Source organism: Haloarcula rubripromontorii, assembly GCF_001280425.1.
GTDB classification, from domain to species: Archaea; Halobacteriota; Halobacteria; order Halobacteriales; family Haloarculaceae; genus Haloarcula; species Haloarcula rubripromontorii.
Window position 1 is genome coordinate 170,081 of the sequence record NZ_LIUF01000003.1, and the last position, 54,524, is coordinate 224,604.

General features: G+C 63.4%; 61 protein-coding genes (2 of these 61 running past the window's edge). 29 read left to right on the forward strand and 32 right to left on the reverse strand.

Annotation, left to right across the window (positions count from 1 at the left end):
* Positions 1-230, reverse strand: the beginning of a protein-coding gene (polX, locus tag AMS69_RS10450) for a DNA polymerase/3'-5' exonuclease PolX (protein WP_053968027.1). 1,507 nt of this gene lie to the left of the window's left edge; 230 of the gene's 1,737 nt are visible here — the first part of the coding sequence; it begins with the start codon at positions 228-230; its stop codon lies off the left edge, out of view.
* A 1-nt stretch (position 231) separates the two neighbouring features.
* A complete protein-coding gene (locus AMS69_RS10455; RefSeq protein ID WP_053968028.1) occupies positions 232-684 on the reverse strand; it encodes a DUF5788 family protein in 453 nt (150 codons plus the stop codon).
* A 224-nt stretch (positions 685-908) separates the two neighbouring features.
* Between AMS69_RS10455 and AMS69_RS10460 the strand changes: the two genes are divergently transcribed.
* Positions 909-2,993 carry a caspase family protein gene (locus AMS69_RS10460; protein WP_053968029.1) on the forward strand — a complete coding sequence of 695 codons (2,085 nt, stop codon included), beginning with the start codon at positions 909-911 and terminating at the stop codon, positions 2,991-2,993.
* A 68-nt stretch (positions 2,994-3,061) separates the two neighbouring features.
* Here the strand turns inward: AMS69_RS10460 and AMS69_RS21280 are convergent, their stop codons facing one another.
* The gene (locus AMS69_RS21280; RefSeq protein ID WP_255410229.1) at positions 3,062-3,193 is read right to left on the reverse strand and encodes a DUF7503 family protein; all 132 of its coding nucleotides are present in this window, start codon (positions 3,191-3,193) and stop codon (positions 3,062-3,064) included.
* A 407-nt stretch (positions 3,194-3,600) separates the two neighbouring features.
* Here AMS69_RS21280 and AMS69_RS10465 point away from each other — a divergent pair, with 407 nt between their 5' ends.
* The 4 genes from AMS69_RS10465 (at position 3,601) to AMS69_RS10480 (ending at position 7,297) form a co-directional block, all read left to right on the forward strand.
* On the forward strand, positions 3,601-4,545 hold the full coding sequence (locus AMS69_RS10465; protein WP_053968030.1) for a response regulator: 945 nt from the start codon (positions 3,601-3,603) through the stop codon (positions 4,543-4,545).
* Positions 4,546-4,676: 131 nt separating this feature from the next.
* Positions 4,677-5,609 (forward strand): rhomboid family intramembrane serine protease, encoded by a 933-nt coding sequence (locus tag AMS69_RS10470; protein ID WP_053968031.1) that lies wholly within the window; start codon positions 4,677-4,679, stop codon positions 5,607-5,609.
* Between the two features lie 2 nt (positions 5,610-5,611).
* The gene (locus tag AMS69_RS10475; protein WP_053968032.1) at positions 5,612-6,418 is read left to right on the forward strand and encodes an endonuclease V; all 807 of its coding nucleotides are present in this window, start codon (positions 5,612-5,614) and stop codon (positions 6,416-6,418) included.
* 54 nt (positions 6,419-6,472) lie between these two features.
* Entirely contained in the window at positions 6,473-7,297 is an 825-nt protein-coding gene (locus tag AMS69_RS10480; RefSeq protein ID WP_053968033.1) for an SDR family oxidoreductase, read from the forward strand.
* Positions 7,298-7,316: 19 nt separating this feature from the next.
* On the opposite strand, the gene AMS69_RS10485 is transcribed toward AMS69_RS10480, so the two are convergent.
* The 6 genes from AMS69_RS10485 to mct form a co-directional block, all read right to left on the reverse strand.
* The gene (locus AMS69_RS10485; RefSeq protein ID WP_053968034.1) at positions 7,317-8,408 is read right to left on the reverse strand and encodes an ArsA family ATPase; all 1,092 of its coding nucleotides are present in this window, start codon (positions 8,406-8,408) and stop codon (positions 7,317-7,319) included.
* Positions 8,409-8,459: 51 nt separating this feature from the next.
* Positions 8,460-8,621, reverse strand: a complete 162-nt coding sequence (locus tag AMS69_RS20620; RefSeq protein WP_004516852.1) for a DUF7563 family protein — start codon at positions 8,619-8,621, stop codon at positions 8,460-8,462.
* A 75-nt stretch (positions 8,622-8,696) separates the two neighbouring features.
* Positions 8,697-11,144: an ATP-dependent DNA helicase gene (locus AMS69_RS10490; protein ID WP_053968035.1), complete on the reverse strand. Its 2,448-nt coding sequence runs from the start codon at positions 11,142-11,144 to the stop codon at positions 8,697-8,699.
* A 140-nt stretch (positions 11,145-11,284) separates the two neighbouring features.
* Positions 11,285-11,845 carry a TATA-box-binding protein gene (locus AMS69_RS10495; RefSeq protein ID WP_004516850.1) on the reverse strand — a complete coding sequence of 187 codons (561 nt, stop codon included), beginning with the start codon at positions 11,843-11,845 and terminating at the stop codon, positions 11,285-11,287.
* Between the two features lie 201 nt (positions 11,846-12,046).
* A complete protein-coding gene (locus tag AMS69_RS10500; RefSeq protein WP_053968036.1) occupies positions 12,047-12,487 on the reverse strand; it encodes a TRAM domain-containing protein in 441 nt (146 codons plus the stop codon).
* A 70-nt stretch (positions 12,488-12,557) separates the two neighbouring features.
* Positions 12,558-13,748: a succinyl-CoA:mesaconate CoA-transferase gene (gene mct, locus AMS69_RS10505; protein ID WP_053968037.1), complete on the reverse strand. Its 1,191-nt coding sequence runs from the start codon at positions 13,746-13,748 to the stop codon at positions 12,558-12,560.
* A gap of 121 nt (positions 13,749-13,869) precedes the next feature.
* Between mct and glmS the strand changes: the two genes are divergently transcribed.
* The 5 genes from glmS to citE are packed head-to-tail and all read left to right on the forward strand — an operon-like array spanning position 13,870 to position 19,140.
* The gene (gene glmS, locus AMS69_RS10510) at positions 13,870-14,310 is read left to right on the forward strand and encodes a methylaspartate mutase subunit S (RefSeq protein WP_004592954.1); all 441 of its coding nucleotides are present in this window, start codon (positions 13,870-13,872) and stop codon (positions 14,308-14,310) included.
* A gap of 2 nt (positions 14,311-14,312) precedes the next feature.
* Complete coding sequence (locus AMS69_RS10515) at positions 14,313-15,776, forward strand: methylaspartate mutase subunit E (protein ID WP_053968038.1); 1,464 nt, start codon at positions 14,313-14,315, stop codon at positions 15,774-15,776.
* Entirely contained in the window at positions 15,766-17,034 is a 1,269-nt protein-coding gene (locus AMS69_RS10520; RefSeq protein ID WP_053968039.1) for a methylaspartate ammonia-lyase, read from the forward strand. Before AMS69_RS10515 ends, AMS69_RS10520 begins: the two co-directional genes overlap by 11 nt.
* Positions 17,027-18,103, forward strand: a complete 1,077-nt coding sequence (gene mch, locus AMS69_RS10525) for a 2-methylfumaryl-CoA hydratase (RefSeq protein WP_053968040.1) — start codon at positions 17,027-17,029, stop codon at positions 18,101-18,103. The genes AMS69_RS10520 and mch overlap by 8 nt, the downstream gene beginning before the upstream one ends.
* A complete protein-coding gene (citE, locus tag AMS69_RS10530) occupies positions 18,100-19,140 on the forward strand; it encodes an L-malyl-CoA/beta-methylmalyl-CoA lyase (RefSeq protein ID WP_053968041.1) in 1,041 nt (346 codons plus the stop codon). Before mch ends, citE begins: the two co-directional genes overlap by 4 nt.
* Before the next feature lie 20 nt (positions 19,141-19,160).
* Here citE and AMS69_RS10535 read toward each other — a convergent pair whose 3' ends face one another.
* Together AMS69_RS10535 and AMS69_RS20625 are read right to left on the reverse strand one after the other, a co-directional pair.
* On the reverse strand, positions 19,161-20,279 hold the full coding sequence (locus AMS69_RS10535) for a pyridoxal phosphate-dependent aminotransferase (protein ID WP_053968042.1): 1,119 nt from the start codon (positions 20,277-20,279) through the stop codon (positions 19,161-19,163).
* Positions 20,280-20,317: 38 nt separating this feature from the next.
* Positions 20,318-20,461: a hypothetical protein gene (locus AMS69_RS20625; RefSeq protein ID WP_170083565.1), complete on the reverse strand. Its 144-nt coding sequence runs from the start codon at positions 20,459-20,461 to the stop codon at positions 20,318-20,320.
* A 78-nt stretch (positions 20,462-20,539) separates the two neighbouring features.
* On the opposite strand from AMS69_RS20625, the gene AMS69_RS10540 reads away from it, so the two are divergent.
* Complete coding sequence (locus tag AMS69_RS10540; protein WP_053968043.1) at positions 20,540-21,049, forward strand: CinA family protein; 510 nt, start codon at positions 20,540-20,542, stop codon at positions 21,047-21,049.
* A 36-nt stretch (positions 21,050-21,085) separates the two neighbouring features.
* On the forward strand, positions 21,086-21,592 hold the full coding sequence (locus AMS69_RS10545; protein WP_053968044.1) for a metal-dependent hydrolase: 507 nt from the start codon (positions 21,086-21,088) through the stop codon (positions 21,590-21,592).
* On the opposite strand, the gene AMS69_RS10550 is transcribed toward AMS69_RS10545, so the two are convergent.
* Positions 21,589-22,350 (reverse strand): PHP-associated domain-containing protein, encoded by a 762-nt coding sequence (locus tag AMS69_RS10550; RefSeq protein WP_053968045.1) that lies wholly within the window; start codon positions 22,348-22,350, stop codon positions 21,589-21,591. The genes AMS69_RS10545 and AMS69_RS10550 overlap by 4 nt on opposite strands.
* Before the next feature lie 115 nt (positions 22,351-22,465).
* Here AMS69_RS10550 and AMS69_RS10555 point away from each other — a divergent pair, with 115 nt between their 5' ends.
* The gene (locus tag AMS69_RS10555; RefSeq protein ID WP_004516837.1) at positions 22,466-22,765 is read left to right on the forward strand and encodes a DUF7565 family protein; all 300 of its coding nucleotides are present in this window, start codon (positions 22,466-22,468) and stop codon (positions 22,763-22,765) included.
* A gap of 121 nt (positions 22,766-22,886) precedes the next feature.
* Here AMS69_RS10555 and AMS69_RS10560 read toward each other — a convergent pair whose 3' ends face one another.
* The 7 genes from AMS69_RS10560 to AMS69_RS10590 form a co-directional block, all read right to left on the reverse strand.
* Entirely contained in the window at positions 22,887-23,324 is a 438-nt protein-coding gene (locus AMS69_RS10560; protein ID WP_053968046.1) for a transcription elongation factor Spt5, read from the reverse strand.
* 4 nt (positions 23,325-23,328) lie between these two features.
* The gene (locus AMS69_RS10565) at positions 23,329-23,508 is read right to left on the reverse strand and encodes a protein translocase SEC61 complex subunit gamma (RefSeq protein ID WP_004516835.1); all 180 of its coding nucleotides are present in this window, start codon (positions 23,506-23,508) and stop codon (positions 23,329-23,331) included.
* Between the two features lie 139 nt (positions 23,509-23,647).
* Positions 23,648-26,101, reverse strand: a complete 2,454-nt coding sequence (locus tag AMS69_RS10570) for a methyl-accepting chemotaxis protein (RefSeq protein WP_053968047.1) — start codon at positions 26,099-26,101, stop codon at positions 23,648-23,650.
* The gene (locus AMS69_RS10575) at positions 26,098-27,336 is read right to left on the reverse strand and encodes an ABC transporter substrate-binding protein (RefSeq protein ID WP_238378380.1); all 1,239 of its coding nucleotides are present in this window, start codon (positions 27,334-27,336) and stop codon (positions 26,098-26,100) included. The genes AMS69_RS10570 and AMS69_RS10575 overlap by 4 nt, the downstream gene beginning before the upstream one ends.
* Before the next feature lie 126 nt (positions 27,337-27,462).
* Positions 27,463-28,623: a cell division protein FtsZ gene (gene ftsZ, locus AMS69_RS10580; RefSeq protein WP_053968048.1), complete on the reverse strand. Its 1,161-nt coding sequence runs from the start codon at positions 28,621-28,623 to the stop codon at positions 27,463-27,465.
* A gap of 103 nt (positions 28,624-28,726) precedes the next feature.
* The gene (locus AMS69_RS10585) at positions 28,727-30,082 is read right to left on the reverse strand and encodes a D-aminoacyl-tRNA deacylase (RefSeq protein WP_053968049.1); all 1,356 of its coding nucleotides are present in this window, start codon (positions 30,080-30,082) and stop codon (positions 28,727-28,729) included.
* A complete protein-coding gene (locus AMS69_RS10590; RefSeq protein ID WP_053968355.1) occupies positions 30,082-31,443 on the reverse strand; it encodes a sodium:calcium antiporter in 1,362 nt (453 codons plus the stop codon). Before AMS69_RS10590 ends, AMS69_RS10585 begins: the two co-directional genes overlap by 1 nt.
* Positions 31,444-31,573: 130 nt before the next feature.
* On the opposite strand from AMS69_RS10590, the gene AMS69_RS10595 reads away from it, so the two are divergent.
* From AMS69_RS10595 to AMS69_RS10620, 6 genes are all read left to right on the forward strand, one after another.
* Positions 31,574-32,371, forward strand: coding sequence for a shikimate dehydrogenase (locus tag AMS69_RS10595; protein WP_053968050.1), 798 nt, complete (start codon positions 31,574-31,576; stop codon positions 32,369-32,371).
* Between the two features lie 50 nt (positions 32,372-32,421).
* On the forward strand, positions 32,422-33,021 hold the full coding sequence (locus AMS69_RS10600) for a helix-hairpin-helix domain-containing protein (protein WP_053968051.1): 600 nt from the start codon (positions 32,422-32,424) through the stop codon (positions 33,019-33,021).
* Between the two features lie 69 nt (positions 33,022-33,090).
* A complete protein-coding gene (gene pabB / locus AMS69_RS10605) occupies positions 33,091-34,560 on the forward strand; it encodes an aminodeoxychorismate synthase, component I (protein ID WP_053968052.1) in 1,470 nt (489 codons plus the stop codon).
* On the forward strand, positions 34,557-35,267 hold the full coding sequence (locus AMS69_RS10610) for an anthranilate synthase component II (protein WP_053968053.1): 711 nt from the start codon (positions 34,557-34,559) through the stop codon (positions 35,265-35,267). The genes pabB and AMS69_RS10610 overlap by 4 nt, the downstream gene beginning before the upstream one ends.
* A complete protein-coding gene (locus AMS69_RS10615; RefSeq protein ID WP_053968054.1) occupies positions 35,252-36,124 on the forward strand; it encodes an aminotransferase class IV in 873 nt (290 codons plus the stop codon). Before AMS69_RS10610 ends, AMS69_RS10615 begins: the two co-directional genes overlap by 16 nt.
* A gap of 92 nt (positions 36,125-36,216) precedes the next feature.
* Positions 36,217-36,633, forward strand: coding sequence for a Rieske (2Fe-2S) protein (locus tag AMS69_RS10620; protein WP_053968055.1), 417 nt, complete (start codon positions 36,217-36,219; stop codon positions 36,631-36,633).
* 37 nt (positions 36,634-36,670) lie between these two features.
* Here AMS69_RS10620 and AMS69_RS10625 read toward each other — a convergent pair whose 3' ends face one another.
* A complete protein-coding gene (locus tag AMS69_RS10625; protein WP_053968056.1) occupies positions 36,671-36,961 on the reverse strand; it encodes a transcriptional regulator in 291 nt (96 codons plus the stop codon).
* Between the two features lie 126 nt (positions 36,962-37,087).
* Here AMS69_RS10625 and AMS69_RS10630 point away from each other — a divergent pair, with 126 nt between their 5' ends.
* Entirely contained in the window at positions 37,088-37,957 is an 870-nt protein-coding gene (locus AMS69_RS10630; RefSeq protein WP_053968057.1) for a universal stress protein, read from the forward strand.
* A 66-nt stretch (positions 37,958-38,023) separates the two neighbouring features.
* Here the strand turns inward: AMS69_RS10630 and AMS69_RS10635 are convergent, their stop codons facing one another.
* Positions 38,024-38,659 (reverse strand): FAD-dependent oxidoreductase, encoded by a 636-nt coding sequence (locus AMS69_RS10635; RefSeq protein ID WP_053968058.1) that lies wholly within the window; start codon positions 38,657-38,659, stop codon positions 38,024-38,026.
* Between the two features lie 205 nt (positions 38,660-38,864).
* On the opposite strand from AMS69_RS10635, the gene AMS69_RS10640 reads away from it, so the two are divergent.
* The 3 genes from AMS69_RS10640 to AMS69_RS10650 all read left to right on the forward strand — a co-directional run bounded on the left by AMS69_RS10640 (position 38,865) and on the right by AMS69_RS10650 (position 43,095).
* Positions 38,865-40,625 carry a 2-oxoacid:acceptor oxidoreductase subunit alpha gene (locus AMS69_RS10640; protein ID WP_053968059.1) on the forward strand — a complete coding sequence of 587 codons (1,761 nt, stop codon included), beginning with the start codon at positions 38,865-38,867 and terminating at the stop codon, positions 40,623-40,625.
* Positions 40,622-41,485, forward strand: coding sequence for a 2-oxoacid:ferredoxin oxidoreductase subunit beta (locus AMS69_RS10645; protein ID WP_053968060.1), 864 nt, complete (start codon positions 40,622-40,624; stop codon positions 41,483-41,485). The genes AMS69_RS10640 and AMS69_RS10645 overlap by 4 nt, the downstream gene beginning before the upstream one ends.
* A 239-nt stretch (positions 41,486-41,724) precedes the next feature.
* The gene (locus tag AMS69_RS10650; RefSeq protein ID WP_053968061.1) at positions 41,725-43,095 is read left to right on the forward strand and encodes a cryptochrome/photolyase family protein; all 1,371 of its coding nucleotides are present in this window, start codon (positions 41,725-41,727) and stop codon (positions 43,093-43,095) included.
* A 21-nt stretch (positions 43,096-43,116) separates the two neighbouring features.
* On the opposite strand, the gene AMS69_RS10655 is transcribed toward AMS69_RS10650, so the two are convergent.
* From AMS69_RS10655 to AMS69_RS10665, 3 genes are all read right to left on the reverse strand, one after another.
* Positions 43,117-43,602, reverse strand: a complete 486-nt coding sequence (locus AMS69_RS10655) for a metal-dependent hydrolase (protein ID WP_053968062.1) — start codon at positions 43,600-43,602, stop codon at positions 43,117-43,119.
* The gene (locus AMS69_RS10660; RefSeq protein ID WP_053968063.1) at positions 43,602-44,150 is read right to left on the reverse strand and encodes a hypothetical protein; all 549 of its coding nucleotides are present in this window, start codon (positions 44,148-44,150) and stop codon (positions 43,602-43,604) included. The genes AMS69_RS10655 and AMS69_RS10660 overlap by 1 nt, the downstream gene beginning before the upstream one ends.
* A 64-nt stretch (positions 44,151-44,214) precedes the next feature.
* On the reverse strand, positions 44,215-45,402 hold the full coding sequence (locus AMS69_RS10665; protein ID WP_053968064.1) for a hypothetical protein: 1,188 nt from the start codon (positions 45,400-45,402) through the stop codon (positions 44,215-44,217).
* Positions 45,403-45,513: 111 nt separating this feature from the next.
* Here AMS69_RS10665 and AMS69_RS10670 point away from each other — a divergent pair, with 111 nt between their 5' ends.
* The 4 genes from AMS69_RS10670 (at position 45,514) to AMS69_RS20180 (ending at position 48,432) form a co-directional block, all read left to right on the forward strand.
* A complete protein-coding gene (locus AMS69_RS10670; protein WP_053968065.1) occupies positions 45,514-46,749 on the forward strand; it encodes a digeranylgeranylglycerophospholipid reductase in 1,236 nt (411 codons plus the stop codon).
* A gap of 58 nt (positions 46,750-46,807) precedes the next feature.
* Positions 46,808-47,521, forward strand: a complete 714-nt coding sequence (locus tag AMS69_RS10675; protein ID WP_053968066.1) for an NAD(+)/NADH kinase — start codon at positions 46,808-46,810, stop codon at positions 47,519-47,521.
* A 41-nt stretch (positions 47,522-47,562) separates the two neighbouring features.
* The gene (locus AMS69_RS10680) at positions 47,563-48,024 is read left to right on the forward strand and encodes a DUF7313 family protein (protein WP_053968067.1); all 462 of its coding nucleotides are present in this window, start codon (positions 47,563-47,565) and stop codon (positions 48,022-48,024) included.
* A gap of 231 nt (positions 48,025-48,255) precedes the next feature.
* Positions 48,256-48,432: a DUF7317 family protein gene (locus tag AMS69_RS20180; protein ID WP_077067787.1), complete on the forward strand. Its 177-nt coding sequence runs from the start codon at positions 48,256-48,258 to the stop codon at positions 48,430-48,432.
* A 45-nt stretch (positions 48,433-48,477) separates the two neighbouring features.
* Here the strand turns inward: AMS69_RS20180 and AMS69_RS10685 are convergent, their stop codons facing one another.
* The 8 genes from AMS69_RS10685 to AMS69_RS10720 all read right to left on the reverse strand — a co-directional run bounded on the left by AMS69_RS10685 (position 48,478) and on the right by AMS69_RS10720 (position 53,650).
* Positions 48,478-48,747: a DUF7314 family protein gene (locus AMS69_RS10685; RefSeq protein ID WP_053968068.1), complete on the reverse strand. Its 270-nt coding sequence runs from the start codon at positions 48,745-48,747 to the stop codon at positions 48,478-48,480.
* A 10-nt stretch (positions 48,748-48,757) separates the two neighbouring features.
* Positions 48,758-49,057, reverse strand: coding sequence for a DUF7315 family membrane protein (locus AMS69_RS10690; RefSeq protein WP_053968069.1), 300 nt, complete (start codon positions 49,055-49,057; stop codon positions 48,758-48,760).
* 103 nt (positions 49,058-49,160) lie between these two features.
* On the reverse strand, positions 49,161-49,925 hold the full coding sequence (locus AMS69_RS10695) for a cytochrome bc complex cytochrome b subunit (RefSeq protein ID WP_053968070.1): 765 nt from the start codon (positions 49,923-49,925) through the stop codon (positions 49,161-49,163).
* Between the two features lie 4 nt (positions 49,926-49,929).
* Positions 49,930-50,733 (reverse strand): cytochrome b, encoded by an 804-nt coding sequence (locus AMS69_RS10700; RefSeq protein ID WP_005534629.1) that lies wholly within the window; start codon positions 50,731-50,733, stop codon positions 49,930-49,932.
* Positions 50,734-50,736: 3 nt separating this feature from the next.
* Positions 50,737-51,603, reverse strand: coding sequence for a Rieske 2Fe-2S domain-containing protein (locus AMS69_RS10705; RefSeq protein WP_053968071.1), 867 nt, complete (start codon positions 51,601-51,603; stop codon positions 50,737-50,739).
* Between the two features lies 1 nt (position 51,604).
* Positions 51,605-52,024 carry a DUF7318 family protein gene (locus tag AMS69_RS10710; protein WP_053968072.1) on the reverse strand — a complete coding sequence of 140 codons (420 nt, stop codon included), beginning with the start codon at positions 52,022-52,024 and terminating at the stop codon, positions 51,605-51,607.
* Positions 52,024-52,680, reverse strand: a complete 657-nt coding sequence (locus AMS69_RS10715; RefSeq protein WP_053968073.1) for a halocyanin domain-containing protein — start codon at positions 52,678-52,680, stop codon at positions 52,024-52,026. Before AMS69_RS10715 ends, AMS69_RS10710 begins: the two co-directional genes overlap by 1 nt.
* Positions 52,681-52,741: 61 nt before the next feature.
* Entirely contained in the window at positions 52,742-53,650 is a 909-nt protein-coding gene (locus AMS69_RS10720; RefSeq protein ID WP_053968074.1) for a DUF7319 domain-containing protein, read from the reverse strand.
* Between the two features lie 87 nt (positions 53,651-53,737).
* Here AMS69_RS10720 and AMS69_RS10725 point away from each other — a divergent pair, with 87 nt between their 5' ends.
* Both AMS69_RS10725 and AMS69_RS10730 read left to right on the forward strand, forming a co-directional pair.
* Positions 53,738-54,220, forward strand: a complete 483-nt coding sequence (locus AMS69_RS10725) for a DUF7321 family protein (RefSeq protein WP_008309382.1) — start codon at positions 53,738-53,740, stop codon at positions 54,218-54,220.
* 90 nt (positions 54,221-54,310) lie between these two features.
* Positions 54,311-54,524, forward strand: partial view of a universal stress protein gene (locus tag AMS69_RS10730; protein ID WP_053968075.1) — the start only. The gene runs 293 nt beyond the window's last position; the window shows 214 of its 507 coding nt (coding positions 1-214); its start codon is at positions 54,311-54,313; its stop codon lies beyond the right edge, outside the window.

A 54,524-nucleotide genomic window follows, 5' to 3' on the forward strand; every position in this document is an offset into this window, starting at 1 on the left:
TCGCCGGTCTCGAAATACTCGACGACCTTCGCGGAGATGGCGTCGCCCACGCCGTCGATTTCGCCGACGCTGTCCTCGCCCTCCGCAGCCAGCCCCTCGATGGCTCCGGGGTAGTCCCTGATGTTCTCGGCCGCCCGCCGGTAGGCCCGGGGCTTGTACTCCACGCCTTTCGCGTCCAGCAGGTCGGCGAACTCTTCGAGCAGCGTCGCGATTTCGTCGTTCCGGCTCATGTTAGTAGCTCCGCCCGGCACGACCCGTGCCGGAGTCCGCGTCCTCGTGTCCCAGCGCTTTCTGGAGGAACTTCATCCAGCGCTTTCTGTCGGCGGCCTCCTGTGCCCGTGCCTCCTGCTCGATGTCGGCCGCGCCGAGCTGTTCGAGCGCGTTGAGCGCCCGGTCGATGCCGATGATAGCCGTGGCGAGTTCCTCCCCGCGCTCGTAGCTCACTTCGTTGTCCTCGATGCGTTGCTTTCGCTGGAGGCGCTCGCGGCGCAGGTTCTTCTTTGCCTGCTCGACGCGCTCACGCTCGCCCCGCGGCACCGTCTCCCGCCGCTTGATTTCGAAGACGAACGACTGGAGTTCTATCTCCTCGCCCTGGACGGTTATCCGGTCGGGGATGTCCGCACCGACGGTCGCGCTGTCGCGTTCGATGCGCTCCAGCAACTGTTTGCGCTCGAACTCTTTCACTACCGGTTGTTAGACCGGGGTGCCCTTACCCGCTTCGCCCATTTCCTATCGAGGGTAGCACGGCGTTGTCTATTTGCTACATCCGCGTGTGCCCGGTTAGTAGCCTGTGCCACGCGAACGCTGTGAGCGGTCCCGACTGGGGGCAGACGAGGTCGGCGATATCTTTTTCATCGTCTCTATCGTTCGTATGATACGAGAATAACACCGTCCCTCTCGGTTATTATATGACTCTAACCTTCGAACCGCTTGACGACCGTCCTGGGCTCGCGGTCATTGATCAGATCGAACGTCAGCGCTACCGGATACATACGCCGGCACCCATCGCGCTCAGAGAGGCAGCGACCGACGTATTTCAGTATCCCGTCGGGGACGCTGTCCAGATACGGACTCAGGCCATCGAACTGCCAACAGTAGTTATGGTGTACGTCCGTGACGACGACGGGGCGATAGCCGCTGAGGTCGCGCAGTTCGAGTCGGAGACGCTTCCGGCCGACGACTACGTGCTGGACCCGCTGACGCAGATAAAGACATATATGCGGGTCGAAGACACCGCGGTTGAGGTCACCGTCGACTCGGACCGGACCCGGATCGAGTTCGATTCCCCGACGAACGTACTCATCGGCGCTCGCTCCCAGCACGACCGGCCCGCGGCCACGGTCACGACGACCGGGGACCCGACCGACGTGATGGCCGCCGTCGAGACCTTCGGGTCGGCGCTCAAGGCCTACGACCCTGAACGCTCCTATCCAACGCTTCGCGGCCACCCCCCAGCGCTTGAGATCGGTGAGACGCTGGACATCCCGGCGGATATCGACAGTCCGGACACCGGTGTCACGCTCGAACTCCCGCCCGACCTCGCGTCGATCTTCGTCGCCGCGCCGCTTTCGTACTACCTCGGGGCCTCGCTCGTCCCCGCATCCGAACCGCGGCTCACGACCGACACCGGATTCACGTACTCGCTCGACACCGCCCGGGGCTTCGAATCCGAGGTTGGACGCACGCTCAAACGTCTCTTCTTCCTCGATTGTGTCACACGCACAGAAGGATTCCACCAGATCGACTTACACGAGCGAGCAGCCATCGAGCCGTACGTCGACCTCGACTTCGAGTCGCTGTATCAGCAGCCGCTCGCGGAGCAAGTCGCCGCCTACCTGCAGGTCCCGTACGACGTTATCGAGGACCACATTCCGAAGTGGCGGCTGACGACGCATATCGACCCGGTGCCGGCGAACGCAGAACAGCTCCCGTACGTTGTCGACGACCTCGCTATCGTCCGGACACACCAGCAGCAAGGACTGGATCAGGCGAGCGTTCCGGCCGAGGTTGAGGCGGAATTTACTCGGGACGATGTTATCACCCGTGCTGCGAGTTCCGACACCGCCACCAACCCAGCCGGGACGGACTACGTCGAACCGCAGGCTGAGGATTCACTGGAACAGGCCTGGATAGGCGACAGCATCCCCATCGGCGCGAGCAAGCTGACCAAAGCAGCGTTCGAACATCGACTCGACCGCGACACGAACGCCGAGGATATCACGATTCGCGTCGTCCAGAACGACGACCGGATGGACGAGGAACGACAGCTCGTCGACGACGTGTACGGGACCCGCGACGACCTGCCGTTCGATGTCACGGTCCACGACGACCTGACGACGGCGGAACTCAGGACCGTGCTCACGACAGACGCGGAGTTCTTCCACTATATCGGCCACACCGAACACGACGGCTTCGTCTGTAGCGATGGCAAACTGGACGTGACGACGGTCGACTCGGTCGGCATCGACACGTTCCTGCTGAACGCCTGCAACTCCTACAATCAGGGATTAGCACTCGTCGAAAAGGGTGCAATCGCTGGCATCGTCACACTCAACGAAGTACTGAACGACGGCGCGGTTCGTATCGGCGAGACGGTCGCACGGTTGTTGAACTGCGGCTTCCCCCTTCGCGCGGCACTTACCATTGCACGCGGTGAGAGTGTTCTCGGTGGGCAGTATATCGTGGTTGGTGATGGTGGTGTTACTGTGACGCAGACAAATGGGGGAATGCCAAACCTGCTTGCGATACAAGCAACTGAAACTGGCTATAACATAGAAATGAACGTATACTCTACGGATGACAAAGCGTTAGGAGCTATTATATTTCCGCACATTACTCGCTCTGAGGATCATTACTTAGTACCGGGTGAAATTGACACATTCAATGTTTCTAGGCGAGAATTGGAAGACTTTCTACAAATGCAGCAGATACCAGTTAGGAACGAAGGGGACCTCTATTGGAGCAGGTCAATAGATTTGGATTCTATAGATTAAGTGCGCTAATCGGCCAGTACTCCATCCTAAGTAAAGGAATAGTTCAACCTACTCAATATTTTTACCGTCTATGGCCCAGGGTACGCGCTATTATTAGCTGCTGCGGTCCCTGCCTGCGACAGTAGCAACAGGAGAGTGAACAGTGCGCCGGTCATTTTTGGGTGCTCTGCGAGGTATTCGCGCATGGTGGTATCTGACATGATACAACTTCGATGACGGCGGGTAGATAATTAAATTTATTTGAAAAGTACCTACATATTATATATTGTATTAAGTATAGAATTAAAAGTTAAATCCAGAAAATAACATGCACAAGGCTAGAAGCGCGTGTTTAGTGGGCAGAGGCACACGCACAGGTCGTGCGTACACGTAAGAGATAACCAGCGACACCCCCATCAGTAGCGTTTAGTAGACAGGTATGTAATTGATAATCAGGGTCTAGTATTGATGTATGAATGGAAAACAGCTGATGATTATCTGAGATGTATATCTCCTGCTAGTTCGCTCCGGGGGTCGGACGCAGGGTGGTCGATGTGTACGGCAATCGCTATCAGTTTGATAGAATGGCTGCTTGCTGGCGGCTTTGTCGCCACCACCGGGAGGACGGATGACTTCTGAGGAGCAGTGGCGGCTCGGAGATAAGACGGTAGAGCTGTCCAGTGCGGCCATCAGCGGCAGCCGGCGCGCGGCAACGCGACATGCACCACTTCTCCGGACCGAATCAGTGGACCGGCGTGACGAGACGCGGGCAGAGGTACCGGTTCCACTGGCGAAAGTCGAGCAGTCGCAGGAGTGTACGGTGCTGCACGTCGATGATGACCCGCAGGTCGGTGACCTGGTCGAGATGTATCTCGAACGCATCAACGACGACTTCAACGTCGTGACCAAGACCAGCGCCGTCGCCGCGCTTGAGGTCCTCCGGAGCGAGCAGGTCGACTGTATCGTCAGCGATTACGATATGCCAAACACCGATGGGCTGGAGTTTCTGGAACTCGTCCGCGAGCAGTATCAGGACATCCCGTTTATTCTGTTTACTGGCAAGGGCAGTGAAGAGATCGCCAGCGAGGCAATTGCATCGGGTGTCACGGACTATATGCAGAAGGGAGGGAGATCAGACACGTACGATGTCCTGGCCAACCGAATCGAGAATGCCGTTGAACAACACCGCACAGAACAGCGGTTCTGGAACGCCCTCTCGTGGTATCAACGGCTCGTTGAACAGGAGCTTGCGGGCGTCTGTATCATTCAGGACGGGACGTTTGTCTACGTGAACCAAAAGCTGGCTGACATTTTTGGCTATGACCAGAGTGAACTTATCGACGAGTCTCCGGCCCTCCTCACGGCGGAAGGCGACGGCGACAGACTTCCTGAGTCACTCCGAGCGGCAGAGTCAGACGAACTCGATACGTTCCACTCGGAGTTCGAAGGGCGACAGGCCGACGGTGAAACGCGCCCCATCGAAGTATCCGGCGGGTCGATTGAGTACGACGGCAATCCGGCGTGGATAGGCGTGCTGCGAGACGCAAAAAGTAATCCCGACACTGACGGGTAAGTCGCTGCTTGGCTGTTGCGTACAGCCTTTTGCTGTTACCAATTCAGACACCGCAGTGTCATAGCAGTGTGTCGCTGGCTGGCTCAGTGTAAGCACAATCCCTTTCCACGGGCCACTCCTATCGTAGTATAATGTCGGAGTGCGATGCCTGTGGGAAGCAGGAGAACATGCCGTACCAGTGTGGGCACTGTGGTGGGACCTACTGTGCGGAACACAGACTGCCCGAGGCCCACGATTGCCCCGGACTTGACAACTGGAGCGATCCGGGCGGCGTGTTCGACAGCGGGTTCGACGAGAGTGTAAACACCGGCCAGACCTCCGGCGGTGGCGTCGCCGACCGGCTCGGTATCGACACCGGGCCCGGCGGGCCACTGGCGTACTTCCGGGGGAACGTCACATACCTGTTCCTGGCGATTATGGGGATCGTATTCATTCTCGAACACGTTGTCATTCTCTCTCTGGGCAGCGACGCCTTTCAGACGCTGTTTGTCCTCCATCCGAACAATCCCGAGTACGTCTGGACCTGGGTCACCTCAGTGTTCTCACACGCTCCCTTCGGGTTCTATCACATCCTCGGCAACGGGATTATCATCTACTTCTTCGGCCGGATCGTTGAGCAGCAGATCGGGTCGAAGAAATTCGCCATATTCTTCCTCGCCTCCGGCGTGCTGGCTGGCCTCGGACAGATCGCAATTCAGACGGTACAGGGCACTTCCGCCGGCGTCCTCGGAGCCAGCGGCGCGGCGCTGGCGATCATGGCGTTTCTGACTGTTTTGAAACCCGATCTCCGCGTGTACCTGTACTTCCTGATTCCCGTCCCGATCTGGGCTATCACCGGATTTTATTTCCTGTTGAGCATCTTCGGATCGCTCAATCCGATGGGGGCCGGCCTGCTCGGCGGTAACATCGCGCACCTCGCCCACCTCATCGGTCTCGTCATCGGGCTCTGGTACGGCCAGAAAATCAAGGGGCAGGCCCGGATCCCCGGCCAGATACAGTTCGGCGGTGGCGGCGGCCCCGGCGGGCCGGGTGGACCGGGTGGTCCCGGCCGGCGTCGTCCGTAACGATGCACCCGGTTCGCCCTGAGTTCGTCCCCGACCCGTCGCTCTCACAGGCTGCGATGGAAGCGCTACAGCGGGACATCGCCGAGGCTGCGCGGTTCGAAGATGATCTGGGATTTTCTCCCCAAGGTATCGCTCACTCAGGAGACGCTCCGGACGGCAAGCAGACGACGCTGAGGACTGGCGATGGGGCTGCGGACCCGCCGCTCGTCGCCGGCGTCGACCAGGCGTTCGTCGACGACAGGGCCGTCTCGGCTATCGTCGTGCTACAGAACGGCGAGGTCGTCGAGCGGGTCAGCGCCGTCGAACGGACCGAAATCCCGTACATCCCCGGCCTGCTGTCGTTCCGCGAGGGCGGGGCAATTCTGGCCGCGTTTGCGGAACTGGAGACCGACCCCGACGTGGTGCTGGTCGACGGCAGCGGTCGCATTCATTTCCGGGAAGCTGGGCTGGCGACACATATCGGCGTCACACTGGACGTACCAGCCGTCGGCGTCGCCAAGAATCTCCTCTGTGGCACGCCGGAGCAGTCCCTCGATGAGACGTACCCGGAAGGGACGCGGATTCCGATTACTGCCGACGACAGCGTTGAGACCTGCCCCGATGGAACGGTTATCGGTCACGCGCTCCAGACGCGTCAGTACGACTCGCCGAACCGGTACATCAACCCGCTCATCGTCAGTCCCGGCCATCGCGTCAGCGCCGGGTCCGCGGCGGCCCTCGTCGAAGCCACCGCTGACGGCTACAAGCTGCCCGAACCAACCCGGCTTGCCGACAGCTACGCCGACGAGGCGAAGGAATCTGTCGAATAAGCCGTCCGATAACCGACAGTATAACTTCCCGGGGTGTGTTTGCCCGGCCAACACATGGCGAAGACGGTGCTGATTACGGGGGCGTCCTCAGGTATCGGGCGGGCGAGTGCCGAGGCGTTCCTGGCCGACGACTGGACTGTCTGGGCGACCGCTCGTGACGAATCGGACATCGAAGACCTCGGCGACAGCGGCTGTCGAACCGCCGAACTCGACGTGACGAACCCCCGTGAATGCGAGCGGGTCGTCGAGGCGCTCGTCGATTCCGAGGGGCGACTCGACTGCCTCGTAAACAACGCCGGGTATCCGCAGTTCGGCGCAGTCGAGGACGTGTCGACGGCGGCGCTGCACGAGCAGTTCGACGTGAATCTTTACGGGCCGCACCGACTCATCCGCGAAGCGCTCCCGCACATGCGCGCTCGCGAGAACGGGACTATCGTCAACGTCTCCAGCGTCGCTGGCCGTATCGCGTTCCCGAATCAGGGCGGCTACGCAGCTTCGAAGTTCGCGCTGGAAGGACTCAGCGACGCCCTCCGGATGGAGGTCGAGGAATTCGGCATCGACGTAGTGCTGGTCGAACCTGGCCCGATCGAGACCAACTTTGACGACCGCGCTGACGAGGAACTCGACAACCTGGAAAAATCCGGCGCGTACGACTGGCTGTATCAGGCTCACGAGGATTCGAGTCTCATCGGCATTCAGGACGCGCTCTCGGTCACGCCCGGGACGGTTGCGCTGACCATCCGCGATGCCGCCAACGCCAGCGATCCCGAACCGCGGTATCCGGTCGGACAGGGCGCGCAATTGCTGCTCATGCTTGATTACCTGCCGGCTCGGTGGCGTGACGCGGCCTTCGGCGTTATCCGGAAGCTGACTAGCTAAGCCGCGACCGTCGCCTCACTCAGTCCAGACAGGCCGCGACAACCGACAGCAGCCGCTCGCCGCGCACTTCTTCGGCGAACAGCGGCACGCGGCGGACATCGTGGCCCCGGAACATGTCCTGTGACCGAGCCAGCGCGTCCTGCTGGACCTGCCAGCGCCGCGCGCAGAACTCGCAGTCGGCGTGGTTCGGACCGGCGATGTCCACGTCTTCGCCGAGCACCTCACTCGGGTCCTGCATCACTCGGTTGACGACGACGGTGCTGACCGGAATGTTAAATTCGTCGAGTTGAGCGAGCAAGCGCTCGGATTCGACGACGGACAGTTCCTCGGGAACCATCACGATGCGGAAATCCGTCTTCCGGGGATCCTGTAGAATCGACCGCAGATGCTCGATTCTGTCCGACAGTTCCCGCAGGTCCTCGATGCCGGCTTCGGCGTCGACCTCGTCGTCATCGCCGCCGAACATCCCAGTGAGGTTGTCCATCATCCCCGAAAATCGCTCGCGGAGTTGCAGAATCTTCCCGACCATCGAGTCCATCGTCTCGGGGAGTTCCAGCAGCCGGAGCGTGTGACCGGTGGGCGCGGTGTCGATGACGACGCGGTCGAAGCGGTCGTCGTCGACGTAGTCCAGCAGGAGCCGGAGCGCCGCGGCTTCGTCGGCTCCGGGCATCGAGCCGCCGAGGAGTCCGTCCTCGCCGCCGATGGGGTCCTCGGCCTGGCCCGCGCCTGCCGCACCGCCTGCACCCCCACCGAACATCCCATCGCCGCCGAGGAGTTCGCCCACACCGCCCAGTGCGTCCTCATCGACGCCCAGCGGCCCCTCGCCCACGGCGGCCTCCGGATCGATCTCTGCGGCGTACAGCGGGATATCCTCGCGGATGCGCGTCGGTGTCGCCGGGATATCCGCATCCAGCGTGTCCGAGAGGGAGTGGGCAGGGTCCGTGGAGACGACGAGTGTCGCCGTGGCATCTCGCGCGGAGGCCAGCGCCGTGGCTGCGGCACACGTCGTCTTGCCGACACCGCCTTTCCCCCCGTAGAGGACGTACTCCGCCGCGTCGATTCCCGCGGGTGCGTCGATGTCGTCGACCGCTTCGACGTCGAGTTCGCTCATGCCAGAAGCTACACTCGTCCGGACTTGAGTACTTCCCGAAAAGGAGTTGTCCTACTGTCTCGAAGACCGCGCTTCCCGGACGTCCGCGCCGTCACGGAGTTTGTCCTCACAGTTCGGACAGACCCGAGGACCGTGACCCTCGACGGCTTCTGGTGTAAAAACCCGTACGTACTGCTCGGTTACGAACTCACCGCAGTTCTGACACTCGGGCATCTATAGGTACACTCGTTCCACGATGTAAATGCCTTCCGCTGTCAACGATTTCTTCCGGTTGATCAGCAGGTGGCGTTACCGGTGGTCGGCCCAGAACGAATCCAGTTGGCTCGCGAGGAAGTCCGGCGTCATCCGAGTGAACTCCTCTCGCTCCCCCGCTGGCAGGTACGGATACACCGAATGGCGTGCGTCCGGTGTGTACCGACGGCCGACCAGCGCCCGCACCCCGACTTCGTCGACGCCGCGGATGACGCGGCCGATGGCCTGGCGCGCGCGCCGTACAGCCGGCACTGTCAGGGCGTACTCGAAGGCGTTGTCCTCTCCGAAGGCGTCGCCGTAGGCGCGCTGGACGCCCCGGACGCGGGGTGATCCGATGTTCACCAGCGGGATGCCGACGACCGCACATGTCGACAGCTTCTCGCCGTCGTAGTCGACGCCCTCGGTCAGCGTCCCGCGCGTCGACGTGACCATGACTGTTCCATCGCCGCTGAAGAACTCGCGTTTCAGCCGTTCGGTCTCCTCGTTGCTCGATGATTCGTCCACGAGGACCGGTTTTTCCACGGCGTCCTGCAGGTACGCGCCGGCCCAGCGCGCCTCTCGGTAGTTCGGCATCGCCACCATGACGTTGCCCGGCGAGCGGGCCAGCGCGCGCAGGGCCTGTGCGTACTCGTCGCGGGTGGGGTTCCAGTTCTCGCCCAGCGGCCGCATCGACTCGGGGTCGCCGCGGTTGCGCGCGGTAAACGGCGTCGCGTCGACGAGGTACGAGGCGCGGTTCTCGGGCGGGAACGGCAGGTCGTAGGTCGTCGACCGGACCGGTCGTCCGTCACCGGCCTCCTCGTCGGAGGCCGTCGAACCCGTCTCGGCCATCGAGTCCAGCCCGGACACGCGGGTGAACACGTCAAGCGGTTCCAGGGTCGCGCTCATCAGAATGCCGCCCCCGAGGTCGTCGAAGACGTTCCGCAGGGCCGTCGCTGGCATGCAGTTGTAACACAGCAGGCCTGGCGTGTAGACGGCCTGATAATCTGCGTCGAGGCTCTGTCCGTGGTTGGGCGAGTGTTCAAGTTCGATTTCCCGGAGGAAGGTGGCGTGGTCGCGCTCCCACCACTGGCCAGCCAGCACGCCGACGGCGGCACACACCGGCTGCCGGGTCAGCCCGAGCTGGTCGATGGCGTCCTCGACGGCGGCTCCGACCTTCGACAACGAACGCCAGAGCGAGCCGTCGTAGCCCTTGCGCTCGGCCCACTCCGTCAGCTCGTCCTGCTCGACCGTGTCGGGGTCCCGGAGCGGGATTTCGCGGTCGTGTTCCGGGAGGAGTGACGGGTCCGCGCGCCACCCCTCGTGTTCGGCGTCGAGGAACGCCTCGATGCGGTCGTCGAGCCATCGGACGAGGTCGTCGTAGAACTTCCTGGCCTGGTCGACCGCGTCCAGCGGGACTTCTCGGGCGGACAGTACCTCACGCACCTGCGCCTTGTGGTCCGCGCTCTGCTGGGCGCGCTGGATAAGCGTCGTACAGTCGTTTCGCGCCTGCACGATGGTCTGGCGGCCAAGGCGGTCCGACAGGAGGTCCCGGACGCGCTCTTCGAGCCGGTGGGCCTCGTCGACGATGACGAGCGTCTGGTCGTCGAGCACGTCCGAGAGCAGCGGGCGAGAGCCCGGGTCGAACAGGTGATTGTAGTTCCCGATGATAACGTCGGCCTCGTTCAGCAGCACGCTCATCACCCGGTGGGGGCAGGTCCCGCGTTCCGTCGCCGCCGGGAGATAGTCGTCCATCGTCACCACGTGCCCCTCCCCGGCTGAAAAGTCGACGGGCGAACCCTTGTTGCGGGCGTACCAGTCGGCCTCGAACGGACAGTACAGCGGTGGGTCCGACCCCTCTGCCATCGACTCCGGGGCCGTCGGCTGTGCCTGTCGATACGGCGAGGCCGCGCCCTCCGTCCGGAGCGTGTCATCACCGAGGGTTGACTGCTCGGCCGCGTCGGGGCGCGCGGCCGCGGCGAGGTCCTGGCCCTTCCGCGGGTCCCACCACTGGTCGTCGTCGGCCTCACCGGCGACTGCGGCGTCTGCGACAGCCGCGCCGTCCGAGCCGCCATCGTCCTCGACTAACCTCGCTGTCGCCTCCCTGAGGTCCTCACAGCGGTCGTGTGTGCCTACGTCGTCCGGGAACTGGCCCTCGCGACCGTACGGGCAGAGGTCGCGCTTGCCGACCAGCGAGATGCCGTCGAACGGCTCCTCGATACCGGCGTTGAGCGCTCGCAGGTCGTCGACGAACTGCTGGAGTTGCTGTTTGACCGGCGTGACGACGACCATTCGCTCGTACAGGTCCGTATCGCGAACCAGCGTCGCGCCGGCGGTGAGCGCGGCCATCGTCTTGCCGGTCCCGCATGGCCCTTCCATTGCGAGAAAGCCGCGTGCCTTGCCCGCCTCGATGGCTCGCTCGACGGCGTCGGCCTGATTCTCGTACGGCTCGTCGAAGCCAAAATACGTGCGCCAGGACTCCGTGCCCGTCGAGGCAGAGTCTGCCATTGGACCGGGGTTAGTCGCCTTCGTATTTGAACCGCAGGGTTCCTCGCTGTCGCAGTTGCTCAGTGCGAATCGCGTCAGAACCGCAGTGAACCGAAAAACGGGCTGTGACTGACCGCCGTCCAGTCACCGGCACCGAGCCGTTAGTCCAGCAGACCGAGGTCGCTGAGCCGCTCGACGATCGTGTCGACGGCTTCCTCCGCGTCCTCCTTTCGCTTCCCGCCGGTGACGACGAGCTTCCCCGAACCGAACAGCAGCGCGACCACGTCGGGCTCGTCGAGTCGGTAGACGAGGCCCGGGAACTGCTCCGGCTCGTACTCGATGTTCTCAAGTCCGAGGCCGATAGCGATAGCGTTGAGGTTGAGCGAACTTCCGAGGTCCGCGGAACTGACGATGTTCTGGACGACGATTTCCGGGTCGTCGTCGACCTGGATGTTCAGGTCGCGGAGCTTGTCGAAGACGATGCGCAGGCTCTGGTGGACATCGTCCGTGGATTTCGCACCCGTGCAGACGATCTTGCCCGACCGGAAGATGAGCGCGGCGGATTTCGGGTCCTGTGTCCGATAGACCAGCCCCGGGAACTGCTCGGGGTCGTAGTCGGCGCCTTCCAGGTCCATCGCGACGCTCTCAAGGTCGAGTTCTTGTCCGATACCGGTCGAAGCAACGACATTTTCGATGTCAATGCTCTCTTTTGGGTCGACCATATAGTGTTTTAAATACCGGATTTAAATCATATAAACGTTTGTGATGCTGTGATTACTAGTCGTTCTTCGACTTCTACCACGTCCGACAGATTCCATTCAAGTAGGGGTCTGTCGGTTGAGCGCTCCTGCGTTGGCCGTTTACTCCGGCCGTTCAGGCTGCCGCCCGGCCGTCACTGGGCCGCTCAAAACGAACTTGTAGCGCTATACGGTCCGACCGTCGTTGTCGACGACGCTCGCGAACGCGACGTTTTCCTGTACGGTCTCGATCTCGACGGTCGGTGAGTCGCCCGGTTCGCCGTCGGGGACGATGACGACGTACCCGCGTTCGACTTTTGCGATACCGTCGCCCTGGTCGCCGAGCGATTCGATGGTAACGTTTCTGATTTCGCCCTCGTCGACTGGCGGTTGGGGGACGTCAGTGTCAACTCGGCCCGGGTCGGTCTCCTGTTTGGGCGTCTGTGTCGGTGGTGTCGCCGACGAGCCGGCGTCGACCTGCGAAAGCAGGCCGACACGGTAGGTCTCGCCCGGCGAAACTGCGCCGTGGGATACTTCACTTTTCGGAATTTCGACAATATATCGGTCTCCATCAGTCTCTATCTGGGCACTGAACAATGTACTGAGCGCATCTGGAACTTCGACCATAGCCTATTCTACGGCTCATGATAGATAATGGTCCTGCCCGGATGTGGTGAAAATTGCCGGCAGTTGCCGATTAGTCGTCGCCTTCGACGCGATTGGTCTCCGTACTGACCCCAGCCTCATCGAGCAGTTCCGTTCTGTGCTCGTCTAGCAGTGGTGCGCGACCACCGGGCGAGGGCATCGTTTCGGTCATCTTTATCGGACTGCCGGCGATAGTCATCCGGTTGTCTGCGCCCGGTTGCTCCACCTCGGCGAGCATCTCCCGGTCATGGATGTGGGGGTCTTCGAAGATGTCGGCGGTGTTCTGGACTGGCGCGGCCGGCACACGTCCCTCGAGCAGGTCCAGGAGCGTTTCCGAGTCGATGGTGGCGGTCCAGTCGGCGATTTCGCTGCCAAGGGACTCTCGGTTCGCGATGCGACTGCCGGCGTCGGGGTAGTCCGCAGCGAGGTCCGGGCGCTCCATCGCCTCACACAGTGCTTCCCAGTGGCCGTCGGCGAACGCCGCGATGACGACGTGGCCATCGGCAGCCTCGAAGGAGTCGTACGGGAACAGCGTCGGGTGAGAGTTCCCCTGCCGGGTCGGTGACTCGCCGTCACAGGAGTACTGATACACCGTCCGCTCACACAGTGATACCATCGAGTCGTACATTGCTGTATCGACGTATTGCCCTTCACCAGTTCGGTCGCGGTGATGGACGGCCGCGAGGATACCGACGGCGTTCAGCACGGCGGTGAAGAGGTCGCCGACGCCGGGGCCGACCTTCGTCGGGGGGCCATCCGACTGGCCGGTGATTTCCATGACCCCGCCCAGCGCCTGTGCAATGAGGTCGAACGAGGGCTGGCCCTGCCGGTGAGTTTCGCCCGTCCGCGGGTCGCCAAAGCCCCGAATCGAGGAGTAGATGAGGTCCGGGTTGTGTTCTCGTAGCGTCTCGTAGCCGCAGTCGAACTTCTCCATCGTGCCGGCCTTGAAGTTCTCGACCACCACGTCTGCGCGCTCGACGAGGGAAAGGAACGCCTCGCGGTCTGCATCGGTCCCAAGATCGAGTTCGAGCGAGCGTTTCCCACGGTTGACGCTCTGGAAGTAACCGCCGTAAGCCTCTTTCTCGCCGTCGTTCACGAACGGTGGGTTCGACCTGATGAGGTCGCCGCCGGGGCGTTCGACCTTTACCACATCCGCGCCCATGTCCGCGAGCAACATCGTACAGTACGGTCCGGCGAGGACCTGTGTCAGGTCGAGCACACGCAAGTCGTCAAGCGCACCCATGGGAAAACCACGTCGGGGCGGCCGCATAAACCTTCTTGAACGTCCGTTATAAATTCCTTAAGGCCATATTATCATGAAAGACCATTAGGTTTATCACTACCCGACGACGACGACGTAGTACATGCCCCGGACCGTTATCCTCGGCGTGATTGGCTCCGACGCACACGTCGTCGGCATCACGATTCTAGAGCAGGCGCTCTCGGCCGCTGGCTTCGAGGTCATCAACCTCGGCGTCCAGACCGCACAGGACGAGTTCGTCTCCGCCGCGAAATCTCATGACGCCGAGGCGGTACTGGTATCCTCGCTGTACGGGCACGCCCGCCAGGACTGCGAGGGGCTGCACGACGAACTCGACGACGCCGGGCTCGACGTGCTCACCTACGTCGGCGGGAACCTCGCCGTCGGACAGTCCGACTTCGAGGAGACGCAGGCGACCTTCCGACAGATGGGTTTCGACCGCGTCTTCGACGCGGAGACTGACCCAGAGGAGGCTATCGAGATGCTCCGGGAAGACCTGCAACTGACGACAACAGAGGCGGAGCAGATCAGGGTTGACGGGTGACTATGCCAACTGACGAGCGACTCAGCGACGACCAGCTACAGCGCATCGCAAACGATCTCAGGGACAACTGGCACACAGGTCGCGAAGTCGACTTTGAGGAGGCTATCGCCTTCCACGAGTCACTGCCAGCCTCAAAACAGTTCGCCCAAGTGCTGGAATCGGCCGACCAGCCGCTCCTCCAGCCACGGGCGGGCGTTCCCTGCCTCGAAGAGCAGATCGACCTCCTGCGCTATCTGCAGGACGAGGGCGGCGCGGACCTCCTGCCGACGACCATCGACTCCTACACGCGGGACAACGAGTACGAGAAGGCCGAGGAGGGGCTGGCGGCCTCCCGCGGGAGCGAGGAGAACGAACTCAACGGCTTCCCGGCGGTCAACCACGGCGTCGAGGACTGCCGACGGCTCATCCGGGCGCTGGACGCACCGGTCGAGGTGCGCCACGGGACGCCCGACGCCAGATTGCTGGCGATGGTCACGCTTGCCGGCGGCTTCCAGAGCTTCGAGGGCGGACCGATTTCCTACAACATCCCGTACACGAAACGGCACGACCTCGCGACGACCATCGAGCACTGGCAGTTCGTCGACCGACTCTGTGGGGCCTACACCGAGCGCGGCGTGACTATCAACCGCGAGCCCTTCGGCCCGCTGACCGGGACGCTCGTCCCGCCGAGCATCGCCATCGCGGTGATGCTCGTCGAGGGCGAGCTTGCCGCCACGCAGGGCGTTCGCTCGCTCACGCTCGGTTACGGACAGGTCGGCAATCTCGTGCAGGACGTGGCGGCACTGCGCGCGTTGCGGAAGCTCGGTAACGAGTACCTCCGTGACGAGGTGACGGTCACGACCGTTTTCCACGAGTGGATGGGTGGCTTCCCGCCGGACGAAGCCCGCGCAAACGGCGTCATCAGTCTCGGCGGCGCGACGGCGGCCGTCGCACAGCCGGACAAAGTCATCACGAAATCCGCCCAGGAGTTCCAGGGCGTGCCGACGAAGGAGGCCAACGCGGCCGGACTGCGAACGACGAGACAGCTCATCGATATGATGATCGAACAGGACATCGACCTTGGAGGTATCGACGAAGAACAGGCGCTCATCGAGCGAGAGACGCGCCACCTGATGGACGCTATCTACGAGGCCGGCGACGGCGACGTGGCACAGGGGGTCATCAACGCCTTTGACAGCGGCGCGCTGGACGTGCCGTTCGCGCCGAGCGACGCCGCGAAGGGCGCAGTGCTGCCGGCCAGAGACGACGACGGCCGAGTTCGCATCTTCGAGTTCGCGGACCTCGAGCTCCCGGACGACATCAAGGAAATCCACGCCGCGCGGCTGGGCGAGCGGGCCGAGACCGAGGGCCGCGACCAGTCGTTCCGGATGGTCGCCGACGACGTGGACGCCATCAGCGACGGGAAACTCATCGGGAGACCGACCGGCGACAACGGCCCTGCGGGAGGTGCGAGCGATGCGGATTGAGGCCGTTCGAACGGTGCCCGGGCTGTCGGGCTTTTTCTTCGACGACCAGCAGGCCATCAAGGACGGGGCGACCCAGAGCGGGTTCGCCTACGACGGCCAGCCGGTCACCGAGGGGTTCGACCGGATACGGGAGGCCGGCGAGGCGCTCATCGTGGAACTTGAACTCGCCGACGGCTCCGTCGCGACCGGCGACTGCGCCGCAGTCCAGTACTCCGGGGCCGGCGGCCGCGACCCGCTGTTCCGGGCCGAGAAATACCGCCCGGTCGTCGAGGGGCCAGTCGCCGACGCCCTCCGCGGGCGGGACGCGACCGAGTTCCGGGCGAACGCGACGATGCTGGAGGAAATGAGCGCCCAGCGCTCGGGCGGCGACCAGCTCCATACTGCGGTCCGCTACGGCGTCTCGCAGGCGCTGTTGAACGCCGCCGCCCGGGCACGAGGTGTGACGCCGACGGACGTACTCGCCGACGCCTACGACACTGAGCCGGCGACCTCGCCGGTCCCCGTGTTCGGCCAGTCCGGCGACGAACGGCGCATCAACGCCGAGAAGATGCTCATCAAGGGCGTGCCGGTGTTGCCCCACGGCCTGTTCAACAGCGTCGAGAAGGTCGGGGAGAACGGCGAGGGCTTGCGGGACTACCTCGCGTGGCTCTCGGACCGGGCGACCGCGCTCGGGCCGGAGCCGTACTCGCCGCGCTTCCACGTCGACGTGTACGGCATCCTCGGGAAGGTGTTCGGCCCGCCGTACGACCGGACCGAGGTGACCGACTACTTCGAGACGCTCCGGGAGGCCGCCGCGCCGTACCCCCTTCAGGTGGAGGGACCGATGGACGCGGGCGGCCGCGCCGACCAGATCGCCGAGATGGCCGAACTCCGCGAGGGGCTGGCCGACGCCGGCGTCGAGGTCGACATCGTCGCCGACGAGTGGTGTAACACCTTCGAGGACGTGCAGGCGTTCGTCGACGCGGGCGCGGCCGACCTGGTCCAGGTGAAGACGCCTGACCTCGGCGGCGTCCAGCGCTCGGCCGAGGCGGTCCTGTACTGCGACGGCACGGACACCCGCGCCTACGTCGGCGGAACCTGCAACGAGACCGTGACTTCGGCGCGGGCCTGCGCCCACGTCGCGCTGGCGACCGACGCCGCACAAGTGCTTGCGAAACCGGGCATGGGCTTCGACGAGGGGTTCATGGTCGTCACGAACGAGATGCGGCGGGCGCTTGCACGCCGGGAGGCCACACGGGAGGTGCCGGCCGATGACTGACTGGACCGACCCCGACGCCGTAGACCTCTCGGACGGCGAGACGTTCGACGCCCTGCTCGACCGCGCCGAGACCAGGGAGAAGGGCCACTTCTTCGAGTTCTTCGCGGAGGGCGACGAACTCGTCCACGACCCCGGCCTGCGCCTCTCCCAGCACGGCAGCGAGCAGTGGATGGGCCAGACGCTCAACCACGACCCGGCGTACTGGCGGGCCGACGCGGCTCGCGAGCGCGACTACGAGGACGTGCCAGTCCACCCCGATTACCTGCTCGCCTGCGTCATGGGCATCACCGTCGAGGACCTCTCGGAGAAGGGCGGCTACTTCCTCGGGCGCGACGACGTACAGTTCCACCGCCCGGCGACCCCGGGAACGCTGCTGGCCGTCACCTCGACCGTCGTCGACACGCGGACCTCCTCGTCACGGCCGAAGTACGGCATCGTGACGTGGGAGACGGAGGGCCGCGACCGCGAGACGGGCGAGACGCTGGTGACCTACCGGCGGACGAACATGATTCCGCGCCGGGAGCCCGCGGCGACCGACGGCGGCGCGGTCGGCGAGCAGGACGCGGGCGGTCCGACGCTCCCCGACACGCTACTCTCGCCCGACGGCGAACACTTCGCGGACTTCCAGCGGGCGCTCGACACCGCTCGTGAGGAACAGGCCGCCGTCGCCTACCGCCACGAACGCGGCCGGACGATGGACGACCAGCTTGTCGCCGGCCTGCCGCTGGCGACGCTCAACACCGCGCGCCAGCACCACAACCGCGACGAGATGGCCGACTCGCCCTCGGGCGACATCGTCGCCTATGGCGATGTGACCCGCTCGATTGCGCTTGCCCACGCCCGCTCCGACGAGGCGACCTACCGGGAGCACCGGTTCGCAGACGAGCGGTTCCACGACTTCGTCACGCTGGGCGACACCGTCTACGGCTTCACCCGCGTCCTCGATTGTGACCCCGACGCCGGACCGGAGCGGGCCGGCGCGGTCACGTTTGAACACGTCGCGTTCAATCAAGAGCAGACCCCGGTCTACTCTGGCCGGCGAACCGCACTCATCCAGCGAGACACATGACACGACTCTGCCGCACCTTCCAGACCGCACCGGCCGCGATTCCGAATGACAACAGCGCGAAGTTCCTCGTCTCGGGGCTGACGAGCGAGGGGTTCCAGGCCCCGGACTGGCTCGTCCCCGACATTGAGGACGGCACCGCGCCGTCGATGAAAGACGAGGCCGTCGATAACATCATCGAGCACGTCCCGGACCACGCCGACGACTTCGCCGGGGACATCCTTCCGCGCGTGGAGTGGGCCTACGACGACGCCGACGCCCGCGAGCGCGGTATCGAGCAGGTGACCCGCCTCGCGGCTGAGGTCGGCGAGGAACTCGACGGCTTCGTCTTCCCGAAAACCGGTCGCCTCGACGACGTGCGTGACGCTGCGGGGGTCGTCGCCGACGCGGAGCGCGACGCCGGGCTTCCCGAGGGGACGCTGGAAATGGCAATCATTCTGGAGACAGCGCCGGGCCGCTCGGACCTGCGCGAGATTTGCCAGTACGCCACAGATACCCGGCTCTCCGGGCTCGTGTTCGGGCCGGTCGACTACACAGCGGAACTCGGCGGTCGCACACTCGACGGCGAGCGGCCCCGCTGGGACGGCCTGCTTGAAGCGCTGTCGAACGAGACGAGCGCGGCCGACATCGTCGCCATCGGCGGCCCCTTCGACCAGCTGTTTCACGAACGGGCCGGCGTGACCTACTACAACGCCGAGGGCTACGCCGACCAGGTCGAACACGAGGCGACCATCGGCATCGACGGGTCGTGGTCGCTACACCCCAAGCAGACCGAGCAGGCCAACCGCATCCACATGCCCACGACCGAGGAACTGGAGCGGGACCTCCACAAGATCGAGTCGTTCAACGAGGCCAAACGCGAAGGGACCGGCGCGGTCGTCGTCGACGGCCAGATGGTCGACGAGGCGACCTACAAGAACTTCGCGAACACGGTCAAGACAGTGCGCGCCATCGACGAGACCCACCCCGCCCAGACTGCGGAGTACTACGACGGCGACCTGCTGGCGCGGGCGACCGACGTGGACCTGATTTTCGGCTGAGACAGCGACCCTCTTTTCGGCTATTCGAAATACGCCGCCAGCCGCGCGGCCGCCTCGTCGACCCGGGGCGTCACGAGCGCGAACCGTATCCAGTCGCTCCGGGATTCGCCGAACGCCTCGCCGGGCATCCCGGCGACGCCGGCCTCGTCGATGAGTTCGTACACGTTCTCGAACGACCCGGGGAAGTCGGGGAACCGCGCCATCACGTAGAAGCCGCCGTCCGGGCGGTTGTACTCGGCCCCGGCCTCTGCCAGTGCGGTACAGAAGTCATCAACGCGCTCTTCGAGCCGCCGTCGGCAGGCGGCGTAGTAGTCCGGACTCGTCGTCTTCAGCGCCCGCAAAACGGCGTACTGGGCCGGTCGGCTTCCGGTGACGTTCGTGAGCATGTGCTGGGTCCGGGCGCGCTCTATGAGCGAGCCGGTGGGACCGTCCTCTGGTGGGAAGATAGCGTAGCCGACCCTGAACCCCGTTATTGCCATCGTCTTCGAAAAGGAGTTGGTGGCGACGACGTGGTCTGAGTCGGCGTGCAGCGCCGAACTGAACCGGCCCGCGTAGTCGAAGTGGTCGTACACTTCGTCACTGAGCAGTAGCGCGTCGTACTCCTCGGCGATGGCAGCGAACTCGGCCATCGCGTCGGCGTCGTACACCGCGCCGGTGGGGTTGTTCGGGGAGTTGACGACGATGACGGCCGTCTCGTCGCTCGCGGCCGCCCGGACGTCCGCGGGGTCCAGCCGATTTGCTTCGTCGACTGGAACGAATGAGATGTCTGCGCCGATGAAGTTCGCTCGGCCGGCGTAGTAGGGGTAAACGGGGTCAGTCAGGAGAATCTCGTTGCCATCGAAGTGGTGGAGCCCGCCGGTCATCGCGAGGTGGTTCGCCTCGCCAGCGCCGTTCGTGACGAGGACGCGGGTCCGGTCCACGCCGCGCCGAGCGGCGATTTCGTCGCGGAGCGGTGTCAGCCCAACGGATGGCGGATACTGGTAGTCGTCGGCCGGGGCCTCGGCGTAGTCCCTGAGCCCGTCCCGAAGCCCCTCGGGCGGGTCCCAGTCGGGATTGCCCGACACCATGTCCACCACGTCCCGGTCGGCCCGGGCCGCGTACTGCATGACCCGGAAGAACTGGGGTTCCGTGTAGTCCATACGGGCTCTGTGGCCGCCGGCTCCGTCTGCTTTTCTGTCTACTGGCGGACGTACAGCGTCAGTCCACCAAGCACCAGCAGCAGTAGCCCCCACAGGAGGTCCGACCCCGGCAAGACCCACAGGAACAGCGTCACGAGGCCCGACGTAACGAGTGACCAGCCAAGCGTCGTCTGATAGCTCATACGCCCATTTATGTCTCTAAACTGAAATACCCCGGCCTGGGATGAACGCTTATTCGCCCGTCACGACAATTACCGCTAATGACAGACGACACAGCGGACCTGGTCGAGAAGCGCGTCGGCAAGCGTCTCCGGGAAGCCGATGCCACAGTCGCTACCGCGGAGTCCTGTACCGGTGGTCTCGTCGGCTCGAAAATAACAGATATCCCCGGCTCAAGCGATTACTTCGACCGCTCGCTGGTCACCTACTCCTACGAAGCCAAGCGGGAACTGCTGGCCGTCTCGCGTGAATCGCTGGATGCCCACGGTGCAGTGTCGGAGCCGGTCGCCGCGGAGATGGCTCAGGGCGTTCGCGACACCGCCCGGACCGACTGGGGCGTCGCCACAACCGGCGTTGCTGGGCCGAGCGGCGGTTCGCCGGAGACGCCTGTCGGGACGGTGTACATCGCCGTCGCCGAGGCGGCCCCATGGGGAACCAACGAGTCCGGCGTGACGGTATCTCGCTACGAGTTTGACGGCACCCGTCGCGAAATCAAAGCGGCCATCGCGACACAGGCGCTCCGGGACCTGGAAACCGCCTTACAGGAGTAGTAAGCCATTTCAGTCGGGACACAGACGGTCAGGTAGATGAACAAACGTGGGCACGTCCTGAACGCCGTCCTCCTGAGCATCGGACTGGGGTACGTTCTCGACCCATCGGGCGACGTGACGACTTTCGCGACAATCGCGGAGGTGTTTCTCCCCGTCGTCCTGGGCGCACTGTTCCCCGATGTCGACACGGCCTTCGGCAAGCACCGCAAGACGCTGCACAACATCCCTGTCCTCATCATATTCCTGGCCCACCCACTGTATCACGGCGGTAATCTCCAGTGGGTGTGGCTCGGCGTCCTCACGCATTACGTGCTGGACTACTTCGGCTCCCGCCGGGGCATTGCCCTGTTCTACCCGTTCTCGGACACGGAGTACGGCTCGCCGACGGGCGTTACAACGTCCAGCGACCGCGCCGAAGCCGTTACCGTCGTGATTACCGCCTTCGAACTGCTCGCGGTCGCCCTGCTTGTCCACGTCCTCCCGCAGTATCTGCCGCCGGTGGTCAGAACCTTCGTCGTCGACAACAGCGCATTTCTGGTTTAGTACACCTTCACGTCGTTGAACCGACCGTCGTACGCGACGTGGTCGGGGTGCGTCGGCTCGGTCCCCTGCAGCATCAGCCGGTCGAACTTGCCCCACGTGTTTTCCAGCCCCAGATGTGCCCACTCGACCGCCCGCCGGAGGTCGTGTGAGAGCCCGTCGCGATGGAACAGCGACCGCTCCACGTCGTTTTTCAGTGCCGTACTGAGCGCCGCCACGTCGTCGAACGCCTCGGCGAAGGTCACGTACGCCTCACCGACGGTCCCACGGACGTGGGCATACGACGAGACGAACGGCTCGTGACCGGTTGCCGACGTGAACGACTGCGCGCGGTCCCGGTGGTGGGACAGCTGTTTGGGGTTGTACACTTCCAGCGCGTCGATACTGTCCTCGTACGCTTCGATGTCATCCAGTCCGAGACTGACATTGAGAAAGCCGGGATGGGGGACGAGGACGGCCGCGTCTTGGCGGTCCAGTTCTCGCATCGCGCCGTCGAAGGTAATGAAATCTGGAATCGGCGCTTCGAGACCGATGGCCAGTACGTGCCGGCGCTGTTGCCAGGTGCCAGTAAAGATCTCTCTGGCCGGGAACACAGTCAGCTCTTCGTCGGAAAACGCCTCTGCTTGCCGCCGTATCTCCGGGAGCCGCGTGAAATGCGGCGCGTACACCAGCGCGTCGAGGCCACGTGCCTTCGCGCGCTCGACGACCCCGTCGTCGAGCACTTTCACGTGGAGATCAACGGCGTACCCCTCGGGTTGCACGGTCGACGCTAACTCCGTACTGCCATTAGGGGTTTCCGTTTCGGCAGTCTGCGAGACAGACGGCTGACAGGTGGCAGCCAACGTTTTTAACCCCGCGTCGCCTGCCACTGAGCAAATGCCACGCTGGGAGTGCGACATCGAAGGGGACGACAGACAGTTCGACCGCGTCGAGGAACTCATCATCCACCAGTCGGTCGAACACGACCGCATCGAGTGCAAGGTCTGTGGTGCCGTCGTCCCCGACGGCTACTTCGCTATCAAGCACGCGTTCGACGAACACTCCCGCGCGGAGTACGTTCGCGCCTACGACGCCTCTGCCGCTGAGGTCCGCCGCCGCGAACAGATCAAGGAGTCCGTCGAGGCCGCCGCCAACATGAGCGAAGTCATCGATCGACTGGAAGGCGGCGAAGCGTAGCGACCGCCGTTTGTTTTACCGCGCCGCCTGACCAGATAGTGGTCACTGGAAACTAGTTTGAAAACGCAATGTAATCGCTTTTTGCCGGCTTACTCCGCTATGATTCGAGGTGAACGGAGAGCTATCGCTCTTCTGAGTCAAGAACCCGGATCTGGTCACCACGCACGGTCACCGGAATCGGGACCGTCGCCTCGTACAGTTCGACGGTGACCTGGTCCTTGCCCTCGTCGATGCGCTGGACCTGTGCCTTCTCGCCCTTGAACGGGCCGGCGATGAGTTCGACGATGTCGCCCTCTGCGATCCCTTCCACGTCGGGTTTCGGGGAGAGGAAGTGCTCGACTTCCGCCATCGAGGACTCCCCCTGCACGACGCCGTTGGCGTGGGGAATCTCGTCGAGGATACGGTCGAACACCGCAGCGTCGTCGGCTTCCACCATCACGTAACTCGTCAGCGAGTCCGGCGCGAGCGCGGCGTGAATCTCGTCTTCCTCGCGGGAGATGATCATGTCCGCGACGGTGCGTTCCTGGCTGGCCGTGGTTTTGACTGCGTAGATCCCCATCGGTTTACACCGGCTTGCTGCCAGGTACGAAGGTCATCACGGCGAAGATGATGAACCCGAGCAGTCCGACCAGCGCGATGCCCGCGCCGGCGATTTTCGCGATCTGGGAGAACTCCTCCCACGACGGCGTACTCGCAAGTTTGAGTACGCGGATGTAGGAGGTGAGATCGTATGGAACGTCCATAGCGGGTCGTACCCACTGGTGGCTTTTCTATATTGTGGTGCGCGGCGACGACTCGAACCGCTCACAGTGTATCGCGTCATCAAAAAACGTAGTCGACAGAGAGAGCGATACCCGGAACGGGCGTTCCGAACCCGTTCGATCAGTCGTCAGTCAGCGCAGTTCCGCCCGCTCCGTGCGTCCCCAGATCGCTACCGTCACCGGCATCGCTGGTTTCGAACTGGTCGATAAGCTCCTTGAGGTCAGTCGCCTGACTGGAGAGCGACTGTATCTTCTCGGTGACCTCTGTGATCGACGCCGTCTGTTCCTCGGCGGACGCGGCGACGTTTTCTGCCTCGGCAGATGTCTCCTCGCTGATCGAGCCGACTTCCTCGGCCATCGAGACGACCTCTTCCATCGAGGCGGCCTGTTCGTCGGTCGCGTCGCTGATAGCCTGCACGCCGTCATTGGCCTCGTTGACCTGCTGGACGATACTGGTCAGCGCGTCGGTCGCGTTTTCGACCGTCTCTTTCCCGGTGTCGACGCTCTCACCCATTTCCTGCATGTCCTCGACGGTGGTGTCCGTCCGGGACCGAATGTCGTCGATCATCGACTCGATATCAGTCGTCGCTTCCTGCGTTTCCTCGGCGAGCGTCTTGATCTCGCGGGCCACGACAGCGAACCCTTCGCCCGCCTCACCGGCCCGCGCAGCTTCGATGTTCGCGTTGAGCGCGAGCATATTCGTCTGTTCCGCGATTTCGTCGATGAGCGTCGTGACCTCGCCGATGCGCTCCATCTCCTCTGCGAGGGACTCCACCTGTTCGATAGCCTCGGTGGACTTCCGTTCGAGCGCCTCGATTTCAGCGGCGGCCTGCTCGGCGTATTCGCGGCCGGACTCGCCGTCGTTGACGGCCTGCTGGGACTTCGACGCGACTTCGTCGGTCGACGAGGTGATTTCCTCGACGGTCGCCGACAGGTCGGTCATCTCGTCGCTCACCTGCTGGATGTTCCGGTTTTGCTCGTCAGCGCCTTCGGCGATCTGTTGCACCGACTCGCTCACCGACTCGCTGGCCGACCGCACTTCCTGTGCGCTCGCGGAGATCGTCTCCGTCGAACTGTCGACAGTGCCGGCGAACCCTTCGATGCGGTTGACCGTTCGTTCGAGTTCCGCGATCATCTCGTTGAAACTCTCCGCGATGTCGACCATCGCGTCGTAGTCGCTATCGGTCGCCATCCGCTGGGTGAGGTCCCCGTCTGCCGACTTGTCCATCACTTTGCTGAACTCGGCCGCCTTGGCTTCGAGGGCAGCCGCCATCGACTCGGCGTCTTCCTTCGCCGCCTCCGCCTCGTCTCTGGCGGCCTCGACATCGGTGATCAACGTCTGGATGTCCTCGCCCATCTCCTCCAGCGCCGCACCGAATTCGCCGGGGATGCTCTCTTCGAGCGCCGGGTCGTCGAACCGCTTTGCAGCGAGTGCGTCGGCCTGGTCTGCGGCGGTCGTCAGGTACGCCTGCATCGATGCGAAGGAGTCGTACAGCTGTCCCATCTCGTCGACGCGAGTGGTCTCTGGAAGGGTGCTGTTGATCTCACCTGCGGCGATGTCCTCGGCGCTTTCAGCGACACGGGCGAGTGCGTTCGCGGTTCCGCGCCCGATTGTCACCCCGACGACAAACAGCGCCCCGACGGCAAGCGCAAGCAGGAGCGCGATGTTCTGGGAGACAGCCGACTGCAGTGCGAACGCGCGGTCCTGGGGCACGTGATACAGCAACGCCCACTCAGTGCCAGTCACTGGCGTGTACGCCATCACGTACTGCCCGTCTTCCATCCCCGTTCTGGCGGAGACAGATTTGTAGCCGGTTTCGCCGTTCAGTGCCGCTTCGACACTCGTATCGGTCGCGTCCCCGGTTGCCGCGTACTCTTCGAGAATCGAACTCTTTCGGTTGTCGAGGATGATCTGGCCGTCCGATCCGACGACTTTCACGTCGCCGGTCGCAAACGGTGACGTGAACTCGTGGGAGCGAGCCTCGAGCGACGCCGTCAGTACGACGTATTCGTCACTGCCGGAGACGGGCTGGACGAAGGCGATAACCGATTCGTTACCGCTCTGGTACGCTTCGGACGTGCCCGTCGGTCCCGACGAGACAACTGCCCCACTCGCGTCGGTCCACGGATCGTCAACGTCGCTCAGTGCGACGCCGTTCAGGTCGTCGTCGGTGCTGGCGGTGACTGTACCGTCAGCAGCGTCGACGTAATGCAGCGCACGGACGTCTCCCGGAAGCCCGATGAGCTTCTGTTCGAGCCACCGCTGGTGTTCTGTGTCCGAGGTTGACTCGGATCGGTCACCGATAGACGCCGCGAGGAACGCCGCCGTAGATTGCTTGTTCGAGACCCAGCTCGACACAGAACTCGACTGCGACTCCGCAACGCCGAGGATCTGCTCCTCAGTCTGTGACTCGACCAGCGACCCCGTGTCGAGGTGGATCGCTGCGCCGCCGAGCGCGAGGATGACGACAACACCGAGCAACAGGACGCCGAACTTCGCGGCGTATCGCCGCCGAATAACGTCAGGGAGCGCACGTTCCGTCGCCTGCACCATCCGGCTGGGGAGTGAACTCATTGATTGCCTCCTGATTTGAAGAACCGTGACTGGAGTAGCTCCAGCGACTCGACCGACCCGTCCGTGACCCGTTCGATCAGATACGAACTCAGCGGTTCGAGATTCGCTGTCAGATCAACGCTTCCGGACGCGCCCTGATAGTTCACCGCTCGACCGGCCTCAGTGAGTGACCGAACACGACCGAAGTCGCCGACTGAAACAGTGTGCCCGGACCCGCCGGAGACCGACTGAATAGTCTCGGCGATTGCCGGACCGCTGGCTTCACCGGCCTGCTCGGCGGCACACGCCATCAAAAACAGCGCGTCATAGGCATTGACCGAGTACGCTCTTGGCTGGTCGATATCCGAGAGCCGCCGAACGAGTTCGAAGTACGCCTGGGTCCGCGCAGAGGACAGCGACGCGCTGTAGAACCCGTCGTAGTACGACGGGAGGTCACCGCCGAACATCCCAGCGGACAACACCCACGGAACGTCGTACTCCGACTGGCTGTATGCATCAAGGATGCCCCGCTCCTGCCCGGAGACGCTGGTGAAGGTGACGGCATCGGGGTCGTTCTGGAACACCTCCGCAAGCGTGTCGTCGAACGATTCTGACGACGGGTCGTACCGAACATCGGCGACAACCTCGGCGTCCAGCGCCTCACGCTGTGCCGCTGCCAGTCCAGCACCGAATGAGTTGTCGATGCTCAGTAATGCGACGGAATCAGCGTCGATGTACAGCGAGTCGTCGACGACCTTCGCCATTACTACCGCTTGCGTCCCGTCGCTTGGCACCGTTCGGCCGAAGTATTTCCGCCCGTTGGCTCGACCGGCAGTCGATAGCTGCGGAGCAGTACTGGCCGGGCTGACCTCCATAATCTCGTCGCTGGCCGCCTCCGGTGCGAGAGCGAGCGACGCGTCACTGACGAGGCCACCGACGAAGCCAATGACACCACGATCGACGAGCGTCCGGTACTGCTCGACAGCGGTTTCTGCGTTCGCTTCAGTATCAAGGATAGTCACTTCGACATCGTTCCCGCGGATACCACCGGCCGCGTTGACATCGCTCGCTGCCTGCTCGACCATGCGCTTGCCGTGTTGCCCGAGTGGGGCGAGCGCACCACTGAGCGGAAGGAGCGCACCAAACTGCACAGTGCCACCGCTCCCGTTCAGGGAACCAAGGCAGCCAGATGAGATGCCCAAACCTCCGGCTGCCAGACATTTTTTGAGTACACCACGCCTCGAGTCTGAGTACATGAGCAAAGAATCTGAATTTCCGGATAAACGCTTTTCGGCGAGAGTATCATTTATGATAGCAAAATGTAGATAGAGATGTACGTAACGGTGATTAGAGGGAAGTAAAAACCGGGGCGACGAGGCAGATTAGTCGACGTAGTCGATGTCTTCGCCGAGTTGCTGGGCGGCCTTCTCCTGTTCGGCCTCACTCTGACCGTAGATCTGTGGGCTCTCGACGCCGGTGACGACAATCATCGTCTCCATCTTGCCCTCGAACTCGTTGTTGACCGACGCGCCCCAGATGATGCGAGCGTCGGGGTCGATGCGGTCGTAGATTTCCTCGACGACGCCCTCGGCTTCCTCGATGCTCATGTCTGGACCACCGACCACGTTGACGAGCGCAGAGTTCGCGCCGTCGAACTCCACGTCAAGCAGCGGCGAGCGGAGCGCCGAGCGGATAGAGTCCTGGGCCTTGTTCTCCGAGTCGGATTCGCCGAGACCAATCATCGCGACGCCGCCGTTCTCCATGATGGTCCGAACGTCGGCGAAGTCCACGTTGACGAGGCCGGGCTTGGTGATGAGTTCAGTCATGCCCTTGACCGAGCGCATGAGCACGCGGTCGCAGATTTTGAACGCGTCCTGCAGTGGCATGCTGGGTGCGTAGTCGAGCAGGCGGTCGTTCGGGACGACGATGACCGTGTCAGAGACGGAGCGGAGGCGTTCGAGGCCAGCGTCGGCGTTGGCGCGCCGTCGCTCCCCCTCCGCAGTAAAGGGAATCGTCACGATAGAGATGGTGAGCGCGCCGGCTTCCTGGGCGGCCTGTGCGACGACCGGGGCCGCGCCGGTACCGGTGCCGCCGCCGAGACCCGCGGTGACGAACACCATATCCGAGCCGTCGATAGACTGCTGGATGTCCTCGATGTCCTCCTGTGCGGCCTCCTCGCCGATCTTCGGGACCGAACCGGCCCCGCGGCCGCCGGTGCGCTTGCGGCCGATGAGAATCTTCGTGTCAGCAGCGACCTCATCGGCGAGGTGCTGTGCGTCGGTGTTTGCGGCGACGAGCTTGGCCCCGTGGATGCCTTCCTCCATCATCCGGGTGACCGTGTTCCCGCCGGCACCGCCACAGCCAACGACGGTGATCTTCGTCTCTAGGTCTTTGACGACGCTTGCCAGTTCCTCGTCGGACATCGTCCCCGACGTGGACATGTCCTGTGACGGCGAGGATGTAGTTTCGTTTACATTCCCTCCGTCCGCGTCCTCCCCGTCTTGTTCTGCCTCGTCGATAGCGTCGTCAATTATCGAATCCATAATTTAAAGCGTCCTTGCAGACGAATAGTTATTAGTTTTCCCCCTCTGTCTGACGCTCGTCTGACGTGTTGAGTCCCAGTTTCGGCGGCTAACGCGCCAGTGTTCACAGCGTATATCGACGTATACGCTCGCGCTGGAAGCGCTCCGGCTCGATCTCTTCCCCGTCGATCTCGACTGACTCGCCCGAGGCGAGCTTCCCGAATTTCGGTCCTTCAGGGATGCCAGCAGTTCGCGCGAGGTCCGGATCGAACGCTGTCTCGCGGGCAACGAGTTCGTCCGCGGCCCACTCGACGCTGTCGAAGCGTCGTTCGAGGATTGCGACGAGCGGGTCGACGACCGCTTGCAGGTCCGTCCCGGCCGGACAGACAACCGGCCCGGTGAACACCGTCCCGTTTTGCTCGGTTACGTACGCGATAGACTGACCTTCGATGGTCTCACGCAGCGCTTCGCTATCGACTCCGCGTACGTCTGCGATTAGTTCGTCGGGGAGGTCGAGCACGGTCCACTCGCCGTCGTGTCCGGATGAAAGCGCTCCGAACCTGAGACCGTCGTCTACCGGCCCGACAGCGGCTTCGAGTGCCTCGACAAGGCTCAGGTCGACACCGGTCGTCTCCTGAACGAACGTCTCGCTGACGACGCGGTAGCCAAGCGATTCGATAGCCGCCTGTAGGTCCGGACGCTCGCCCTCCATGAGGGCGTAGTCGGCCGCACTGGCCCGGAAGGCGCGTTCGAGAACTGCGTCACGCTCCTCCTCGCTGTCGGCCCACTCTGCCAGCGCGTCCAGCGACCAGTTGGCGGCAATATGGCCGACTGCCCAGTCCGTCTCGCGGACGACCCGTTCGAACCGCGGAGCGTAGTGGCCGCCACCGACACCGAGGAGGTGGCGGCGCGTCCCGTTCTCCCGCGGTTTGTCGGCCGGTTCGTCCGCAAGGTCCAGTATCGCTCTGGCGGCGGCTTCGGCGGCGTCAGGGTCCTCCCACTGTGGCTCCGCACTGCCGACCTCGACGAACATCGACGGGACGCCGACGTCTGTCGGGCCGTGGTGTGTACACTCCATGCCGACCTCGTAGTCCGGTGGGGCGTGGCGCTGGAGCGCCGAAACCACGGCCGTGTGTGCACCGGGACAGGCGCGGGCGAACTGCCCGTCCTCACCGCCGTACTCCGCGACGCCGAAGTTCCCGGTGTGGTGTGCCGTCAGGAGTTCGTCCGTCTCGCCGGCGTGTTTCGATGCGAACACCAGCAGGTCGGGGTCGTCGAACGCCGCCGCGACGTTTTCGATGTCCAGATGAAGCGGCTCGAACTCGCGGAGTTCGACGCTGTCAGTCCGGTACACCGTGCCGCCGCCCTCGGTATCGGGCCGCGTGTTGTCGACGTGAGTGTCCCAGTCTCGCAGCGAGCGCAGGTGCTCCCCAATGTGAGTCGACGCCGCGTCAGCGTGTGACACAACGATGCCGAGCATCAGTCCGCGTTCTCCAGATTGGCGGGTTCACGACCCATTGCGGTCCGGACGGCGTCTCCGGCCAGCCCGAACAGGTGTTTCAGCGCCTCGCGCCGCTGGACGAACAGTCCGGCCCCGATGACGACATACAGCCCCGTGTACGCCAGCAGGAGGTCGTGACTCGATATGGGCACAGCGACGAGGTCCCTGATGATAGCGAACTCCAGACCCACCTGCGAGATGAACAGCACGAACAGCCCGATTGCTTCGCGGATGCTGATCTCGAAGTTGACCAGAATGGCGAGCGCAAAGAAGGACTGGGCCGCCGTAATCCAGATCTCTGCGCCCTGTCTGGCGTCGAACGGCAGCACGCTGTACCCGCCGAGCGCGATGGAGTACACCACCGCGATGGTCCCGATGAGCAGTGTCCACTGATTGAGTTTCGAGGAGATGAGGGCGTTGAACCCCGCCGTCGACCGGGCCTTGTTGACCAGCACGGCGACGACGATGAGTTCGGGCGACTCGCTGGCCAGCGGGGCGACCCACTGGATCATGAAGAACTCGGGGATGCCGTTCGCGACACCGATTTCTTCCAGCCCGTGGGCGAACGGCTCGACCGCAGTGAAAATCATTGCGCCGGAATAGCCAAATAACGCCAGAACGACGAGCGGCCGCCACGGCAGCGACCACTCCTGGAAGTACTTGGGCACGCCGACGGTGTGCTCGCTGTGTTCGATGTCGGACTTGAGCACGAGACCGATGTACGCGACGTAGAGACCGACCAGAAACAGCGTATCGAGGATACCGATACCGCCGCCGAGGGGGACGAGAAACGCCCACATTGTCGCCAGAAAGAGGAAGGAAATCTCGGTCGCGATGTCGGTGTCCAGCTGGACGGCATCGGTCAGGAAGCCGTCGCGTTTCTGGACCGCCGGGTCCCGGGTTTTCGCCGCGCGCCAGACGGTAAACACGGCGATGCCCGCCCAGCCGATGCCGATGAGGATACGGTTCGCGCCGGTCATGTTCGCGATGGCGAGGTTCGCGTCGTGACAGGCGCGAGCGAGCCCCCCGCTCGCCGACTCGATTTCTGCCGCCGTGAACTGCCGACAGGCTTCTGTCGTCGCACCGCCTGCCCCGGCGTTCCATGCGTACAGCGCGTCGACGGCGTACTCGGGAGCCACGGCAAGAATAGCGAGGACGGCGATAGCAAAGGCCCTCGGCACGTCTTTTTCGGCGGTTTCAGCGCCCCAGGCCAGCAGGAACGACGCCCCGAGAACGGCGAACCCACTGACCGCGACGGTAGTCAGGTTCCCGACTTCAATGCCGGAGATAAAGAGGTAAATCCAGCCGACGGTCAGGGCCAGCGCGACGGCAACCTGCAGCAGTGGATGACGTAGACGACTCACTGTCGGAAATGTGGCTAGGTCCGGCTGAAAAGCTTGCGAAAGTGTCGGCCGGGGCTGTGTCCCACAGAGCGTGGCGTTGATACGACCGGGGCGCGCTGACGTTGGTATGGACGTTTACGGACTCATCGGAAACCCGGTCGGGCACTCGCTGTCGCCGCCGATGCACGAGGCGGGCTACGAAGCACTGGGACTGGATGCACGCTACGTCACGTTCGAACCAGCGGCCGACTCTGGTGCCGACGCCATCGAAGCGGCGAAGACGCTCGGAATCGACGGCCTGAACGTCACGATTCCGTTCAAACAGGACGTGCTAGACGCCGTCGACCCCGCGCCGCTCGCAGAGCGCATCGGCGCGGTCAACACTGTCGACTTCGACGGCGGGACGCCGACGGGCTACAACACCGACGCCGTCGGCGCGGTCCGGGCGCTGGAGCACCACGGCGTGTCGCTGTCGGGCACAGCTGTCGTCGTCGGGGCCGGTGGCGCGGGCCGAGCGGTCGCGTTCGGCCTCGCCGACGAGGGGCTGTCGGTGCGGATTGCGAACCGTACCGAATCGAAAGCCGACGCACTCGCAGACGAGGTCCCGAACGCCTCCGGCCATGGGCTCGACTCGCTTCCCGACCTGCTTGCGGACGCCGACATCCTCGTCAACTGCACCAGCGTCGGCATGGATGAAGATGCGACGCCGGTCCCCGCTGACGCGTTGCACGGCGAACTCGCGGTGCTCGATGCGGTGTACACGCCGATTGAGACCCGCCTGCTACGGGACGCGGCAGCCGTAGGTGCAACGACCGTTGACGGCGCGTGGATGCTCCTGTATCAGGGGGTCGAAGCGTTCGAACGCTGGACTGGCGAGGACGCGCCCGTGGATAGGATGAACAGCCAGTTGCGCGAACGCCTGTAGCGGACCGGTCACCAGCAAGAGATTTGTGTAGGGGATAAATAGGTTCATGTATGGGTCTGCTTCAGAAATTGAAATCCGCCCTCGGGCTTGACGGGACTGGGTCAGCCACGTCGGGAACGAACCGCGACGTGGACGTGACCGTCGAGCGAGAGCCCTCTACTGAAGACGAAGACGCTGTGAAGGGGACGAACACCGCCGCAACTACCGAGACCCACACATCCGATACTGCGGACGGGGCCGGGACCGAATCAGGGGATGGGAGTGGAACAGCCACGCAGGCAGACGAGTCGGAGACTGCAGCGTCACCGACCACCGTCGACGGCGAATCAGAATCAGTGACCGATGATTCTACCACGGAGTCCGAGCCAGAAACAGCGGTCGACGACGACGCTGGCGACTCGGCACCCACCGATGATGAGGAACCAGCCGAGGCTGCTGATGGGGACGCGGCTGAGACCGATGACGGGGAAAGTACCGCCCCGGTGACGGAGATCAAAGGTATCGGTCCCGCCTACGCTGATCGGCTCGCCGGTATCGGCATCGAGACTGTCGGCGAACTGGCCACTGCTGACGCAGCGGCAATCGCCGCGGACACCGACCTCTCAGAGAGCCGCGTTTCGGGCTGGATCGAGCGGGCCGAAGACTTCTGAGACAGTGGCGTTCCAGCTTTTTGTGCCGAACCGCAAGGGAATTAGTCGCTGCACTGTTTTCGTTCGGTAATGCCAACGGTCGAAACCGACCGGACTACGGTCACCGATCTCGCAGCCGACGCGCCCGCAGAGGCGCGCGTCCCTGTCGAGGTTCGAGTGGACGTTGCTGACCCGTTTCTCGCCTATCGCCGGGCGCGCGACGAAACTGGTGGCGTGTATCTGGCGACGACTGGGGGCCAGTCGGGATGGGGCTACTTCGGGACCGCTCCGGCGGACTTCCGCGAGGTCGACCCCAGAGCGGGTGGGGCCTTCGCTGCACTGACCGAGTTCCTCGATGGCGAGGAACTGGTCCGCGGTGACTGTGACGTGCCGTATCCCTGTGGAGCCGTTGGCTGGCTCTCCTACGATGTGGCGCGGGAACTGGAGTCACTGCCCGACAGCGCCGACGCCGACCGCGCGCTCCCGAACCTACAGGTAGCTCGCTACGACCGCTTCGCCGCCTGGGAGGAACCTCGCGGTGAGCCGGTGACGTTGCGCGTGACGGCCTGTCCGCGGGTCGGTGACTTCGAGACGCCAGCACTGGCCTACGAGTTCGGCAAACAGCACGCGCTGGACCTGGCTCGGGCGGCCGCACAGGGCGACCCTGCTGTCGGGGAGCCGCCGGTCGAGACCGACGAAGCGACCTTCGAGAGCGACTGCACGCGCGAGTCATTTGCTGACCGGGTCCGAACGGTCAAGCAGTACATCCGCGACGGCGACACGTTTCAGGCGAATGTCTCCCAGCGCCTCCGTGCCCCCGCTGCGGTCCATCCGGTCGAGGCCTTCGACGCGCTTCGGAGCGGGAACCCCGCCCCGTACTCGGCCCTGCTCGAGTTCCCCGGCGTCGACCTCGTCAGCGCCAGTCCGGAACTGCTCTTGCACCGCGATGGCGACCGAATCGAGACCGAACCGATTGCTGGCACCCGGCCACGGGGCGAGACGCGCGAGGCCGACGACCGCCTGGAGACGGACCTGCTGGACGACGAGAAGGAACGGGCCGAACACGCGATGCTCGTCGATCTGGAGCGCAACGACCTCGGAAAAGTAAGCAAATTCGGCAGCGTCGAGGTGTCGGACTACCGCCGCGTCGACCGCTACTCCGAAGTGATGCACCTCGTCTCGGTCGTCGAGGGGCGACTCCGCGACGGCGCGACTCTGCAGGACGCCATCGCGGCGGTGTTCCCCGGTGGCACTATCACCGGCGCGCCCAAGCCACGGACGATGGAGATAATCGACGAGGTCGAGGCCACGCGGCGGGGACCCTACACGGGTTCTATCGGTCTATTCGGCTTCGACGGTCGGGCGACGCTGAACATCGTCATCCGGACTTTAGTCCGCTACGCCGAGGAGTACCACCTTCGTGTCGGTGCCGGCGTGGTTCACGATTCAGACCCGGACAGCGAGTATCAGGAGACGCTGGACAAGGGCCGCGCGCTCGTCAACGCCGTCGACGAGGCGCTCGGGAAGCGCGTCGACCTAGCGATGGAGGACGAGCAATGAGCGGCCATCGTGGCGGCAGTGACTCGACGGCTGACTCGCTGGCGCCGACCGTGTTGGTCGTCGACAACTACGATTCCTTCGCGTACAACCTCGTCCAGTACGTCGGCGAAGTGGTCCTCCGCCTCGGCGGGAGTGAAGGTGACGTCATCGTCCGGCGCAACGACGCCATCGACATCGAAGACATCCGAGAGATGGACCCCGACGGTATCGTCGTCTCGCCGGGGCCGGGGACGCCCGAAGAGGCGGGCGTCTCGATGCCGATATTCGAGGAGCTGGAATACCCCACACTGGGGGTCTGTCTCGGACACCAGGCGCTGTGTGCGGCCAACGGCGCGCCCGTCGGCCACGCCGAAGCGGTCGTCCACGGCAAGTCTTCGTCGGTTACCCACGACAGCACAGGGGTGTTCGAAGACATCCCGGACCCGTTCGACGTCGGCCGGTACCACTCGCTTGCGGTCGACCGCGAGGCCCTCCCTGATGCGCTGACTGAGACAGCGTACACCGTCAGCGACGACGCTGGGACCACTGTGGCCCCCGATTCAGTCGCCACTGCTACCGTCGACGGCACGGACGAGTCGCAGGTCGTCATGGGCGTCCGCCACAGTGACCGCCCGCACATCGGCGTCCAGTTCCATCCCGAAAGCATCCTGACCGACCACGGCAAGACCATGATCGAGAACTTCTGCCTGCTATGCAATACCACGTAAACGGGGCGCTCGTCCCCGAAGACGAGGCAACGGTGTCAGTGCGCGACCGCGGGTTCATGTACGGCGACGCGGCGTTCGAAACGCTCCGGGCCTACGGCGGCGAGCCGTTCCAGTGGAACGCCCACCGCGAGCGCCTCCAGCGGACGGCTGAGACGCTGGGCTTCGCCGACGCCGTGCCTGATGACCTCCGAGAGCGTGTGGACGAGACGCTCGCGGCCAACGACCTCGACGAGGCCTACGTCCGACTGTCTGTCACGCGGGGTGTCCAGCCCGGAAAGCTTACTCCGGGACAGGATGTCGACCCCACTGTCATCGTCATCTGCAAGGGACTGCAGCGTGGCGGACTCAACGGCAAGCGCGTCTGGGACGGACCGGCGTCGGTCCAGACGGTCCGGACCCGGCGGATTCCCGGCGCGGCCGTCCCGGCGGACGCGAAGACGCATAACTACCTCAACGGGATTCTCGGCAGACTCGAACTCCGGAAAGCCGCCGCTGGCGGCGAACCCGCCGACGAGTGTCTCATCCGGGACACCGACGGCAATCTGGCCGAAGGGGCGACGAGCAACCTCTTTTTCGTCACGGACAACGGCCTCCGGACCCCGAGTACGGATCTCGACCTGTTGCCGGGGGTCACCCGCGACGTGGTGCTGGACATCGCCCGCGGCGAGGACTTCCCAGTCGAGACCGGCCACTACTCGCTCGATGCGCTGCGCGACGCCGACGAGGCGTTTCTCACGAACTCGACGTGGGAGATCCGCCCCATTGCGACCGTCGACGGCATCTCCGTTGGGAGCGGGCCGATGACGAAACTCCTTCAGCGGCTGTTCGACGAGCGAATCGAGGAGCGACATTACTGAGACCGATTCAGTTCTGGCGTTCATCCCTTCAATACGAGAATAGAGCCGGGACCGGCGGTTTGAAACGCCTTACTTCCTAACAGGCGTGTAGTATGGACGAGGACAGCCGTATCGTCGCGCTGGAGGAAGTGCCCGATGACGGAACGTTTCTGTTCACTGTTCGCGACGGGTTCGACACGAAGGAAGCGATTATCGTCGAATTGTCGGACGCGGTCGTCGCGTTCGAAAACTACTGTCCACACTGGACAGATGTCCGACTTGACAAAGGCAGCGGGGCGACGGTTCGGAATGGGCAACTCGTATGTGAGAAACACGGGGCGACGTTCGAATCCGATTCGGGGCTGTGCAACTACGGCCCCTGCGAAGGGGCTGTTCTGGAAGAGGTCTCGGTCACCACCGAGAACGGCGTCGTCTACCTGACCGACGAACGCTACGAGTTCGAAAACCAGGGGCCGTCAGGCGACCACGACCTCTCCTCGCGCGGCCGGATTGGCTTCTCAGGGAACTGAACGGACAGAATCAGTGCGGTCGGGCATCATACCTGTATCAACTGATCCGGTATGCCGGCTCCGAGACGGCCTCGCATTTACACTCCGGACACCGACTCGGTCGGTTTGTCAGGTCGTCGAAGTCCGTGAAGCCGCACTCCTCGCACTCCGGCGGCGCGACGAGGAGCTGTTCGTCGGTCGATTCCAGCGACTTTGCGATATGCTCTACGTGCGTGAGCGCGTCGCTGGTCTGTATTTCGAACTCGTTTGCGATTGTCCCTGCAGCCATCGCTTCGTCGCGTAGTTGGTCAGCGATGCGCTGGCGCGTCGTCCGACTTGCCTCGCGCATGGGAACAGTTCGCATCCGCCTGTTATAGGCTTTGTTCTGTTCTCGGAGCGCCGCAGTAGCGCTCTCTCAGTGTTCCTGTCTCGGCCACGATACTTTATCACCGACGGCGGTGAATAGCGACACCCAATGTTCGATAGAATCCTCGTTCCGACCGACGGCAGCCCCGGGTCCGAGCGCGCCTTCGAGGTCGCTGCGACGCTTGCCAGCACTCACGATGCAGCGGTCCACGTCCTCTCGGTCGTCGACGAGCACGGCCCCACAGACGACGACTGGGACTACGACGGTGGCACCCCGGCAGAGGCCTTCATCGAATCGCAGGCCGATCACGTCGACACCGAGGGCCTGTCCGTCACTCCTGCCGTCCGCGAGGGAGTCGTCCACGACGCGGTTCTCGACTACACCGACGAGAACGATATCGACCTCATCGTCATGGGAACCCACGGTCGGACCGGCGTCCGACGGTTCCTTCTGGGCAGTGTCACCGAAAAGGTCGTCCGCCTCGCCGATGTGCCGGTCCTCTCGGTCAAGGCCGACGCTGAGCCGGGGACCGTCTCGTTTGACGACATTCTTCTCCCGACCGACGGCAGTAGCGGCGCAGAGGCAGCTATTGAACCGGCTGGCGCGCTCGCAAGCGCAACCGATGCCACTGTCAATCTTGTTTCGGTCGTGGACACGCGGTCGCTCGGTATCGATGTCGGATCGACTGTCATCGTCGACGAACTAGAGTCGGTTGCGACGGATGCTGTCGGGGACGCGTCCGACCGACTCTCCGGGCTGGGAGTCGAGACTGTCGAGACAGCTATCACTCACGGCGTCCCGTATCGGGCCATCCTCGACGCTATCGAGGATACTGATGCCGACCTCGTCGTCATCGGGACTCACGGCCGCACCGGTGTCGACCGCTACCTCCTTGGTAGCGTCGCGGAAAAGCTGGTCCGAACGTCGCCGGTACCGGTGATGACTGTTCGAGCACCAGACGCCGGTGGCGAGAGCTAACACCGTTACCACCGGTCAATCGGTGAGTTAGCAGGCGGGACGACGCTCGAACGGCGCTGGGCCGAGCTATCCGAAGTTCTCGACCTTTGCGTCGTCAGTGCTGACGCCGGCGGCTTCGAGCGCTTCCGTGGCGGCATCGAGGAAGTCCGCGAAGCCGTAAATGAACACTTGCCCACCGTCCTCAACGGCGTCGGCGACCGGCTCGGTCAGGGACGCCTCGCCATCGATGACCGAGACGAGCGCCCCGGCCTCGGCGAGCGCGTCCAGTCGATCCTCGTGGACCGGCGCGTCGTCCTGATACACGACTGCGGCCTCGTTGCCGTCGTCCAATGCACGCTCGGCAATACCGACCGCTGGACCGACGCCAGGGCCGCCGGCCAGCACGACGACGCGGCTCTCACCCTCGTAGTAATCCGACCCGAACGGCCCAGCGATACGGACGCCGTCGCCCGCTTCGAGCGCGCCGAGCTGCGGTGCCAGTTCGCCGTCGGGGTCGATACCGACGGTAATCTCGAAAGCCTTGTCCACCGTCGGCGAGGAGATCGTGTAGAACCGGGAGATATCCTCTCCGTCGACGGTCAATGTCAGTTTGACGAACTGACCCGGCTGTGCGTCGAAGGCATCCGGTGTCTCAAAGTCGATCGCCACGGTGCCCGGTCCGACATCTCGGACGGCAACCACGTCGAGGACTCGTTCATCCATACCCCAGAGTTACCGTGACTGTCCAAGGGGGTTACGGTCGCGGAGTTTCAGTCTAGCCGGCTCGTATTGCCGGTTTTTTCCTACATACGGGTGATTGTGCCGGTTTTCGCTCGAAACTATGCCAAAATTCACTCAAAAGCGAGTAGTACGCGCGCGGGCGCTTACGGAAGGCTTTTCCTACCACGCTGGCTACCCGAGGGATATAATGCCAGAGGACCTGAACTGGGCCATCGGCGGCGAAGCCGGCGATGGAATCGACTCCACCGGGAAGATTTTCGCGCAGGCACTCTCCCGGGCTGGTCGACACGTCTTCACCTCAAAGGACTTCGCCTCCCGCATCCGCGGCGGGTACACTGCCTACAAGGTACGGACGTCAGTCGACCGGGTTGAGAGTGTCGTCGACCGCCTCGACATCCTGATTGCACTCACCGAGCGCACCATCCACGAAAATGAGGACGAACTCCACGAGGGTTCAGTCATCATCTACGACGGTGAGCGCTCGACGATGCAGGACGTGGAAGTCCCCGGCGACGCGACGGCACTCGAAGTACCGCTGAAACGACTCGCTGAGGACGCGGGCGGGGCTATTATGCTCAACGTCGTCGCGCTGGGCGCGGCATGTGAGGTCACTGGTTTCCCCATCGAGAACCTCGACGAAAGCCTCGAAAAGCGGTTCGGCGACAAGGGCGAGGCCATCGTCGAGAACAACAAGGAAGCCGCCCGGAAGGGACAGCACTACGTCCAGGAGGAGTACGGCGAGTTCGACTACGACATGGAGACCACCGACGAGGACTACGTCCTGCTGAACGGCGACGAAGCCATCGGCATGGGCGCTATCGCCGCCGGCTGTCGCTTCTACGCCGGCTACCCCATCACGCCAGCGACGGACGTAATGGAGTACATGACCGGCCGCGTCGACCAGTTCGGCGGGAAGGTCGTTCAGGCGGAAGACGAACTCTCCGCGATCAACATGGCGCTGGGTGCGGCCCGTGCCGGTGCCCGAGCCATGACCGCCACGTCCGGGCCGGGTATCGACCTGATGACCGAGACGTTCGGGCTGGTCGCCACCAGCGAGACCCCGCTGGTCATCTGTGACGTGATGCGCTCCGGTCCCTCGACCGGGATGCCGACCAAGCAGGAGCAGGGCGACCTCAACATGACGCTGTACGGCGGGCACGGCGAGATTCCGCGGTTCGTCGTCGCGCCGACCACGGTTTCGGAGTGCTTCTGGAAGACCGTCGAGGCGTTCAACCTCGCCGAAAAGTACCAGACGCCCGTGTTCCTCGTTTCGGACCTCGCGATGGCCGTGACCGAACAGACGTTCTCCCCCGAGACCTTCGACATGGACGAGGTCGAAATCGACCGTGGCAAGGTCGTCGACGAGAACGACATCGACGCCTGGCTCGACGAGAAGGGGCGCTTCCAGGCCCACTTCGCGGCCGCCGACGGCATCTCGCCGCGGGCCTTCCCCGGGACGACCGACGGCGCACACATGACGACCGGCCTCGAACACGATGAACTCGGTCGGCGGACCGAAGATACGGACGTGCGTATCGAGCAGGTCGACAAGCGCCAGCGGAAAGTCGAGACCGCCCGCGAACAGGAGGACTTCGACTACCGCGAGTTCGGCGACCCCGACGCGGACACGCTGGTCATCTCCTGGGGTTCCAACGAGGGTGCCCTGCGTGAGGGACTGACGCTGCTGGAGGAGGACGGCTACGACGTGCGGTTCCTCTCGGTCCCGTACATCTTCCCGCGACCGGACCTCTCCGAGGAGATCGAGGCGGCCGAGGATGTCATCGTCGTCGAGTGTAACGCCACCGGCCAGTTCGCGGATGTCATCGAACACGACGTCCTCGAACGGGTCCAGCGCATCAACAAGTACAACGGCGTTCGGTTCAAGGCAGACGAACTGGCGACAGAGATCAAGCAGACGCTTGACACACCCGCGGAGGCAACACAATGAGTTCCGACGTTCGCTTCACAGACTTCAAATCCGACAAGCAACCGACCTGGTGTCCCGGCTGCGGTGACTTCGGGACGATGAACGGCATGATGAAGGCGCTCGCGGAGACGGGCAACGATCCCGATAACACCTTCATCGTCGCTGGTATCGGCTGTTCCGGTAAAATCGGAACCTACATGCACAGCTACGCGCTCCACGGTGTCCACGGCCGCGCACTGCCCGTGGGCATCGGCGTGAAGATGGCCAACCCGGACCTCGAAGTGATGGTCTCTGGCGGCGACGGCGACGGCTACTCCATCGGTGCCGGCCACTTCATCCACGCCGTCCGCCGGAACGTCGACATGAGCTACGTCGTGATGGACAACCGCATTTACGGGCTGACGAAGGGCCAGGCCTCGCCAACCTCGCGCGAGGACTTCGAAACCTCCACCTCGCCTGACGGGCCGAACCAGCCGCCGGTCAACCCGAAAGCACTGGCGCTGGCCTCCGGCGCGACGTTCATCGCGCAGTCGTTCTCATCGAACGCACAGCGCCACGCCGAAATCGTCCAGCAGGCCGTCGAACACGACGGATTCGGCTTCGTCAACGTCTACTCGCCGTGTGTCACGTTCAACGACGTGGACACGTACGACTACTTCCGCGACGCCATCGTCGACCTCGACGAGACCGACCACGACCCGTCGGACCGCGACCAAGCCAAGGACAAGATTCTCGAAAGCGAAAAGGAGTACATGGGCGTCCTGTATCAGGACGAAGACTCCGTTCCCTTCGAGGAACGCGAGGGCGTTGAGGGCTCGATGGCCGAGATTCCCGACGGCGCGCCCGAAGGCGCGATGGACCTCGTCCGCGAGTTCTACTAGTACCTTTTTCCGCCTCGGGTGCGCTTCGCGCACCTCTCGGCGCAAAAATCTACGCTAAAAAGGCCGGAATCGAGGCTCTGCCTCGATTCCGGTGAAACGGCGGCCTGCGGCCGCCGTATGCGTACCGCGGTGGCTTCTTCACTCGCTGACCACTTGGCGACAGCACATTGGCTTTGGGACTGACGCTTACACAATAGAATCGGGTTCGGACCCATATGCCGGTATCCCTAAAGAATGATATGCACGTCTTCTGGCATCAGCGGGACCTCCGGATACCGGACAACCGGGGACTGACTGCCGCCGCCGCGGACGACGAGGTACTGCCGGTGTACGTTCTCGATACGGACCTGCTGTCGAAGGTCGGGAAGCGGCAGCGAGCGTTCCTGTTGGCCGGTGTCAGGGCGCTGAAAGCGGCGTATCGGGACCACGGCGGGGATCTGCTCGTCAGGAAGGGGACCGCCACCGATGTGCTCTCGACTGTCGTCGAGGAGTACGATGCTGACCGGGTGTACTACAACGAACACTATCGGCCCGCACGGCGGAACCGACAGCGCCGCGTGGACGAGGCGCTCCCGACGAAATCGCTGACCGACCTCGTACTCGTCGACCCGGCGGGACTCGATACTCGGTACGAGAACCACAGTCGCTTCTACGATGACTGGCAAGCCCACCACAAGCTCCCGCCGGTGGGCCGGCCGGACGGGGACTCGCTTGTCGATGTGTCGGACCCGACGACGACCCCGAGCATCGAGACGGATATCGACTTGCCCACACCCGGCTACGAGGGCGCACGGCAGCGGTACGACGACTTCCTCACCGGCGGCATCGAGACGTACAGCGACACCCGTGACGACATGCAGGCCGCTGTCGAGCGGCCGACGAGCGCCGTCTCGCGCATGTCGCCGTACCTCGCCGCGGGGATGATCGGCATCCGCGAGATGTGGCAGGATGCGTCCGACCGCCACACCGAAGCCACCGGTGACGCCCAGCGCAACGTCCAGAAGTACCGCTACGAACTCTCGTGGCGCGAACAGAGCTACCACCTGCTGTACCACACCCCCACGCTGCTGTCGGAGAACTACAAGACGTTCCCGAACCCAATCGAGTGGGAGAACGACGAGGATAACTTCGAAGCCTGGAAGCGCGGCGAGACGGGGTATCCGTTCGTCGACGCAGGTATGCGCCAGCTCGAACGGGAGGGGTACATCCACAACCGGCCACGCCAGAACGTCGCGTCCTTCCTCACGAAACACCTCCTTGTCGACTGGCGCGAAGGCGCGCGGCACTTCCGGAAGCGATTGGTCGACCACGACCCCGCTAATAACGCCGCAAGCTGGCAGTGGACGGCGTCTACTGGGACCGATTCCGTGGATGTGCGTATCTTCGACCCGGTCGCACAGATGAGCAAGTACGACAGCGGGGCGGATTACGTCACGGAGTACGTGCCGGAGCTTCGTGATGTTCCGGCGAACAAGATCGTCGACTGGCCGACGCTCTCGGACGGCGAACGCGAGGAACTGGCTCCGGACTACTACCACCCAATCGTCGACCGAAACGCCGCCTACGAGCGAGCACAGCGCGTGTTCGAGACGGCACTAGGGAAGCGCTGAGGCGGTCGAGTCCGGGCGACGCTACGCTCTGTACTGCACGAAGAGGTAAGTCGCCACTGCAACAGAACCGGTGACGCCTGTGAGCCAGATGTCCGTGCTCAGATACAGCCCCGGCGTGGGCGGGTGGTACTGTGTCAGTGGCCACAGCACTTCGTACGATCGCCCAGAGGCCTTCAACAGAAGCGAATCGGCGAACAGGTGACTGGCCGCCCCGAGCGACAGCAGCATGAACACGCGCCGTCGGTCGGCGCGGTTCACGACGACCGTCCCTACGAGGACGGCGACGAACGCGCCGCCGAGCGTGTGGACGCCCAGCCAGTTGAACGGGATGCCCAGCGCCGCTTCGACGGCTGCAGCGTCCACGAGAAGCTTAATTTTCGCCATGTCCGGGATGAAGGCGCCGGCCATCCCCACAGTGACATACTCGCCAGTGAGCCAGTTGTACCGTAGCGACAGGAGGGTACAGATGGTGAACGCGATGAAGGCGTGCGAGAGCAGATCCGGCATCAGGCACGCACCGCCTGTACCCTCTTGCGAAGCGCCTGTATCGGCCGGAGTGGGTCCTCACGCCGGCACAGTGCCCCCGTCTGCCAGTTCAGCCGCCACCCACAGACCAGTCGCCACAGCGTCCACAGGCCGGCGATGGCAGAAACGAGATACATCGCCGTGTAGTTCACCGCCGGCACGCGCACGCTGTTCTCCGCAGTGATGGTTCGGTCTGGACCGACTGTCCCGTACACCTGCAGCGACTCACCCTCGTCGACAGCTATGTCGACGTCCCGGACCGTAACCGTGAGCGTGCCGCTGTGGTACTCGCCGCTGGCAGTGTACTCGTATTCGACGGCGATTTCGACTGGTTCGGTTCCGGTGACACTGCCGGTCACCTGAACGTACTCACCGACGTGGTTGTCAGGATGCTGGGCCAGCGCATTTCCATCGGGATAGTCGCCCAGTTCGGGAGCCGGCGTGGTCATACCGAATCCGATCATGAGTGCGAACAAGATGGTCAGCAGTCCACAGATCGCTGCGACCCTGCCCACCCGCGAATGAAGCATTCAGATTTCGGTGTGAGCGGTGGGATATAAACTCTGGCGCTTGGGTTGGGTGTCGCTGGTGGGCCTACTCGGGCCTACCGGGCAGGACATCCGGATCGCCGGAGCGATAGATGTACTCGACAGCGACGCCAGTCAGCGGCGAGTCGGCGGCCGTCGCGTACGACTTCGCGAGATCGAGATACTGTTCGGTTACGTCGACGACGCGCCGATAGGCGGCTTCATCGTCGGGCGCGAGCAGGTACTCGGCGGTGACGGGCGTCAGTTGGCCCTCCGCTCGATCATCCTCGTAGTCGTCCACGTCGTCAAGCCACACCTGTGCACCGATAATGGCGAGAACGATGGCCTTGGCGAACTCGTCGTCGATGTCGAGGCCAGCGAGTCGGTAGAGATCGAGCATCCCGTCGTAGAGGACGCCGACGCGGGCGTACTGGGTTTTGCTGTAGGGAAGTTCTTGCTCCGTCTCAGTGAGCGTCGCTGGCTCCTCGTCGTACTCGGCGAACTTGTACTCCTCGCGGATATCGGTCAGAGCATCGGCGTCACCGTCCTCTGCCGCAGTCATCAGTTCTCGGAAGTGGTCGTCCCGGTCCTGATGGGCCTCGCTGTAGTCGACGGCCCACTGGTAGGCGTTCTCGACAACAGGCGGCATATCCGCCAGTAAGCCATCGAGGTGGGACTGCAGCGCCGATTGGGCGACCTCGGCGACGCGGCGGCGGTCTGCTTCGCTCCCGCTCCCCGATTCGCTTTCTTTGAACTCGACCTCGAAGTCCTCGAATTCGTCGTCGTTGATGGCGTCGCGCATGTCACCGTCGATGAGCGCCTCGATGGAGAGGCGGGTCATCTGCTCGGCGCGCACGACCATCTCACGGGGTGCAAGGTCCTGCGCCGGCCCCCGTTCCAGCGCTGTCTCATCGACGGTCGGAACGCCGTCGGCGATTGTATCGATGACAGGGTCGCCGGGGGCCTGCTGACGGGCGTTACGGTAGACGTAGCCCAGCGTCAGCTGTGCGGGGAGGATGAGCTTCGTATCATAGGAGAACTCGACCGGACAGCCGAACTCGTCTTCGAGGGCAGCCTCGATGCGGTCGGTCACGTCGTCAACCATCGCCTCGGTGCGGTCGTCAATCTCGGATTTCAGTGAGAGGCTGCCAGCGTCGAACACGCCGGTGTCTGCATAGTATCCCAGCACCGCCCGTAGCGCCGTGGGCAGCCGCCGCCTGTCCGCGAGCACGCCCGCGCCTGTCTTGAGAACCATTGTATGTCGCCCCGGGTGTTCCCGTCATGGTAGTGGGGCCGTCTTTACCCTTTCGAGACCGCCCTCGGTGTATTCGGAAAGACTGATTACCGACAGGCAACACGCACAACCATGCGCGAGCGCTTTGACGTGGTGATAGCCGGTGCCGGCCCTGCAGGGGCGCAGTGTGCCCGTGATCTAGCGGAGCGAAACTACGAGGTGCTCGTTCTCGAAACCGAGTCAGAAGACGGGTTCCCGCGTCAGAGCAACAAGTCCACCGCCGGGACGTTCATGTCGGCGATGACGGGCTTTGCGATTCCAGATGACGTGGTGATGAACTACACGGACAACGTCGTGCTTGAGTCCCCCAACGACCACTACGTCCGCAATCAGACGGGGGCCGTCCTAGAGTTTGCGGAGTTCAAACAGTGGCTTGTCTCGGAGGGACGGACCAAGGGTGCGACCTACCGCTTTGACTCCCGCGTCTCGGCCCCAATCATGGAGGACGGGGAGATCGCCGGCGTCCGCTATGACGGCGACAAAGAGGTGTACGCGGACATCGTCATCGACGCCACCGGCCCCGCCGCGCCGCTGGCGAAGGAACTTGACGTGTGTGACCTCAAGCGGAACCATCAGGCGATCGGCGTCGAGTACGAGTTCGAGGGCGTCGAAGTCAACCACGACGACTACGCCGACCTCCGGGACGCAATGATGCTCCGTCTGGATCACGATCTCGCCCCGGGTGGCTACTCCTGGATTTTCCACACCGGCGAAGACACGGCGAAAGTCGGCCTCTGTTACATCCAGAACGGCTCCCACGATAAGTACGCGAAAGACGGGATGGGCATCGACGACTATCTGGAATACTGGCTCGATTCGGACCCCCGGTTCGACGACGCCGAGCGAATCGAGGGGACGCAAGCCCACCGGGGGTCAGCCCACATCCAGCCCCCGGACTCAATGAGCACGGACAGCTTCATGGCTATCGGTGATACTGTCCCGACTGTCGACCCGCTGTGGGGCGAAGGGATCCACAAAGGGATGAAGTCGGCCCGTGCCGCCGCCGCGACGGCTGATTCCGCGCTCAAGCCGGACGAGCCCGACACCTCGGCGGAGAACCTCTCTGTCTATGACCAGCTCTGGCACAGCGAGGTGGCTCCGAAACACAACGCCCGCCTGATGATGACGGAACTGCTGTATCTCGCCCCGAACGAGCGGTACGATCAGCTGATGGACGACCTCCGGAGTACCGGACAGGACACTCTCAGGCAAATCAACGGCGGCGACCGTCGGGCGATTGCGAAGCTCACCCATCTCTCCGACTTGCCGATTCTCGTGAACTACGCGCGCCGCCGGTTCGACATCTGAACACGAATACACGACGAAGTGCGGCAGGTTTTTTTCCGCCGGCCCGGAGATTCAGGTGATGGGAACCCCCGTTGGTGTGGTCGGTGACGACGGCCTAGCAGACGTGCTCCGAGACGCCGGCGTGGCTGTTGAACGGGGTCGTGACGGCGCTGTTCCGAATACTGACCGGGTCGTCGCCGTCGGCGAGGACGCCGTCGCTGCCGTGGCACGGGCCGAGGGTGACCCGCTCGTACTGCCGGTCGCGGCGGGTCGCGGCGTCCGGTCAGTACCCAGAGACGACGCTGTCGCCGCCGTGTCGGGACTTGCTGAAGCACGGGTCGAAAGCCATCCAGTTCTCCGTGTGACGATGCCTGACGGGACGGTCGAACAAGCCTTCTGGGACGTGACCCTCGTCACCGCAGACGCCGCCCGCATCTCCGAGTTCACTGTCGCGTCGACGGCCGACCGCATCGGGCAGTTCCGGGCCGACGGCGTCGTGATCGCAACGGCCGCTGGTTCTCCGGGCTACGCCCATCGCGTCGGCGGCCCGATTCTGGCACCGTCGGAGCAGGCAGTGGTGGCACCGATCGCGCCGTTTGCGACTGATCCGGATCACTGGGTCTTGCCGGCCGATGGCCTCAGCGCCTTGGTTGAACGCGATGAGGCGACCGTCAAATTACTCGTCGATGACCACATATCGCGGCCCGTCAGCTATCAGGAGCGTATCACGATCTCGCTCGGGTCCCCCGTTCGAACCGCTGTCGTTGACGAGAGTCGGTCCAGATTCGAGTGAGATTGGAAAGACACTAATGGACGGTGGACAGAGCTTTGCATATGCAGCCATCCGTAACGTTCTTTGGGCCACTGGATACCATTCTGGGGAGCCCCACAGTCGGCGGTGCGCTCCTCATCGAATACATCATCTTCGGAGTGGTAATTGTCAACTTCCTCACGCGGCAGCTCGCCCATAGAAGCCACGTCAAGCAGTACAAAAACGATGGCGCGGACGCAATCAGCCGTCACCCGGCACACACGTTCAGCAACATCGCACTGGTCGTGTTGTCGTTTTTCTACATGACGCTTCACCACCACGGTGGGATGGTCCTGTCCGTACTCGTGCTCGGCGCAGTCATCACTGACTTCTTCGAGTTTGAGTCCCGCAAGGTCGAAGCCCGCCGTGACATTCCGCTGGAACGGCCGAAAGGAGCCATCGTCGCCGCCCTTGTAGTGTTCATGTATGCGGGCTACCAGAGCCTGTTCTGGCTCATCAAGGGCCCGTGGAGCGCCATCGTCTGAAGACAGATTCTCGTTTTACCGACTTCGTCTACGTGTCGCTTCCCAGCCGCGCCTATCGATAGCGCTTTGCGTATGGCAGGCAACCATCACGCAGCCATTCAACGCGTATGTACAGTTTTAGTTCGAGAAGCTGTATTAATATCTAATTCTATCCGAATACAGTGCCAGAATGAGCTGCACTTGGGCGAAATAACTTAATACTGCCACGACAATGTATCGATGTAGACGAAAATGTCACACAGGTCCCTCACAACGGCACTGACACTGTATCGCGGGGAAACATTCACACTCGAAGAAGCAGCGACGTACAGCGGGGTGTCTCCGAGCAAGTTCGCTACGGCGCTTCGGTCCCGCGGGATTCAGGTACGCGACGAAGACCACACGCCGGTCGATCGGACTGCGAACTGAGAGCGGCGTCGGTCCCGGTTAGAAAGACACGGCGACTGCGTCCTGTTACGCCGACCGCTCGTCAAGGTACGCCTGGAATTCACTGATCAGCGGCAGCACGACCCAGAAGGTCAGTGCGCCCAGCACCGCGAACCAGAAGAACGCGTCGCCCATGAACAGGGCGATCTGGTCGAACGTGGTCGGTTCCTCGATAGTAAGTTCGCCAGTGAGCTGTGCCCCTTCGAAACTCGGCGTGTTGTACCATCCCTTGATGGTCATCCAACCCAGTCCGCCGACCATGAGGCACGCGAACCCCTTCATGAACTCGTCAGCCATTATTCGAACGTTAGGTAGCGTCGTCTTTAGACTTTCCCATTTCCTCGGTACGGAACCGCGTCGAGAACGCGTACACGACTGTGCCAGCGAGGATGCACGCGATGCCGGCGATGCCGACTGGCACGTCGATCTCCGAGGCCGGGGCTGACGCACGCTGTGTCGCCACGTCGACGAGGATGAATCCGGCGACGACGCTTACCACCGCAAACAGCGTCGAGAACACTGTCACGGCCTTGTACACGCGCAGCGGGACCACGACATCCCGCCGGTCCGAACCGCCTTCAGTCCCCGCTGGCTGGTCCTCTGTCATCGTCACTACTAGGGACGGGAGCCACTTTACTGCGGCGAGACGCGGGCGAGACGCCCGGCAGTGCGACGAGTGGAAACGGCGAGAATAAAAGCGCCGGCCCGGACTACTTCGGCGGTCGCAGCCGGTAGTACCGCCGGTTGAGGTCGAACATGTAGCCCTCGCGCATCGTCTTGAGCACCGCGTAGGTGATCGTCGCGCTGACGATGGGGACGAGGAACGTCAGGTCAAACAGCAGGTGGGAGTCCATCGGGACGAGGTTCTTGATGGACAGTGCGGCGATGGTCAGGCTGAAGATGACGCCGGACATCCCGACCGCGGCCCAGAACGGCTGCTCGACGGGACGCCGCGCGGACCCCTTGTTCAGGAAGGGGACGATGGCGACGAAGCCGACGACCACGACGTTCGCCAACACACCGTAGGTCCGGTCGGCCATGAGCTTCGAGCCGCCGAGGATGCTCAGGTCAGGGTTCAGCGGGCCGAGCTTGAGCAGGCCAAAGGACCAGTAGAGATACCAGTCCGGCAGGATAATTGCCGGCGTCACACTGGAGTTAGCAGGGTTTGGCATCTCCGGGGGCAGCGTCGCCGAGACGAACAGGATCATGCCCACGAAGAAGGATGTCAGCGCGATGTTGCGCATCATCTCGTGAGGCCAGGCCGGGAACGCGAGTACGTCGCGCTCGACGTAATCCGACTGCTGGCGAAGGTCCTGGTCCTCGCGGCGCGCCCGCTCGAAGTACTCGTAGGTCAGCCGGGAGAGCCCCTGGGTCCGCTCCTTGCGTTCGGACCACGCGGGGGTCTCGTCGTCCGGCGAGACGATACCGGTACCGGAACCGTCCGTGCGAACGTCGTCTGTGTCGTTGTCGCTCATAGTATTAGTGTGGCTCAGCGATCCCCTGCATCCAGACGATGCCGATGTGGACCGCGATGATGGCAGTCGTGATGAACGGCAGGAAGAACACGTGCAGGATGTACATCCGCTGTAGCGTGGCCTGCGAGAGCGTGAACCCGCCGAACATCAGCTGTGCGACCCACTCACCGATGAGCGGGATGGAGAGTGACATCTCGACGCCGATCTGGCCGGCCCAGAAGGAGAGCTGGCTCCACGGCAGCAGGTAGCCGGTGTATCCGAACACCAGCGTCAGTGAGATCAGGACGATCCCGATGAGCCAGTTCAGCTCGCGCGGTTCCTTGTACGCCCCAGTGAAGTACACACGAAGCATGTGAAGGAACACGGCAGCGACCATAATCTGGGCGGCCCAGCGGTGGACCGAGCGCAGGAAGTAGCCGAGGTTGAGCTGGCCCATGATGAGCATCACCGAGTCGTACGCGACCGTCGGTGATCCGTCGGCAGCCGCGGCGGCCGGTGCGTAATAGAACCCGAGCAACGCGCCGGATATCGCGGCGACGATGTATGCGACCGTCGAGAACGACCCGAGTGCGTACAGCGGGTACCAGTACCAGAACTTGTTGTCGAGATTGTACTGTTCCGTGTGGCTCTTCGGCATCTGCATGTTGACTTTGTAGTAGAGATCTTCGAGGATCTCAAGGTAGTCAACGACGCGCAGCCGTCGGTCGAGCCAGATAAGCACGGTCAGGTACACCGATTCTACCGGCGTCAGCTCGCGCGATTCCATCCAGCCTTTGTGATCGTGTTCGTCTTTGCGTTCGAGACTCATTGGTTACTCCGTCTGTGGTGGGCGTGGCAGCGCCACGAACGTCGATTGCACGGGACTGAACGGGTCGTACACTGACTGGTGGCACTGACAGTAAATAGCGTTTGCGCCGCCGAAGTTCGCACTCCCTTCCTGAGTCTTGAACCCAGGCACACAGCAGAAGTGCGTACACTTGTTCAGCCAGGCGATGAAGCCCTGGTCAGTCGCCTCGGAGACGAACGACTGGACGCTGCTGGGAAGGTCCGCGTACTCCCCTTCGCCGTTGGCCATCTTTTCGACTTCGACTGACCTGATTATCTGCACCGGAGCGCCGTTCTTTCCGTCGCTGTTGGTCCGCCAGACGACGCTTGCGGGCTTCCCGACGCCGGGGTCGCCGATGCCATTGCCCCAGTCCTGGTAGTCCTCGAACATGTCGACCGTGAGCGGTTTGCCGGACTCGTACTCACCCTGCCAGGTGAACGTACCAGTGTCGTTGAGGAACGTGTTGTTTCGGTCCGATTGCGGGTAGATAGCTGCCGTACTCTGGATACCGCAGTACTGGAACCACTGCGAGGAGTAGTCGATACCGCTCCCGCCGAAGTCCGGGGCGACGGCTGCACCGGCGTTCTCGTCGTACTCCGGCCAGAGACCACTGATCTCGCCACCGTTAATCTCGATCGGGATGATCGGCATCCCTCGCGGAGCCGGTCCGGCGGTGTTCTCGACGGCGACAAACGGGGTCGTCCCGCCACCTTCACCGGCGGCGTCTGTCGTCGCGTCGACGGCTGCGGCGCCACCGACACCGACGCTGGAGAGTGCTGCACTCCCGACGACGCCCTTTACGAAGCGACGACGGCCTGTTTCAGCCGGATATTTGTCTTCATCAAGTGGCATATTATTTCTTGTAGTATGGGTACACTGCGCGTTTGAATGTCTCTGCAAGCTTGTCGCCGTCCGCCATCGTTGTTCCGTCGACGTCTTCCTGACGGATGTAGAGGTCTTCCCACTTGCGACGGCGCTTCTTGACGATCATCACGTCGGGAAGGAACTCCTTGCGGTACAGCAGCATGATGAACGCCAGATCGATGAAGATCGCCGTCAGCACGCCGCCCATGAACATATTGGCCTCGATGAGGCGGACGGTCAACGTTGTCCCGATACCGGACGCCCAGCCGGCTATCATACCGTAGGTGAACAGCCCGACGAGACCGACCTGAATAATCGTCAGGAGCACGATGCCGACAGCCGCCGCCGTACTCTCTCGTGGCGGTTCGTAGCGGTGGATGTCGCCGTAGGTGGAGCCTTCGGATGCCATTAGTTGTTCCCTCCGCTAGTGTGGGGCGATTCGCCGTACTTCAGCTGGAAGAAAGTGAATATCAGCGGGATGATGACTGCAAGCCCAGCGCCGAACCCGACGAAGTGGGGCTGGATTGGGACGCCAGCATAGTGGGGGTCAACTTCGACCGGGCCGCCGCCGCCGATCGTCATTGTCGGGTACTCCTCGCCGACGACGATAGCGCCCTTCATGTTGAGTCCCTCGTGGGGGACACAGAGGTACGGGTAGATACCGTCCTCCTCAAAGGTATGCTCGTAGTTGACGCCGGCCTGCGATACCGTGCTGCCGGAATCTAGCGGCCCGTCACCGTCGGAGACGACGTTGTGGCCGCCGCCTTCGCCCGTCCACTCGAACTGGACGGTCGCGCCGTTGTCGACGTGGACGGCTGGCGGACCGAACCCGTACGCGCCGCCGTTGGCCTGCACGCCGACCTCGACAGTTACTGTGTCCTGCCCGGTCGCATCGACGGTCGACCCGTCGAAGTTACCGACCGAATCCAGGAAACCGCCGTAGTCCGGGACGGTTTTCGCACCGTCACCGCCTTCCTCCTGTGCGGCGGCGGCGCCGGTGGCACTGAGGGTCGCCGCAGCGCCGGCGGCCCCCCCTGCTGTCCGGACGAACTCCCGTCTATTCATATACACTCTTGAATCAGGACTGAGTTTGTATAAACCCACCGAATACCACCCGCAGGAACCGTCATTGCCCGGCTTCGTCAGTTTCGCTAGCCCCCGCTTCAGACCCCGAATTCTGCGGGTCAAGCTCCGGGACGAACTCCGGTCGTTCGCCGTCCTCAAGCCCGATGGCGCGCAGTCTGTCTCTGTACTCTTCGGAGCGGAAGGTATCGGAGAGTCGTGCGTTTGCGACGGTGAAAAAGAGGACGAGCGACACGCCGATGAAAGCGACGCCAGCCACGACCAACAGTGCAATACTGGTTCCTCTGTTGCCGATGACGCCAGCGGTCGCAAGTACTGCGCCCCCCAGCAGTGCAATCCCAGCCAAAAACTGTGCCCCGGCAATCGCCTGCAGCATCCAGTTCCCGAGTTCGCCGCCACCCTCGGGGACCTCTTCCGGCTGGGGAAGGGGCCGGTCGGGGACGTTCTCAGGTGCGTCGTAGGAATCCATGGAACACAGCGCGACCGTGGGCTTTACGTCACGCATGACGGTTCCCTCACCTTCGAGGCTTCCGTCGGGATAGACGACCGCGTAGCCCTCATCAGAGTACGCAAGCACTCGCGGTGGGTCCCGGTGGCGTTCGATACGGGCGAACACGTCGCGGTTTGCGACGCGGTTTCGCAGGTCCCGAGCGACCCGGTCGAGGAGTTCGTCGCCGGTGATCCAGGAGTCCTCGTCAAAGGCAACGTCCCACTCCTCGGCGGTCATCTCGGCCATATCCGCCGGGCCGAAGTTGTCGAAGTCGTACTTTTTTTCGACCTGCTTTCGGAGCGCCTCCGTATCGAGTTCCTCGCCCGACTCGCCGTCATCGTCCGCCTCAGCGCTGTCGCCCGTGGCTCCGGGCTTGCCGGGTTCGGGTTCGGCAGTTACCGCGTCCGCAGGGGTGTTCCCGCGCTCGTCCTCCGTGGGAGACGTCGAGTCCGGGTCGGCCATTGCTCGGGTGTACGGACCGCGACGGCTTACAAGTTCTGACCTTCTGCATCCGGCAGTCTTTAGCGAGCACTGTCCCTAGGTCGGCCTATGGTGTCGGACGGCCTCGTGGCCACAGTCGTGTTACTGTCGGTGAGCCTCAGTCTCCCCTGTTTCCTGTACGGCGCGTACTACATCATCGAGACGGAGCCGGTCACCTGGGACGTGCTCGTGCATCATCTGAAGTTCGTCACGACGGGGCTGGTGCTGACCACCGTCCCGATGGTATTCTGGATGATCCCGCGCCTCCCGGACCAGCTCGGCGGTCTGTCCGCCGTCCACGCGATGCTCGGCCTGCAGGCCTACGCGCTGCTGGCCTTCGGCGGAACGGGAATCGTTCGCATCTTCCGTGCAAAGCGGGAACATGACCTCTATAACGAGTACGATGAAGACCTGTTGCTTGACGAAATCGGTGACGAGACGTTCAGCCACTGGCGCTCACGGCTCCGTATCGGCGTGTTCGGCTACGTCATCTTCTGGCTGCTGGCGTATCTGGTCGGCATCGCCCGCTACGCTCTCCGGTACGTCGCGTAAGTGCCGCTGCCAGCGGGACTCATTCTCGGCGTCTGCGAACAGGCTAGATGTTTCATTAGCATTGCATGTCCATCGCTAGCTGTGGTTCCAATGTACGAACACATTCTCTTTCCGACAGACGGGAGTGACGGAGCAGCAGCCGCGCTGGCACACGCACGGAATCTCGCCGAGACGCACAACGCGACGTTGCACATCATGACCGTCCTCGATACGTCGTCGCCACACATCGGGATGACCGCCGCCGGACCGGAGGGAGCGACGACCGGCATGGTTGCGGAGGAACACGACGCGTCGGAGCCGGGGA

Bases quoted from the DNA above. Each gene is read 5' to 3' on its own strand.
- ftsZ (WP_053968048.1), bottom strand. From the start codon at position 28,623: ATGGATTCGATAATTGACGACGCTATCGACGAGGCAGAACAAGACGGG.
- AMS69_RS10610 (WP_053968053.1), top strand. From the start codon at position 34,557: ATGAGCGGCCATCGTGGCGGCAGTGACTCGACGGCTGACTCGCTGGCG.
- AMS69_RS10620 (WP_053968055.1), top strand. From the start codon at position 36,217: ATGGACGAGGACAGCCGTATCGTCGCGCTGGAGGAAGTGCCCGATGAC.
- AMS69_RS10655 (WP_053968062.1), bottom strand. From the start codon at position 43,602: ATGCCGGATCTGCTCTCGCACGCCTTCATCGCGTTCACCATCTGTACC.
- AMS69_RS10690 (WP_053968069.1), bottom strand. From the start codon at position 49,057: ATGACAGAGGACCAGCCAGCGGGGACTGAAGGCGGTTCGGACCGGCGG.
- AMS69_RS10545 (WP_053968044.1), top strand. From the start codon at position 21,086: ATGAACAAACGTGGGCACGTCCTGAACGCCGTCCTCCTGAGCATCGGA.
- AMS69_RS10480 (WP_053968033.1), top strand. From the start codon at position 6,473: ATGGCGAAGACGGTGCTGATTACGGGGGCGTCCTCAGGTATCGGGCGG.
- mct (WP_053968037.1), bottom strand. From the start codon at position 13,748: ATGGGTGCGCTTGACGACTTGCGTGTGCTCGACCTGACACAGGTCCTC.
- AMS69_RS10650 (WP_053968061.1), top strand. From the start codon at position 41,725: ATGCACGTCTTCTGGCATCAGCGGGACCTCCGGATACCGGACAACCGG.
- AMS69_RS10555 (WP_004516837.1), top strand. From the start codon at position 22,466: ATGCCACGCTGGGAGTGCGACATCGAAGGGGACGACAGACAGTTCGAC.
- AMS69_RS10475 (WP_053968032.1), top strand. From the start codon at position 5,612: ATGCACCCGGTTCGCCCTGAGTTCGTCCCCGACCCGTCGCTCTCACAG.
- AMS69_RS10710 (WP_053968072.1), bottom strand. From the start codon at position 52,024: ATGGCATCCGAAGGCTCCACCTACGGCGACATCCACCGCTACGAACCG.
- AMS69_RS10515 (WP_053968038.1), top strand. From the start codon at position 14,313: ATGCCAACTGACGAGCGACTCAGCGACGACCAGCTACAGCGCATCGCA.
- AMS69_RS21280 (WP_255410229.1), bottom strand. From the start codon at position 3,193: ATGTCAGATACCACCATGCGCGAATACCTCGCAGAGCACCCAAAAATG.
- AMS69_RS10535 (WP_053968042.1), bottom strand. From the start codon at position 20,279: ATGGACTACACGGAACCCCAGTTCTTCCGGGTCATGCAGTACGCGGCC.
- citE (WP_053968041.1), top strand. From the start codon at position 18,100: ATGACACGACTCTGCCGCACCTTCCAGACCGCACCGGCCGCGATTCCG.
- AMS69_RS10670 (WP_053968065.1), top strand. From the start codon at position 45,514: ATGCGCGAGCGCTTTGACGTGGTGATAGCCGGTGCCGGCCCTGCAGGG.
- AMS69_RS10675 (WP_053968066.1), top strand. From the start codon at position 46,808: ATGGGAACCCCCGTTGGTGTGGTCGGTGACGACGGCCTAGCAGACGTG.
- AMS69_RS10615 (WP_053968054.1), top strand. From the start codon at position 35,252: ATGCAATACCACGTAAACGGGGCGCTCGTCCCCGAAGACGAGGCAACG.
- AMS69_RS10540 (WP_053968043.1), top strand. From the start codon at position 20,540: ATGACAGACGACACAGCGGACCTGGTCGAGAAGCGCGTCGGCAAGCGT.
- AMS69_RS10680 (WP_053968067.1), top strand. From the start codon at position 47,563: ATGCAGCCATCCGTAACGTTCTTTGGGCCACTGGATACCATTCTGGGG.
- AMS69_RS10695 (WP_053968070.1), bottom strand. From the start codon at position 49,925: ATGAGCGACAACGACACAGACGACGTTCGCACGGACGGTTCCGGTACC.
- AMS69_RS10470 (WP_053968031.1), top strand. From the start codon at position 4,677: ATGTCGGAGTGCGATGCCTGTGGGAAGCAGGAGAACATGCCGTACCAG.
- AMS69_RS10495 (WP_004516850.1), bottom strand. From the start codon at position 11,845: ATGGTCGACCCAAAAGAGAGCATTGACATCGAAAATGTCGTTGCTTCG.
- pabB (WP_053968052.1), top strand. From the start codon at position 33,091: ATGCCAACGGTCGAAACCGACCGGACTACGGTCACCGATCTCGCAGCC.
- AMS69_RS10600 (WP_053968051.1), top strand. From the start codon at position 32,422: ATGGGTCTGCTTCAGAAATTGAAATCCGCCCTCGGGCTTGACGGGACT.
- AMS69_RS10665 (WP_053968064.1), bottom strand. From the start codon at position 45,402: ATGGTTCTCAAGACAGGCGCGGGCGTGCTCGCGGACAGGCGGCGGCTG.
- AMS69_RS10490 (WP_053968035.1), bottom strand. From the start codon at position 11,144: ATGGCAGACTCTGCCTCGACGGGCACGGAGTCCTGGCGCACGTATTTT.
- AMS69_RS10720 (WP_053968074.1), bottom strand. From the start codon at position 53,650: ATGGCCGACCCGGACTCGACGTCTCCCACGGAGGACGAGCGCGGGAAC.
- AMS69_RS10635 (WP_053968058.1), bottom strand. From the start codon at position 38,659: ATGGATGAACGAGTCCTCGACGTGGTTGCCGTCCGAGATGTCGGACCG.
- AMS69_RS20180 (WP_077067787.1), top strand. From the start codon at position 48,256: ATGTCACACAGGTCCCTCACAACGGCACTGACACTGTATCGCGGGGAA.
- AMS69_RS10500 (WP_053968036.1), bottom strand. From the start codon at position 12,487: ATGGTCGAAGTTCCAGATGCGCTCAGTACATTGTTCAGTGCCCAGATA.
- AMS69_RS10575 (WP_238378380.1), bottom strand. From the start codon at position 27,336: ATGTACTCAGACTCGAGGCGTGGTGTACTCAAAAAATGTCTGGCAGCC.
- AMS69_RS10570 (WP_053968047.1), bottom strand. From the start codon at position 26,101: ATGAGTTCACTCCCCAGCCGGATGGTGCAGGCGACGGAACGTGCGCTC.
- AMS69_RS20625 (WP_170083565.1), bottom strand. From the start codon at position 20,461: ATGAGCTATCAGACGACGCTTGGCTGGTCACTCGTTACGTCGGGCCTC.
- AMS69_RS10520 (WP_053968039.1), top strand. From the start codon at position 15,766: ATGCGGATTGAGGCCGTTCGAACGGTGCCCGGGCTGTCGGGCTTTTTC.
- AMS69_RS10460 (WP_053968029.1), top strand. From the start codon at position 909: ATGACTCTAACCTTCGAACCGCTTGACGACCGTCCTGGGCTCGCGGTC.
- AMS69_RS10585 (WP_053968049.1), bottom strand. From the start codon at position 30,082: ATGCTCGGCATCGTTGTGTCACACGCTGACGCGGCGTCGACTCACATT.
- AMS69_RS10485 (WP_053968034.1), bottom strand. From the start codon at position 8,408: ATGAGCGAACTCGACGTCGAAGCGGTCGACGACATCGACGCACCCGCG.
- mch (WP_053968040.1), top strand. From the start codon at position 17,027: ATGACTGACTGGACCGACCCCGACGCCGTAGACCTCTCGGACGGCGAG.
- AMS69_RS10595 (WP_053968050.1), top strand. From the start codon at position 31,574: ATGGACGTTTACGGACTCATCGGAAACCCGGTCGGGCACTCGCTGTCG.
- AMS69_RS10465 (WP_053968030.1), top strand. From the start codon at position 3,601: ATGACTTCTGAGGAGCAGTGGCGGCTCGGAGATAAGACGGTAGAGCTG.
- AMS69_RS10560 (WP_053968046.1), bottom strand. From the start codon at position 23,324: ATGGGGATCTACGCAGTCAAAACCACGGCCAGCCAGGAACGCACCGTC.
- AMS69_RS10660 (WP_053968063.1), bottom strand. From the start codon at position 44,150: ATGCTTCATTCGCGGGTGGGCAGGGTCGCAGCGATCTGTGGACTGCTG.
- AMS69_RS10700 (WP_005534629.1), bottom strand. From the start codon at position 50,733: ATGAGTCTCGAACGCAAAGACGAACACGATCACAAAGGCTGGATGGAA.
- AMS69_RS10625 (WP_053968056.1), bottom strand. From the start codon at position 36,961: ATGCGCGAGGCAAGTCGGACGACGCGCCAGCGCATCGCTGACCAACTA.
- AMS69_RS10685 (WP_053968068.1), bottom strand. From the start codon at position 48,747: ATGGCTGACGAGTTCATGAAGGGGTTCGCGTGCCTCATGGTCGGCGGA.
- glmS (WP_004592954.1), top strand. From the start codon at position 13,870: ATGCCCCGGACCGTTATCCTCGGCGTGATTGGCTCCGACGCACACGTC.
- AMS69_RS10565 (WP_004516835.1), bottom strand. From the start codon at position 23,508: ATGGACGTTCCATACGATCTCACCTCCTACATCCGCGTACTCAAACTT.
- AMS69_RS10645 (WP_053968060.1), top strand. From the start codon at position 40,622: ATGAGTTCCGACGTTCGCTTCACAGACTTCAAATCCGACAAGCAACCG.
- AMS69_RS10725 (WP_008309382.1), top strand. From the start codon at position 53,738: ATGGTGTCGGACGGCCTCGTGGCCACAGTCGTGTTACTGTCGGTGAGC.
- AMS69_RS10630 (WP_053968057.1), top strand. From the start codon at position 37,088: ATGTTCGATAGAATCCTCGTTCCGACCGACGGCAGCCCCGGGTCCGAG.
- AMS69_RS10705 (WP_053968071.1), bottom strand. From the start codon at position 51,603: ATGCCACTTGATGAAGACAAATATCCGGCTGAAACAGGCCGTCGTCGC.
- AMS69_RS10715 (WP_053968073.1), bottom strand. From the start codon at position 52,680: ATGAATAGACGGGAGTTCGTCCGGACAGCAGGGGGGGCCGCCGGCGCT.
- AMS69_RS20620 (WP_004516852.1), bottom strand. From the start codon at position 8,621: ATGCCCGAGTGTCAGAACTGCGGTGAGTTCGTAACCGAGCAGTACGTA.
- AMS69_RS10640 (WP_053968059.1), top strand. From the start codon at position 38,865: ATGCCAGAGGACCTGAACTGGGCCATCGGCGGCGAAGCCGGCGATGGA.